50 protein-coding genes, 2 tRNA genes and 1 riboswitch (1 of these 53 cut by a window edge) are annotated in these 49,504 nt (G+C 58.4%); of the genes, 25 read left to right on the forward strand and 27 right to left on the reverse strand.

Going from position 1 to position 49,504, the window contains the following annotated elements; translation table 11 throughout:
• From recJ to WG622_RS05380, 3 genes are all read left to right on the forward strand, one after another.
• A protein-coding gene (gene recJ / locus WG622_RS05370) for a single-stranded-DNA-specific exonuclease RecJ (protein ID WP_339402630.1) crosses the window boundary here: on the forward strand, window positions 1-576 show its end. 1,173 nt of this gene lie to the left of the window's left edge; only the last 576 of its 1,749 coding nucleotides appear in the window; its start codon lies off the left edge, out of view; its stop codon occupies window positions 574-576.
• A gap of 206 nt (window positions 577-782) precedes the next feature.
• Window positions 783-857 (forward strand) — tRNA-Glu (locus tag WG622_RS05375).
• 36 nt (window positions 858-893) lie between these two features.
• Window positions 894-968, forward strand: a tRNA-Glu gene (locus WG622_RS05380).
• A gap of 6 nt (window positions 969-974) precedes the next feature.
• On the opposite strand, the gene WG622_RS05385 is transcribed toward WG622_RS05380, so the two are convergent.
• The 5 genes from WG622_RS05385 to WG622_RS05405 all read right to left on the reverse strand — a co-directional run bounded on the left by WG622_RS05385 (window position 975) and on the right by WG622_RS05405 (window position 6,294).
• On the reverse strand, window positions 975-2,711 hold the full coding sequence (locus WG622_RS05385; protein WP_339402631.1) for a DUF4153 domain-containing protein: 1,737 nt from the start codon (window positions 2,709-2,711) through the stop codon (window positions 975-977).
• 81 nt (window positions 2,712-2,792) lie between these two features.
• Window positions 2,793-3,527, reverse strand: coding sequence for a lysophospholipid acyltransferase family protein (locus tag WG622_RS05390; RefSeq protein ID WP_339402632.1), 735 nt, complete (start codon window positions 3,525-3,527; stop codon window positions 2,793-2,795).
• A 75-nt stretch (window positions 3,528-3,602) separates the two neighbouring features.
• Complete coding sequence (locus WG622_RS05395) at window positions 3,603-5,165, reverse strand: trimethylamine methyltransferase family protein (protein WP_339402633.1); 1,563 nt, start codon at window positions 5,163-5,165, stop codon at window positions 3,603-3,605.
• 101 nt (window positions 5,166-5,266) lie between these two features.
• Complete coding sequence (locus WG622_RS05400; RefSeq protein WP_339402634.1) at window positions 5,267-5,956, reverse strand: HAD family hydrolase; 690 nt, start codon at window positions 5,954-5,956, stop codon at window positions 5,267-5,269.
• A 53-nt stretch (window positions 5,957-6,009) separates the two neighbouring features.
• The gene (locus tag WG622_RS05405; RefSeq protein ID WP_209356856.1) at window positions 6,010-6,294 is read right to left on the reverse strand and encodes a DUF3572 domain-containing protein; all 285 of its coding nucleotides are present in this window, start codon (window positions 6,292-6,294) and stop codon (window positions 6,010-6,012) included.
• A 75-nt stretch (window positions 6,295-6,369) separates the two neighbouring features.
• Between WG622_RS05405 and WG622_RS05410 the strand changes: the two genes are divergently transcribed.
• Window positions 6,370-7,740: a diguanylate cyclase domain-containing protein gene (locus WG622_RS05410; protein WP_339402635.1), complete on the forward strand. Its 1,371-nt coding sequence runs from the start codon at window positions 6,370-6,372 to the stop codon at window positions 7,738-7,740.
• On the opposite strand, the gene WG622_RS05415 is transcribed toward WG622_RS05410, so the two are convergent.
• The 4 genes from WG622_RS05415 to WG622_RS05430 form a co-directional block, all read right to left on the reverse strand.
• Window positions 7,741-8,235, reverse strand: a complete 495-nt coding sequence (locus tag WG622_RS05415; RefSeq protein ID WP_339402636.1) for a periplasmic heavy metal sensor — start codon at window positions 8,233-8,235, stop codon at window positions 7,741-7,743.
• Between the two features lie 2 nt (window positions 8,236-8,237).
• Window positions 8,238-8,609, reverse strand: coding sequence for a hypothetical protein (locus WG622_RS05420; protein WP_209356859.1), 372 nt, complete (start codon window positions 8,607-8,609; stop codon window positions 8,238-8,240).
• A complete protein-coding gene (locus WG622_RS05425; RefSeq protein WP_339402697.1) occupies window positions 8,602-9,186 on the reverse strand; it encodes an RNA polymerase sigma factor in 585 nt (194 codons plus the stop codon). The genes WG622_RS05420 and WG622_RS05425 overlap by 8 nt, the downstream gene beginning before the upstream one ends.
• A gap of 89 nt (window positions 9,187-9,275) precedes the next feature.
• Window positions 9,276-9,752 carry an EF-hand domain-containing protein gene (locus WG622_RS05430; protein WP_339402637.1) on the reverse strand — a complete coding sequence of 159 codons (477 nt, stop codon included), beginning with the start codon at window positions 9,750-9,752 and terminating at the stop codon, window positions 9,276-9,278.
• Between the two features lie 171 nt (window positions 9,753-9,923).
• Between WG622_RS05430 and WG622_RS05435 the strand changes: the two genes are divergently transcribed.
• Complete coding sequence (locus WG622_RS05435) at window positions 9,924-10,646, forward strand: NUDIX hydrolase (RefSeq protein WP_339402638.1); 723 nt, start codon at window positions 9,924-9,926, stop codon at window positions 10,644-10,646.
• Here the strand turns inward: WG622_RS05435 and WG622_RS05440 are convergent.
• From WG622_RS05440 to WG622_RS05450, 3 genes are read right to left on the reverse strand one after another with little or no spacing between them, the layout of a single operon-like run.
• Complete coding sequence (locus WG622_RS05440) at window positions 10,643-11,545, reverse strand: EamA family transporter (RefSeq protein ID WP_339402639.1); 903 nt, start codon at window positions 11,543-11,545, stop codon at window positions 10,643-10,645. The genes WG622_RS05435 and WG622_RS05440 overlap by 4 nt on opposite strands.
• Window positions 11,546-11,565: 20 nt before the next feature.
• Window positions 11,566-12,465, reverse strand: a complete 900-nt coding sequence (locus WG622_RS05445; protein WP_339402640.1) for a fatty acid desaturase — start codon at window positions 12,463-12,465, stop codon at window positions 11,566-11,568.
• Window positions 12,458-12,661 (reverse strand): DUF2061 domain-containing protein, encoded by a 204-nt coding sequence (locus tag WG622_RS05450; RefSeq protein WP_339402641.1) that lies wholly within the window; start codon window positions 12,659-12,661, stop codon window positions 12,458-12,460. Before WG622_RS05450 ends, WG622_RS05445 begins: the two co-directional genes overlap by 8 nt.
• Before the next feature lie 108 nt (window positions 12,662-12,769).
• On the opposite strand from WG622_RS05450, the gene WG622_RS05455 reads away from it, so the two are divergent.
• Window positions 12,770-13,618 (forward strand): helix-turn-helix domain-containing protein, encoded by an 849-nt coding sequence (locus WG622_RS05455; RefSeq protein ID WP_339402642.1) that lies wholly within the window; start codon window positions 12,770-12,772, stop codon window positions 13,616-13,618.
• Here the strand turns inward: WG622_RS05455 and WG622_RS05460 are convergent.
• The 3 genes from WG622_RS05460 to bcoG all read right to left on the reverse strand — a co-directional run bounded on the left by WG622_RS05460 (window position 13,615) and on the right by bcoG (window position 16,843).
• A complete protein-coding gene (locus tag WG622_RS05460; protein WP_339402698.1) occupies window positions 13,615-14,376 on the reverse strand; it encodes an SDR family oxidoreductase in 762 nt (253 codons plus the stop codon). The genes WG622_RS05455 and WG622_RS05460 overlap by 4 nt on opposite strands.
• Entirely contained in the window at window positions 14,373-15,848 is a 1,476-nt protein-coding gene (locus tag WG622_RS05465; RefSeq protein WP_339402643.1) for a carnitine 3-dehydrogenase, read from the reverse strand. Before WG622_RS05465 ends, WG622_RS05460 begins: the two co-directional genes overlap by 4 nt.
• Before the next feature lie 77 nt (window positions 15,849-15,925).
• A complete protein-coding gene (gene bcoG / locus WG622_RS05470) occupies window positions 15,926-16,843 on the reverse strand; it encodes a 3-dehydrocarnitine:acetyl-CoA trimethylamine transferase BcoG (protein ID WP_339402644.1) in 918 nt (305 codons plus the stop codon).
• Window positions 16,844-16,922: 79 nt separating this feature from the next.
• Here bcoG and WG622_RS05475 point away from each other — a divergent pair, with 79 nt between their 5' ends.
• A complete protein-coding gene (locus WG622_RS05475; RefSeq protein ID WP_339402645.1) occupies window positions 16,923-17,915 on the forward strand; it encodes a GlxA family transcriptional regulator in 993 nt (330 codons plus the stop codon).
• Here the strand turns inward: WG622_RS05475 and nhaA are convergent.
• The 8 genes from nhaA to cobO all read right to left on the reverse strand — a co-directional run bounded on the left by nhaA (window position 17,862) and on the right by cobO (window position 25,137).
• Window positions 17,862-19,676 (reverse strand): Na+/H+ antiporter NhaA, encoded by a 1,815-nt coding sequence (gene nhaA / locus WG622_RS05480; protein WP_339402646.1) that lies wholly within the window; start codon window positions 19,674-19,676, stop codon window positions 17,862-17,864. The genes WG622_RS05475 and nhaA overlap by 54 nt on opposite strands.
• Before the next feature lie 80 nt (window positions 19,677-19,756).
• The gene (modC, locus tag WG622_RS05485) at window positions 19,757-20,842 is read right to left on the reverse strand and encodes a molybdenum ABC transporter ATP-binding protein (protein ID WP_339402647.1); all 1,086 of its coding nucleotides are present in this window, start codon (window positions 20,840-20,842) and stop codon (window positions 19,757-19,759) included.
• Window positions 20,839-21,543: a molybdate ABC transporter permease subunit gene (modB, locus tag WG622_RS05490; RefSeq protein WP_339402648.1), complete on the reverse strand. Its 705-nt coding sequence runs from the start codon at window positions 21,541-21,543 to the stop codon at window positions 20,839-20,841. Before modB ends, modC begins: the two co-directional genes overlap by 4 nt.
• Window positions 21,540-22,259, reverse strand: coding sequence for a molybdate ABC transporter substrate-binding protein (gene modA / locus WG622_RS05495; RefSeq protein WP_339402649.1), 720 nt, complete (start codon window positions 22,257-22,259; stop codon window positions 21,540-21,542). Before modA ends, modB begins: the two co-directional genes overlap by 4 nt.
• A gap of 120 nt (window positions 22,260-22,379) precedes the next feature.
• Window positions 22,380-23,828, reverse strand: coding sequence for a cobyric acid synthase (locus tag WG622_RS05500; protein ID WP_339402650.1), 1,449 nt, complete (start codon window positions 23,826-23,828; stop codon window positions 22,380-22,382).
• 3 nt (window positions 23,829-23,831) lie between these two features.
• Window positions 23,832-24,176, reverse strand: coding sequence for a Lin0512 family protein (locus tag WG622_RS05505; protein ID WP_209356875.1), 345 nt, complete (start codon window positions 24,174-24,176; stop codon window positions 23,832-23,834).
• Window positions 24,173-24,520, reverse strand: a complete 348-nt coding sequence (locus WG622_RS05510) for a Lin0512 family protein (protein WP_339402651.1) — start codon at window positions 24,518-24,520, stop codon at window positions 24,173-24,175. The genes WG622_RS05505 and WG622_RS05510 overlap by 4 nt, the downstream gene beginning before the upstream one ends.
• Complete coding sequence (gene cobO, locus WG622_RS05515) at window positions 24,520-25,137, reverse strand: cob(I)yrinic acid a,c-diamide adenosyltransferase (protein ID WP_339402652.1); 618 nt, start codon at window positions 25,135-25,137, stop codon at window positions 24,520-24,522. Before cobO ends, WG622_RS05510 begins: the two co-directional genes overlap by 1 nt.
• Window positions 25,138-25,174: 37 nt before the next feature.
• A riboswitch (cobalamin riboswitch) is annotated at window positions 25,175-25,384 on the forward strand.
• 82 nt (window positions 25,385-25,466) lie between these two features.
• Between cobO and WG622_RS05520 the strand changes: the two genes are divergently transcribed.
• Genes WG622_RS05520 through cobJ form a run of 7 tightly spaced genes read left to right on the forward strand, consistent with a single transcriptional unit; the run spans window position 25,467 to window position 33,460 of the window.
• Window positions 25,467-25,844: a DUF1636 family protein gene (locus WG622_RS05520; RefSeq protein WP_339402653.1), complete on the forward strand. Its 378-nt coding sequence runs from the start codon at window positions 25,467-25,469 to the stop codon at window positions 25,842-25,844.
• Window positions 25,845-25,849: 5 nt separating this feature from the next.
• On the forward strand, window positions 25,850-26,938 hold the full coding sequence (gene cobW / locus WG622_RS05525; protein WP_339402654.1) for a cobalamin biosynthesis protein CobW: 1,089 nt from the start codon (window positions 25,850-25,852) through the stop codon (window positions 26,936-26,938).
• A 2-nt stretch (window positions 26,939-26,940) separates the two neighbouring features.
• The gene (gene cobN, locus WG622_RS05530; RefSeq protein WP_339402655.1) at window positions 26,941-30,222 is read left to right on the forward strand and encodes a cobaltochelatase subunit CobN; all 3,282 of its coding nucleotides are present in this window, start codon (window positions 26,941-26,943) and stop codon (window positions 30,220-30,222) included.
• Window positions 30,219-31,349, forward strand: coding sequence for a precorrin-3B synthase (cobG, locus tag WG622_RS05535; protein ID WP_339402656.1), 1,131 nt, complete (start codon window positions 30,219-30,221; stop codon window positions 31,347-31,349). Before cobN ends, cobG begins: the two co-directional genes overlap by 4 nt.
• Window positions 31,349-31,978: a precorrin-8X methylmutase gene (locus tag WG622_RS05540; protein ID WP_339402657.1), complete on the forward strand. Its 630-nt coding sequence runs from the start codon at window positions 31,349-31,351 to the stop codon at window positions 31,976-31,978. Before cobG ends, WG622_RS05540 begins: the two co-directional genes overlap by 1 nt.
• 4 nt (window positions 31,979-31,982) lie before the next feature.
• Window positions 31,983-32,708 carry a precorrin-2 C(20)-methyltransferase gene (cobI, locus tag WG622_RS05545; protein WP_339402658.1) on the forward strand — a complete coding sequence of 242 codons (726 nt, stop codon included), beginning with the start codon at window positions 31,983-31,985 and terminating at the stop codon, window positions 32,706-32,708.
• The gene (gene cobJ / locus WG622_RS05550; protein ID WP_339402659.1) at window positions 32,705-33,460 is read left to right on the forward strand and encodes a precorrin-3B C(17)-methyltransferase; all 756 of its coding nucleotides are present in this window, start codon (window positions 32,705-32,707) and stop codon (window positions 33,458-33,460) included. Before cobI ends, cobJ begins: the two co-directional genes overlap by 4 nt.
• 9 nt (window positions 33,461-33,469) lie before the next feature.
• Here cobJ and WG622_RS05555 read toward each other — a convergent pair whose 3' ends face one another.
• Window positions 33,470-34,207, reverse strand: coding sequence for a cobalt-precorrin-6A reductase (locus WG622_RS05555; RefSeq protein WP_339402660.1), 738 nt, complete (start codon window positions 34,205-34,207; stop codon window positions 33,470-33,472).
• On the opposite strand from WG622_RS05555, the gene cbiE reads away from it, so the two are divergent.
• The 11 genes from cbiE (at window position 34,206) to WG622_RS05610 (ending at window position 43,705) form a co-directional block, all read left to right on the forward strand.
• Window positions 34,206-35,402: a precorrin-6y C5,15-methyltransferase (decarboxylating) subunit CbiE gene (cbiE, locus tag WG622_RS05560; RefSeq protein WP_339402661.1), complete on the forward strand. Its 1,197-nt coding sequence runs from the start codon at window positions 34,206-34,208 to the stop codon at window positions 35,400-35,402. The genes WG622_RS05555 and cbiE overlap by 2 nt on opposite strands.
• Window positions 35,399-35,764 (forward strand): cobalamin biosynthesis protein, encoded by a 366-nt coding sequence (locus WG622_RS05565; protein ID WP_339402662.1) that lies wholly within the window; start codon window positions 35,399-35,401, stop codon window positions 35,762-35,764. Before cbiE ends, WG622_RS05565 begins: the two co-directional genes overlap by 4 nt.
• The gene (cobM, locus tag WG622_RS05570; protein ID WP_339402663.1) at window positions 35,761-36,555 is read left to right on the forward strand and encodes a precorrin-4 C(11)-methyltransferase; all 795 of its coding nucleotides are present in this window, start codon (window positions 35,761-35,763) and stop codon (window positions 36,553-36,555) included. Before WG622_RS05565 ends, cobM begins: the two co-directional genes overlap by 4 nt.
• 24 nt (window positions 36,556-36,579) lie before the next feature.
• Window positions 36,580-37,911 carry a cobyrinic acid a,c-diamide synthase CobB gene (locus WG622_RS05575; protein WP_339402664.1) on the forward strand — a complete coding sequence of 444 codons (1,332 nt, stop codon included), beginning with the start codon at window positions 36,580-36,582 and terminating at the stop codon, window positions 37,909-37,911.
• Window positions 37,908-38,627 carry a uroporphyrinogen-III C-methyltransferase gene (cobA, locus tag WG622_RS05580; protein ID WP_339402665.1) on the forward strand — a complete coding sequence of 240 codons (720 nt, stop codon included), beginning with the start codon at window positions 37,908-37,910 and terminating at the stop codon, window positions 38,625-38,627. Before WG622_RS05575 ends, cobA begins: the two co-directional genes overlap by 4 nt.
• Window positions 38,628-39,383 (forward strand): precorrin-6A synthase (deacetylating), encoded by a 756-nt coding sequence (cobF, locus tag WG622_RS05585; protein ID WP_339402666.1) that lies wholly within the window; start codon window positions 38,628-38,630, stop codon window positions 39,381-39,383.
• Window positions 39,384-39,638: 255 nt separating this feature from the next.
• Window positions 39,639-40,370, forward strand: a complete 732-nt coding sequence (locus tag WG622_RS05590; protein ID WP_339402699.1) for an ABC transporter ATP-binding protein — start codon at window positions 39,639-39,641, stop codon at window positions 40,368-40,370.
• 38 nt (window positions 40,371-40,408) lie between these two features.
• Window positions 40,409-41,146: a transporter substrate-binding domain-containing protein gene (locus tag WG622_RS05595; protein WP_339402667.1), complete on the forward strand. Its 738-nt coding sequence runs from the start codon at window positions 40,409-40,411 to the stop codon at window positions 41,144-41,146.
• A gap of 58 nt (window positions 41,147-41,204) precedes the next feature.
• On the forward strand, window positions 41,205-42,068 hold the full coding sequence (locus WG622_RS05600) for an ABC transporter permease (protein ID WP_339402668.1): 864 nt from the start codon (window positions 41,205-41,207) through the stop codon (window positions 42,066-42,068).
• Window positions 42,065-42,865, forward strand: a complete 801-nt coding sequence (locus tag WG622_RS05605) for an ABC transporter permease subunit (protein WP_339402669.1) — start codon at window positions 42,065-42,067, stop codon at window positions 42,863-42,865. The genes WG622_RS05600 and WG622_RS05605 overlap by 4 nt, the downstream gene beginning before the upstream one ends.
• 105 nt (window positions 42,866-42,970) lie before the next feature.
• Window positions 42,971-43,705: a helix-turn-helix domain-containing protein gene (locus WG622_RS05610; protein WP_339402670.1), complete on the forward strand. Its 735-nt coding sequence runs from the start codon at window positions 42,971-42,973 to the stop codon at window positions 43,703-43,705.
• Here WG622_RS05610 and WG622_RS05615 read toward each other — a convergent pair.
• The 3 genes from WG622_RS05615 to WG622_RS05625 form a co-directional block, all read right to left on the reverse strand.
• A complete protein-coding gene (locus WG622_RS05615; RefSeq protein ID WP_339402671.1) occupies window positions 43,688-44,371 on the reverse strand; it encodes a hypothetical protein in 684 nt (227 codons plus the stop codon). The genes WG622_RS05610 and WG622_RS05615 overlap by 18 nt on opposite strands.
• A gap of 205 nt (window positions 44,372-44,576) precedes the next feature.
• On the reverse strand, window positions 44,577-46,433 hold the full coding sequence (locus tag WG622_RS05620) for an SLC13 family permease (RefSeq protein ID WP_339402700.1): 1,857 nt from the start codon (window positions 46,431-46,433) through the stop codon (window positions 44,577-44,579).
• Between the two features lie 183 nt (window positions 46,434-46,616).
• Window positions 46,617-49,229: a choice-of-anchor D domain-containing protein gene (locus tag WG622_RS05625; protein WP_339402672.1), complete on the reverse strand. Its 2,613-nt coding sequence runs from the start codon at window positions 49,227-49,229 to the stop codon at window positions 46,617-46,619.
• Between the last annotated feature and the right edge of the window lie 275 nt (window positions 49,230-49,504).

Raw genomic sequence — 49,504 nt, forward strand, 5'->3', positions numbered from 1 at the left:
TTTGACGAAGACGGCATCGGCAAAGGCTCTGGCCGTTCTGTCAGCGGCATCGACCTTGGCGCATCTATTCAGCGGCTTGCTTCCGAAGGGCTCTTGGTCAAAGGCGGCGGACACAAAATGGCGGCTGGCCTTACCGTGGAACGTGACAAACTCGAACCCGCCATGACACGCCTGTCAGAATTGCTCGCCCAGCAGGGTGCCGACCGCATTGGCCCCTCTGACCTCAAACTCGACGGCATGCTCATGCCCGGAGCCGCCTCTATCGATCTTGTGAACCAGCTCGAAACCGCAGGCCCTTTTGGTGCCTCTGCACCCGCCCCGCGCTTTGCCTTTCCCGATGTGGAAATCCGGTTTGCCAAACGCATCGGCGACAGCCATCTCAAGGTGACCTTCGGTGATGGGCTCAACGCCCGCCTCGAAGCCATCTGCTTCGGCGCCTTTGACACCGACCTCGGCCCGGCCCTTGAAAACCACAAAGGCGCGCGGTTCCACCTTGCAGGACGCTTGGACATTAACACCTGGGGCGGTCGTCAAACCGTGCAGCTCCGCCTCGAAGACGCAGCGCCTGCGGGCTAGGTCAGAGCCTCCGGCGGGGATATTTATCGCAAGAGAAAAAGCCGCTTTCGCTTGCCGCAAATATCCCGGGGTGAGATCGCTGGGCGCAGCTCAGGGACCGAGGGGCAGCGCCCCTCTACGCACGAGATGAATTTTCCGCTCATGGGCGCAACTTTCCGCTTGCGCGACCCAAAGCCTTTGCATAAATACCGCCTACGCTTCGGCACGGCCCGTTCGTCTATCGGTTAGGACGCCAGGTTTTCAACCTGGAAAGAGGGGTTCGATTCCCCTACGGGCTGCCAGTCGAAGCGAAGTCGCATCGTTTCACCCTTGCGCATGGCCCGTTCGTCTATCGGTTAGGACGCCAGGTTTTCAACCTGGAAAGAGGGGTTCGATTCCCCTACGGGCTGCCATTTCACCTACTTCAGCGGTTGCACAATGAACTGGCGTCCCAGCCGTCCTGCGCCGATTTCCATCTCACCAATCCAAATCGACTTCAGACTCGACGGTGCGACCCGAAATTCGCCCGCGGCCACTTTCTCCAGTGTGGCTTGATCCACCTGCGTGAGATACTGATCATAAAAATACACGCCGTCATTCTCGCCATAGAGCGCCACATCTGCGCCGCCCTCAAATTGGGGAATGAAACTGACGATCTGGCGCCCCTCACCCATCTCGCCAAGGATCAGCACACAGGGTCCTACCCCACAGCTCTCGACCAAACGCTCCAGCGGTATCCGACGCAGACCGGCCAGCGCGCTAGGTGTCAGCGATGCGCCTTCTGGATAGAGGATCGCTTTCTCTAAAGCCTCAGTAGCCATAGACAGGCGCGTCGGACCGGATTCAGACCGGTTGAATTCCCATTTGCTGTCATTCTCGGCACGCAGCAGAACATCCCCGAGACCCGGATACTCCGTCTCATCCAAAGCCTTCAAACGTTCCAAAGCGCGCTGCCCTGCCCAGCCCCATTCGTTGACGATTTCCCATGCGGGAAGGTTCTCGACCGTCGAAACACCTGTCACCAAACGTTTTACCTGAGAATTTGCCGAAATCCGGCTCGTATCAAGCACAGGGGACAACCAAAGGGCCGCCACAAGCAGAACCGCCAAGGCATGATAGACATTCGCCTGCCTGATCCGCGCCATCCAGTCGCTGCGCAACAGGGCCGCCCCATAGAGCACCCCATAAGCCAGCACAAAAACCGCCGCGACAAAGGCCGCGAGTCGCACAGGGGTCCAGCCATAGTCAGACACCCGGATCACCACAGCCCAAACCGCCAAAACGCCCAATATCGGCAACATCCCCGCGAAAGCCTTGGTCGCTAGGTGCATGAGCCGCGACCCCACGGCCTCTTCGTCCGTGCTATCTACCGCGGCGGCGATCAAGGACGCACCGGCAATCGCGACCGCCATCAGGGTGCCGGCTGCCGAGAACTCTCCGAAAAGGCCCGACAACCCGCGGAAGGGCAGCGCCAGAATGAACACGCCGACGACCAGCACCAAGGGCGGCATCAAAAGCCGCAATAGGCGCAGCAAAAGATAGGGCGAGACATAGGCACGCAGTTCATTTGCAACCGCCAATGCAAGGCCAAGAACCAAGCCTGTGAGGACAAAGGGCACGACGTCTTCTTCGACCAGATCCCAGATAAGTGTTATGCCAACGATCTCTAGCAACGCATGGGACAAAAACAGCGCGGCCCAGAACAGGCCGACAAAGACCCAGGCCGCCAAATAGCGCACAACGATGCCCCAAGCCGTATCAAACAGAAAAGCATAGTCAAACACCCGGCCCCGCATCACAGCCGCGCCAAAGGGTGCCCCCATAAAGATCAAGACACAGAACGCAGCGGGGTCAAAACCGATCTCAAAGACATCGTCAACGTCCGTCACCCTCAGGCTGGCCCAATAGAACAAGGCTGCCGCACTCAGCCCCAAGACAGCCGCCACACTCAACGCTTCGCGGGGTTTTAACGGCCCGACAAGGCCCAGAAGCGGAGTAAAAAAGCCAAAGATGACGCTGCCGATCCACAGTAAAAGCCACTGATTTTCAATGCTTTGGGGCAAGACATCCATGAGCACCCACACCGAGCCCCCAGCCAAGGCGCCGACACAGGCCATGCCGATCCGCGTCAGGTTTTCGTTCGAGATCTCAGACATAACAACGCCCTTTTCACACAGCACTTGTGTGAAACCTGCCTTAAGGTCGCGTGCCGTGCAAGCAGGGCAAACCAGAGGGGGTCAGGCGTCGCCGGCCTCGTGGCGCATCTCTTCATAGGTCTGGGACACAATTGCCTGCACTTTATCGGCCAGATCACGTGCGTCGTCCTCGGTCAGACCAACGGTCGAAATCGGCGTCCCGAAACGTACATGGATCGTACCCGGACGCGCCCGCACTGTGGGAAAGGGCATCGCCTTGTGGCCACCATAATATGTCACTGGCACGATGGGCACCTGCGCGCGTATGGCGACAATGCAGGCGCCGCGTTTGAAATGGCCAACACCATCAATACCCACCAGATGACCTTCTCCACCCCAGGCCATGCGCTCGCCACCCTGAACCTTGCGAACAATGCGCTCGATCAACTCGTCTGTTCCATTGCGATTCCCGCGGGGCACCATCTCGATCTGGGCCTTGCGTGCAAGCCTGCGTCCAAAGGGCAAGAATGCATAAAGATCGGCGGCGGCGACCCTGTCGACATAGTCCCACATGATCATCCCAAATGCAGCCACATCCGCAAAGGAGCTCTCGTTATAGCAGACAATCGCGCCTTCACCTTCGGACGGAGGTGTTCCGTCGATCTTCACTTCTATCCGGCAACGCCGAAGGAAACGGCGGAAATGGGCGCCGACCAGAGCGCAAGCGCTGTCGCGTGTTTGCGTCGCAAACGCGGCCCAAGTTGTGATGAATGGCGCGCCCATCAGCCATAAAGCTGACGCGATGCCACCACGGATCGTTTGCACAATCGCTTTCATCTAGGTCCCCCAAAGTTCCAGCGCAGCGCGCCGCAGTGCCCCAGCGTAAACCAGAGCGCTAGCGAGGGGGTATATTCAGAAGTCGGTCGGTGCGCCACCCTCTTCTTTGCGTTTGGCCACAAAGGCCGCGAGCTCTTCGCGGATGGACTCCTCCATCGGAGGCGCTTCGAACTCGTTGATGATCTGTTTATAAAGCGTATGGGCGCGTTCTGCGGTCCAGATGCCACCCTTGGCCTCCCAGCCTTCAAAGTTGGTCCAGTCCGACACGAAGGGCTGATAGAAGGCCGTCGTATAGCGGTCCTGTGTGTGCTGAACCCCAAAGAAATGCCCGTCCCCACCGACTTCGCGGATCGCATCCAGCGCGATGTCATCCGGGGTCGTCGCCGTCACGGCGGGTTCCATATAGCGCTGGATCATCTGCAGGATTTCGCAATCCATGATGAATTTCTCAGGGCTCGCGATCAGGCCGCCCTCAAGCCAGCCCGCAGCGTGATAGACCATATTGGTGCCTGACTGGACTGCGGCCCACAGAGAGTTCGAGGTCTCCCACATGGCCTGCCCATCCGGCACATTCGCCGCACAAACACCAGAGGAGCGCATCGGCAATTTGTAATACCGAGCCATCTGCCCCGTCATCTGGGTCGAGCGCATATATTCCGGCGTGCCAAAGGCCGGTGCACCGGTTTTCATGTCCACGTTGCTGGTGAAAGTGCCAATCGCGCAGGGCACGCCCGGGTTGATGTATTGCGCCAAGGCGATCGCACAGAGACCTTCCGCCAGCGATTGCGCCACAGCGCCCGCCATTGTCACCGGCGCCATCGCGCCTGCCAAAGTAAACGGAGTCACGACCAGAGCCTGCCCGCGTTTCGCCAATCTGATCCAGCCATCCATCATCGGCTCGTCATGCTTCAGCGGCGAGGTCGAGTTGATGTTGGTGTAGATATGCGCCTTTTTCTCAAAGTCCTCATGGCTAAGGCCGCCAGCAATCCGCACCATCTCCATACAGTCTTCGACGCGCTCTTTGCCAAGGCTATAGGTGTGCGCGACTTTGTCCGTGATCGTCAGCTTGTCATAGAGCGCGTCCAGATGGCGAATGCTGGCATGCACGTCCTGAGGCTCAACAGGATAGCCTCCGGCAAAGTGGATACAGTTAAAGTACTGTGTCAGCTTGAAAAAATTCGCACACATCTCGCGGGTGCCGGGGATTTTCCGCCCCAGCTCGAGGTCCCAATAATTCGGCGGAGAGCTTACGTTACCAAAGAGAATATGCTTGCCACCGATGGTGATCTCGCGCTCTGGATTGCGCGGCGTGATCGTAAATTGCTCAGGTGCTTTGCCGATCATCTCCATGACAAACTCGCGGTCCATCCGCACGTTGTCACCGTTCACGATACAGCCCGCTTCCTTGAAGATCTCTTTCGCGCCCGCGTGGTAGAATTCGATCCCGATGTCCTCAAGGATCGTCATCGCGCCTTCGTGGATGGCTTGAACGCCGTCTTCATCCAATGGCTCGGTCGGGCGATCCGTATTGACCGGAATGCGCCATGGCATCTGGTTGATGACGCCAATCTTCTCGCGTTCTGCCGCCTTACCTGCTGCGCCGCCACCCCGGCGAGATCTGCGTCCTTGTCGAGCCATGCTGCGATCCTCCTGTGATGCTCTCAAGCAAACACGCTCTGAAATCGCAAAGAACGCCAAATTGCGACCTATTCTGTCGCAAAAATTTCTGTGGCGCGGGTTTAGAGACCCAACCAGCCGGGAATATCGCCGATATTATCCAGGACAACATTGGCAAAAGGCGCGAGTGTTTCAGTCCCCGCCATGCCCGTCAAAACACCAATCGTCGGCATGCCCGCAGCACGTCCAGCGATCAAATCATGCGTGCTGTCGCCCACCATCGCGATGCGTTCAGGCGCGATATCGACGTGGTTTGCAAAGGCGAGCAGAGGCTCTGCGTCAGGCTTCGCCCCATGCCCGCTGTCAGAACCCAGAACCAGATCAAACAGCTCGTAAACACCCGTATGGGTCAAATGCGAGCGCGCGCCCATCTCGGTGTCATTCGTCATGACGCCCAGTTTCAGCCCCTTGGCGCGCAGGGCTTTTAGAAACGGCGCAAGATCAACGGCCTGTGCAAGAGGCGCAGTGGCCGCCGCGTGCGCGATGTAATGATCGACGGCGTCCACGTCTGATCCCGGCACCTCTGCAGAGATTAACTCGGCAATCTCGCGGTTGGTGCCTGCAATCGCCGGGCTTGTGGGTAGAAATGTCTGTGTCCTCAGATCAAACTCAATCGCATCGGCGATCGCATCCGCGCGCGCGGCATCTCCGTCGGCAAAGTGATGAATGATCCCCGCACACCACACATTCCAGGTTTTTGAGAAATCAAAAAGCGTGCCGTCCTTGTCAAACAGCAAAGCGTCAATCTGCATCGGATCTGCTCCAATTAGTCGCGTTTGAAAGGGCTTTTAGAGCGAAATTTCCCTTAAGTCCAATGCACTTGCTCGCTGCCCGGCATTGCGTGGCGCGCTAGCATCGGATCCTCGTATTTCGCGCCGATCTCATCGCAAAACGCCATAACCCAAGCGTCATCCATCATGATGAAATCCAAGACCGACGCCAGAAAAGCTGGGTCTGACGCCTGCGCCTTTAGATCGTCCACGGCGGCTCCGGATGATCCCAAAAACACCGGCATAAGCTCTTCATTTGACGCCAACCAGCCAAGCGCTTTCAGGCCGAATGTTTCCGCAGCTTCAGGAGAAAAGGACATTTAGATTAACTTTCGCAACGCTTTCTTAACCACTGCGATACACAGTTGGGCCACTGGTTGGCAAGGAATGTGTCTATGTCAGGAAAATTGCTGGTTGTGGACCATGTGGCGGCAAATCGGACCACGATGAAAGTGCGTCTAGCGGGTGCCTTTTACGACGTCCTTCAGGCGTGTGATCTAGATGAGGCGCGACAGCGTCTGCACGGGGATCGCCCCGATATGGTGCTAATAGATTCCAAAATGCCAGACGAAGATCCTTTACGCTTCTGTCGTGCCCTGCGTGCCTCGCCCAAGACGGCGCATTTGCCGGTGCTCTTGCTGAGTGGCAAGGATGATCGCGGCTATCGCATTCGAGCGTTGAAGGCCGGGGCGGATGACGTGCTGGTGCGTCCAGTGGAAAACGGCATTCTATTGCCGCGCCTACGCAGCTTGATGCGCCGCAATGAATTCAACGACGATGCAATTTTGCCCAAGGATGCAGTGCAGGCCTTGGGTCTTGCGGATGCTCAGACCGAGTTTCAGGCGCGTGCCTCGGTGTTGATTGCTACGCAGGACAGCCAGACGGCCATGACCTGGCAACGCATGATTAGCGCGAAAGCGCCCTATGAATTCTCGGCCCAGATCCTGGACGACGCCCTGCGCAGCGTGACCCAAGCACCCGCGCCAGATGTCTTTGTGATCATGCCCGACGCAGCGCAGCCAGATGTGTCTCTGCGCCTGATTGCAGAAATTCGAGCGCGGTCAGCCACCCGGCACTCCGCTGTTCTGGTGGTGCTCAACGGCGCGACGCGTGATCTGCATGGGGACGCGCTGGATCTTGGCGCGCAGGACGTCATGAAAAACGGCTTTGATGGCGAAGAGATGGCGCTCAGGATCAGCAAACTCATTCAACACAAACGCCTGTCCGACCGGCTACGCGACAATCTCAAACACGGGCTACAGGCGGCTGTTACCGATTCTTTGACAGGCCTGTTTAACCGCCGCTATGCGATGACCCATCTGGCGCGGATTGCGGAACAGGCGGCCGTCAAAGGCGGGCGATTTGCCCTGATGATGGCGGATTTGGATAGGTTCAAACGTGTGAACGACCAATTTGGCCATACCGCAGGGGACGCAGTTCTGGTCGGCACCGCTCGGCGTCTAAGGGCAGCCTTGCGTCCCGTGGATCTGCTCGCACGCATTGGCGGCGAAGAATTCCTGATCGCTATGCCCGATGTAGGCAGCAAAACTGCCCAAGGTTTCGCGGAACAGATGTGTGAAATCATGCGAGACGCGCCGGTTGATGTGCCGGGCATGAATCTTGGTATCCCGATCACGATGTCCGTCGGCGTGGCGATGGGTGGCAATCACAATCTGGATCGCAGCATCGACGCTTTGATGCAATCGGCTGACCGCGCGCTTTACATGGCGAAATCCAGTGGTCGCGACCAAGTCGCAATGGGCTGATCAAGGACGTTTTGGCGGGCCTTTGCGTTTAGACAAAACCTCTTGGATCCGCGCCGCGTAGGCTGCGCGTTCTTCGGCGGTCATGTCGCTGACATACTCAAGCCAAAGCCCCTGAGCGATTTTGCGACGTTCAAAAGCCGTCTCACTTTGCTGGTCAATCAACGCCTTTACCGCCTCAGGATCAAACGGCTCGGCCTGAAGCGCTTCCAACATCTGTTGTAGAACCTCACGCGGACGCATTGGTTTTTCACCCAGAGCGCGATGGTGGTCGCGAATATTTTTGCCAATCTCGCGGCGTTCCTGCGAGCTCAACGCCTGCGTGTAGGCTCCAAGAATATCCCCTTCACGCGGAGGCCGGTCGCCAGAACGTTTTTTGCCGACAGTGGCCCCCACCATCAGCCCCGCAATGATGAAATTCACCGCCAGCGAGCCGATCAGCAGATAGCGCAACCCCGGCCGCATGCCGCTTGGTTTCTTGTCTTGGGTGTCAGACATGATCACTCTGCCTCCGTGGAAAAGGTAAAGCCTCCGGAGAGGTCCGAGATATAGCTTTCTGTGTCGCCGGTGATGACGGTTTGCAAACCATCAAGCGTCAGGGCTTCGGCCCCGGAGAACCCGATAAAGACGCTGGCCATTGTCGCTGCAATCAATCCGCCCGTGCCTTGCCAGCCGCCCAAAGTCTCAAACAGGCTCGCCAAAAACCCACGTTCCGCGACCGGCGCGGCCATCGCGGCTGGTTGCGGCTGATGCGCCTCGGCTTCTGCCAACATGCGGGCCATAAAGTCATCGCTGACCTGCGCCTCTGGTGCGTCTTTTGCCTCTGCGAACAGATCGTTTAGCAGGGCGTCCATATCGTTTTTCTCAGTCATCCGAATACCCTAATTCATCTTTGCGTCCTGCCAAGATCTTAGCCAAGGCGCGTTTTCCTCGCGCGGTCAGACTTTCGACCGCTTCGACCCCGATGTCCATAATCTGAGCGATCTCGGGGTTGCTCATGCCTTCGATGTGCCGCAGCAGCACCGCTTGTCTTTGTCGATCCGGCAGTTCCATCAGAGCCTCTTGCAGCGCCGCTTGCCGCGACTTTTGCTGCATCGCCTCGGCAGGGCTTTCCGCATCATCCTCAGGCTCTGGGATCGCATCCAACGCCACCCCGCGCCCTTTGCGTAGACGATCCGTGCAAAGGTTCGCCACCACCCGATAAAGCCAGGTCGTGACCTTGGCCTCGCCTTGCCGCCAATCGGTTGCTTGCTTCCAAAGACGGATCAAGGCCTCTTGCGCGACATCTTCTGCCTCGGCACGATCTCCCAGAACGCGAAAGGCGTGCCCAAAGACCTTGGGCGTCAGCCGCAGGGTCAAGGCACGGGCCGCGGATGCATCGCCATTGGCATAAAGCACCAACAAAGCGTCATCGCTCACGTCCTGAAATGTGTCTCGCGGCATCTCCATGTCCCGTTTGGCGTAGCCGTTTCGCCCAAGTGAGGCAATCTTAATCCCATGCCCCCTATGTCGAGCGGGGGGCATGGGGCTGATCAAGATCAGTTGTTTTCAGTCTCGGCGTCGCCGTCACGGCCGCCCTTGCGCTTGCCGTGCTTTTTCATAGAGGCAAACTCTTCTTCAGAGATCTGGCCGTCGCCGTTGTCGTCCAAGCGGTCAAACATACGCGCGGCGCGGTCGCCGTTTGGCTGCATTTCTTCCTGGCTCAAGAGGCCATCGCCATTGGTGTCACGCTTTTCGATCATCTTTGCGACACGATCCGAGATGTCGCGATCTGCTTTCGCGGCGATCTCTTCGGCGCTCAGAAGGCCGTCACCATTGGTGTCGGTTTCTGCAAAGCGGGCCTGGCCCTGCGCTTGCAATTCCTCGATGGTCACAAAGCCATCGCCATTTGCGTCAAGCTGTTCAAAGCTCACCCGTTCGCCGCGGTGGCCACCGCCTGGCTTGGCGGTTACGGAAGCTGCGGTGAAAGCCAGCGCGATTGCGGTGACACCAGAGATAAGTACTGCACGTTTCATTTTAGGTCTCCATTTTCTCAGTTTGAAACCGGTGTGTTGCCCGTTTTCAAAAGGTCAAACGCGGGGGCGGAGCTTTTCCGTCGCGGAATTTGCATTTTTTTTCGAAAAACTTGGTTGCCCTTTGCCAAAGCCCTTAGTTTACTGGGAAAAATTGATGCGATAGGGGCCAAGATGACCGTAGACAAAACAGCAATTCGCGATGCGGCGACGGTCATTGTGGTGCGCGATCCCGAGACAAACCCGCGAATTTTGATGGGACAGCGGGGATCAAAGGCCGCCTTCATGCCCAATAAATTCGTCTTTCCCGGAGGCGCTGTGGATGCCGAGGACTATGATGTGCCCCTTGCAACGCCGCTTTCAGATCAGTGCTGTGACCGGCTGCGCGATGACATGCGGCCCGAGACGCCAGACACTGCGGTTCACGCGCTCGCGGTGGCCGCAATCCGCGAGCTTTGGGAAGAAACCGGCCTCATTTTGGGCGGCAAGGGGAATTGGGACATACCCCCAGCCGCGGATTGGACGGATTACGCCGCGACGGGCCATGTGCCTTCCGCGCAGTCTATGCAATTTGTGTTCCGCGCCATCACCCCTCCGGGCCGTCCGCGCCGTTTTGATGCACGGTTCTTTCTGATTAATGCGGATGCGCTGTCAGGCGATCTCGATGATTTCTCACGCGCGAGCGAAGAGCTATCGCACCTTCAATGGGTCGGACTGAAAGATGCGCGCAGCTTTGATCTGCCTTTCATCACCGAGGTCGTTCTGGCCGAAATCGAGGGGCAATTGCCTGATCTGTCCGCCCCTGCGTCCGTGCCGTTCTTCAAAAACGACGACGAAGCAGGCTGGTTCAAGCGCCTACACGGCCGCGCGCCAAGCGAAGCGGATCTGGGCGGCTAGACCCAGACCACCAAACCCAGAACGCTGAGGCTGATAAATCCGATGCCGATGAACTCGCGCAGCGTGATCTTTTCGCGGAACACGAGCGTCGTCGCGATGATCGAAAAAATCAGTTCGATCTGCCCGACCGCCTTCACATAGGCCGCATTCTGCAACGTAAAGGCCGTGAACCAGCAATAGGATCCAGCGATGCTGGTCAGGCCCACAAAGCCTGCGGTTTTCCAGACGCTCATAACTCGGCCGATTTCGGCACGGTCTCGCCAGAGCAGATAGATCAGCATGCCAATCAACTGCATCGACGTGACCGCGGCCAAGGTAATAAACGCGCGTTCAAACGGATCCGGAGCCTCGATCATCAAGCTCGCCGCGCGATAGGTTGTCGCCGAGATCCCAAAAAGTGCCCCTGCTGACAGTCCCAGCAACGTGGCAGGGCTCGTGAGGCTCGCGCGCCAGTTCGTGTCTTTGCCGATCGCGCCAGACAGCACAATGACGCCCGCAAAACCGATCACCATGGCGATGACGCCCATGCCAGTCACCGCTTCTCCGAACAGGATAAGGCCGATCAATGCGGTCTGCAGGACTTCGGTTTTCTTGAATGTTACCCCAACGGCGAAATTGCGGTAGGCAAAGGTTTTGACAGTGCAAATCGTCGCCAAGACCTGCGCCGCGCCGCCCAAAGCTCCGTAGAGCCAGAACGCCGCTGATGGCATCGCGAAGCTGCGGTCATTGACCTGCAGGTAAAACGCCGCCAGAACCACTACCAACGGCGCGGAATAGAGGAACCGCGCCAACGTCGCTCCGGTCGCCGTCAGCTTAGTCTGGCTTAGCTGTTTTTGCAGCATGAAGCGCAGCGTCTGGAAAAACGCAGCGGCGATAGAGAGAAAAATCCAAAGCTCCATGCCGCCTTATGACCCGGAAGTTACTGCTTTGGCCAGAGGGGGTGAGGCACCGGGTCTTTGGGGGTGAAAAAGTAGCGTTTCAGGATCGTCCAGTAGGAGCTGTAATAGTAGCCGTCGTTGCGTCCCAAATACCGGTCGCGATTGTCTTTGAAGGCCACGGGCAGGCGATACCAAGGCAATTTGGGGTGCATGTGATGCACCACATGCAGTGAGTTATAGAGGAACAGCCACGCGAGCGGGCCGTGGTCTTCGATGATCACCGTACGGCCGCGATATTTCTCATGGGCCTGGTGCTCGAGGAAGGTTCGGATTTTAAGGATGCCATACGCAAAATAGGCGCTGATCAGATAGGCCCAGACGGGCATTGCCGAAACACTGGCGACAAACCAGATCACCAAGGCGAGCCCAGGGATGTGCAATAGCCAGCCTGCAAGAACGCGGCGGTTGCCTTTCAGGATTTGCGTTGCGTCGCATTTCATGAACACGATTTGACCAATCGCAGGCCCTAAGACGATCCGGCCAAAGAGCATATTGTTAACCGTCAATAGCGCCTTGCAGATGAAGCTCAGCTGGCTCCAAGCCTCGGGATCCATATAGTTGCTTTCGGGATCATCATAGGGATCGGTCAGTTTGGAATCCTGATGGTGATCCAGATGCGTGTCTTTGAACCGCAGATAGGGAATGAACACGCCAAGGACCGGAAACACAGTCGCTTCGCTGAGCAATTGGCTGCGAAATGGATGCCCATGCACGACTTCATGCGTCAGCGAGGAATGCAGGACAATCGCGATGGTCGTGACCACCATACCCAAAGGCAACCAAATCGCGCTCGCCCAGATCGTACCCAGCGCAAAGCCCGCATAGCACAGGACCAACAGCGAAAACGTCGGCCACTCGATCAGAGGACGGCATTCACGCATGGCGACCCCAGCTGACCTGCGCCCAGACCCGTTCGTAGATGACATAGGTGGTAAGGCCGATCCCCGCATTCACCAGTGCCATGGCGCCGCCAACCGTCAAGGAGCCCGTCGCCACATAGCCCACAAGACACATGATCAGAAGGCCAATCAGGTTCCATACGATCGCCTTAACGATTGATCTTGCTCGGGTTTCCATGAGGGGCTCCTTTTGTTTTTGTTGCTATCAAGCCCTAGTCAAAAACTGGCAGGAGAGGCATTCTGAATGTAATTAACATTTTTCACCAAATGTGATATTTATCACTTCATGAGTGATAAAATCGACAAACGCGCCCGATCTGAACGATTCCGTCAACGTCTGGAACAGGCGATGGGCACCAGCGGAATCAATCAAAGCGCCCTTGCTCGGATGACAGGCGTAGATCGGTCCACGATTTCGCAACTGTTGAAAGACAAAGGCGCGCGGCTGCCGAATGCACAGGTTGTCGGGGAATGCGCCTCAGCCCTCGGTGTCTCTGCCGATTGGCTTTTGTCCCTGACAGACAACCCCGAGCGCGCCGAAGATATTGTCGCAAATGCTCTAACCCTAACCGAAGCCCCGCGCGCCTTGGTCGATGAACAGATCTTTGCTTGGCACCAAGAGGCCGCAGGCTACAAAGTCCGTCATGTGCCGGCCGGCCTGCCCGATATGCTCAAGACGCGCGAGTTGCTCAGCTGGGAATATTCACCGCATCTGGGCCGTACGACCGAACAGGCCATCGGTGCCAGCGAAGACCGTTTGAACTGGATGCGCGACAGCTCTTCCGATTATGAGATCGCCCTGCCCATGCATGAAATGGCCAGCTTCGCGCGCGGCGAAGGATATTACAGCGGCCTCCCAGACGACACCCGCCTCGCCCAGATCGCCCATATGCGGCAGTTAAGCGAACAGCTATATCCGCGCCTCAGACTTTATCTCTTTGACGCCCGCCAGCTTTACTCGGCGCCCGTCACGGTTTTTGGCCCATTGCTCGCGGTGCTCTATTTAGGACGCAACTACCTTGCCTTCCGCGACACAACGCGGGTGCAAGGGTTTACCGAACATTTCGATGCTTTGGTGCGAGAGGCAACGGTCACGGCGCGCAGCCTGCCTGACTATTTAGACAGTCTGACTTAAACCTTAGGATCCGGGTTTTCAGTGTGTCCATCCACAGCAATCACCTGCCCCGACACCAGACGCGCTGCATCAGATCCCAAGAACACGGCCATATTGGCAACATCCTCAGCCGTCACAAAAGACCGCATCGACGTTCCCGCCGCATAGCCCGCATAAACCTCGTCCCGCGTCATGCCTTTGATCGCGGCCTCGCGCTCTAACACGCCTTCCATCCTCGGTCCTTCCACGGCCCCCGGGCAGATCGCATTGGCGCGGATGCCCTCTGGCCCCAGTTCCATCGCGACGGTTTTCATCAGGCCAATGATGCCCCATTTCGCCGCAGCATATGGCGCGCGATTGGGATAGCCATATATGCCCGCCGTCGAAGACGTATAGACGATGGATCCCTGCCCCGCCGCACGCATCATGGGGCTTGCGTATTTCGTCGCCAGAAACGCGCCTTCAAGGTTTACGGATACACAGCGCTGCCACTCCGCAAGATCGATATCGCCAATAGCATTGGTCGGCCCAGCGATGCCAGCATTGGCACAGAGCACGTCCAGCCCGCCCCACTCAGCGTCAATTTCTGCAAACAAATGGGCCATCGCAGCCTCATCGGACACATCCGCACGCGTCTTGCGCCACGTGTCAGGACAATCCGCCAACGACGCCGCGACCACGTCCGTGATCCACACGTCAAACCCGGCCGCAGCAAAGCCCTCGGCCATGGCGCGCCCGATCCCGGACGCGCCCGCTGTTATCAAAACCCGCCGACTCAGCGCGGTTGCCCCACATAGCGGCCAACGCCCTCAGAGGCCGGCAGTTTCGCATGGGCGCTCGCCAATGCCGCGAGGTTGTCCATGATCTCTTGGCTTGGCTCGCTGGGGCGACGGGTTTCCAAGGACACATGCAACAAGAAATGCTCGCCGGTCGCCAAGAGGCGGTCGCCTTCATACATTTCATGCCACAGCTGCATCTTCTTGCCTTCGCCTTTCAGAACCCGCGTGCGGATCTCAACGACCTGCCCCAGATGCGTCTCATCCAGATAGCGGATATGAGTCTCTCCGGTGAAATAGCTGCCACCTGTCGCGATATATTCCTTGGTGCAGCCGATGATCTCCATCAGCCGATCGGTCGCCTCGGAAAACGCCGTGCCATAGCAGGCTTCATTCATGTGACCATTGTAGTCCAGCCAATCCGCTGGCACCGCACGACGCCCTGTCACAACCAACTCGTCCAAAGACGCGATGTCAGACATCGCGCGCGGCAGATCGCTTTGCGCAATCAGACGTTCGTCGTGCTTGTTCAGCACCTCACCCGCGCCCCAGTTGTTGGCTTTCAACGCGCGCATCATGCCGACACAGTTGTCGTCGCGAATACGTTCCAGCTCGCGGATCGACAGATGGCCGGACTGTGCATCCGACTGATCCGCAATCAGATCGACCAGCTCGTCGGTGAACTCAGGCACATCCATCAGCTTGGTCCAAGGCCATTTCAGAGCCGGGCCAAACTGCGCCATGAAGTGCTTCATACCCGCTTCGCCACCTGCAATCCGATAGGTCTCAAACAGACCCATCTGTGCCCAGCGGATGCCGAATGCCATGCGGATCGACTCGTCGATCTCCTCAGTCGTGGCGATACCGTCTTTCACCAGCCACAGCGCCTCGCGCCACACCGCTTCAAGGAAACGGTCCGCAATATGCGCATCGATCTCTTTGCGCACTTTCAGCGGGAACATCCCGACAGAGCTCAGGATCTCTGCTGCACGTTCAACGGTTTCCGGCGCGTTTTTCTCGGTCGCAACCAGCTCCACCAACGGCATCAGATAGACCGGGTTAAACGGGTGGGTCACAACGATCTGCTCTGGACGGCTCGCGCAGTTCTGCAACTCGGACGGCTTAAACCCAGAGGTCGAGGACCCCAGGATCGCATCCTTCGGCGCATGTTCCTGCAGCGTCTGATAGACCTTCTGCTTCAGCTCAATCCGCTCAGGCACCGACTCTTGAATCCAGGTCGCGCCCTGAACGGCCTCTGACATGGTCTCATGAAAACTCAGCTTGCCCTCAGGAGGCAAAGCCGTGTCCGACAGGCCCGGCAACGAGCGCCGCGCGTTGTCCAGAACTTCACCAATCTTCCGTTCTGCCTCTGGATCCGGGTCAAACACCCGCACATCCCAGCCATTCAGCAAAAACCGAGCGGCCCAGCCGCCGCCAATCACACCACCGCCAACAATCGTTGCAATCTGCGTCACGATGCTCTTCCTTTTCTCTTGCTCAAAATATCCCGGGGTCTGGGGCAGAGCCCCAGCCCGCCAGAACATCCAAAAGCTTACTTCGCGACCGGCGCGCGTTTGACCAGACCCAGCTTCTCACGCACTTCGTCAGGGCCAATCACCCGCGCACCCATGTTGGACACGATGGTATTCGCGCGCTCAACCAGCTGCCAGTTCTCGGCCAGAACGCCTTTGTCGAGCCAGAGGTTGTCTTCCAGACCAACCCGCACGTTGCCGCCCGCAAGAACAGCCGCCGCGGCATAGGCCATCTGATCACGACCCAGCGAGAAGGCCGAGAAGGTCCACTCATCAGGAACCGCATTGACCATCGCCATGAAGGTGTTCAGATCGTTTGGCGCACCCCAAGGCACACCCATACAAAGCTGAACCAGAGCATTCGGCTCAAGGATCCCTTCAGCCACCAGCTGCTTTGCAAACCACAGATGGCCGGTGTCAAAAGCTTCGATTTCCGCCTTCACACCCAGATCGGTCATCATCTGACCCATCGCACGCAGCATGCCAGGCGTGTTGGTCATCACATAGTCGGCTTCGGCAAAGTTCATGGTGCCGCAATCCAGCGTGCAGATCTCTGGCAGACATTCCGCCACATGGGCCACGCGCTCGGTCGCGCCAATCATATCGGTCGCGGCGGCGTTCACTGGGAATGGGTTTTCTGTGTCGCCAAAGACGATGTCACCGCCCATGCCTGCGGTCAGGTTCAGAACCACATCGATGTCGCTGTCGCGCACGCGGTCGGTCAGCTCGCGATACAGAGCCAGATCGCGGCTCGGAGCGCCCGTCTCTGGGTCGCGCACGTGGCAATGCACCACCGCAGCACCTGCTTTGGCCGCGGCAATCGCACTCTCGGCGATCTGTTTTGGCGAGCGTGGAACATGGGGGCTGCGATCCTGAGTGCCACCAGAGCCGGTGACAGCGGCTGTGATAAAGACCTCGCGGTTCATGGACAAAGGCATAGCTGATTCCTCTATTTAGCTTTCATCCACTATGCCGCGCCTTGCGTAGAAGTACTTTTCTCAATACGAAGTAAAATTGATGAAACCCGCAAGAGATCTCTTTCTTCCGGACCCAAAGCCGCTGGATACGGTGGTTCTGGTTCTAGACCAAAGCAACACGCTGTCCTTTGCGGCCGCGACCGATCCTATGCGAGCCGCCAACCGTAAATCCGGCGCGCCTTTGTTTCGTTGGCGCTTTGCAACAGCCGAGGGTACGGCGGCGCGACTGACAACGGGTCTCACGGTTGAAGGCCCTCCGATTGCCAGCATCGAGGCTTGTGATCTTCTGATCGTCGTTGCTGGGTTCAACTTGCTGAACCACGCAACTCCACGCCTGTCCGCCAGCCTCAGGCGGTTAAAGAACCAAGACACTGGCATCATTGCGATTGACGGCGGCCCCTGGCTCTTGGCCAGCGCGGGCCTGCTCAATGGCCACCCGGCCACCACCCATTGGGAAGATCTCGACGAATTCGCCAGCCGCTTTCCCGAGGTCGAAACCCGCCGCGACCGCTATTGCCTCTCGCCGCCATTTGCCACTTCGGGCGGAGCTTCGCCTGCGATTGATCTCATGCTGCATCTGATCGCCAACCGCTGGGGCGGAGACCTTGCACGCCGCACCGCAGGCGCCTTTCTCTATGACCCGGTTCCAGAAGGGCGCTGGCAAACCCCCAGCTCCCTGCCCCGCGATCCGCGTAGGCCGCCCGTGGTGACACAGGCGCTCGATCTGATGGCGCAGACCTTGGCCGATCCGCTGCCGATTCAAGAGGTCGCCGAACAGACCAATCAATCCCCGCGCCGTCTGGAACAGCTTTTTGCCCAGCACGTCGGCCAGCCACCGCAAAGCTATTACCTGCACCTGCGCCTGACCGAGGCCCATCGCCTTGCCACAGACACACCGATGACTGTCAGGGACATCGGTTTCGCGACAGGCTTTGCCAGCCTGTCGAGCTTTTCACGTGCGTTTAAGGCTCAGTTCGGCCTATCCGTCAGCCGTCTCAGGCGAGGAAGCCATAATGAGGACGAGCGCCCCTAGGCTGCCTGCGACCAGCGAGGCAATGAGGATCGCGAGTTTGACGCTTTCCAGCTGCTCGCCTGCGAAGGCTGCCGAACCGATAAAGATCGACATGGTAAAGCCGACACCGGCCAAAAGCCCCGCGCCAACGACTTGTGTCCAAGAGATCTCGGGTGAGAGTTTCGCAAGACCCAGACGCACACCCAGATAACAGATCAGGAAAATCCCCAGTGGTTTGCCGATCACGAGCCCTGCCATCACGCCAAGCACCTCTGGCGAGCCCAGCGCAAAGCTCGACCCGATGATCAAAATGCCGGTGTTAAAGAAGGCAAACAAAGGCAAGATCAGGAAGTTGGACCAGCCTTCGAGAGCGTGCTGCAGGTGGAACCCCGGTTCGCGCAACCGCTCGACGGCAGACTCAAGCCGCGCCAAAGCGCCAGCTCCGATGGCCGAAGAATTGCTCTCGCGCTCCGCTTCAAAGACCGAGGCCGCCTGCTCTGCCACGCCCTCAATGCTGGCCGAGCGCCGCGATGGGATCGCCAAGGCGGTCAAAACACCTGCGAGCGTCGCATGCAGCCCGCTTTCATAGACGAAGTACCAAAGCACCACACCCAAAAGCAGATACGGCGTGCGCGAGTAGATCCGCGCGCGGTTTAGAACCAGCATGATCGCCAGAATGCCAACGCCAAAGAGGAAAGCATCCATATGGAAGCCGTGCCCATAGAACAGCGCAATAACGAGGATCGCGCCAAGGTCATCGGCAATCGCAAGCGCAGACACAAAGATCTTGAGCGAGGTCGGCACGCGGCGGCCCAGCAGAGCCATAATCCCGAGCGTAAAGGCGATATCAGTCGCCATAGGAATACCCCAGCCATGCAGCGTATCTGGGCTGTTCCAGTTGATCGCCGCGTAGATCAGCGCGGGCATCGCCATGCCCCCGACCGCGCCCAGGATCGGTAGGGCGGCACGGGACATATCCGAGAGTTCTCCGTCGACCATCTCGCGTTTGATCTCGATCCCGACAATCAGGAAGAAAAGCGCCATGAGGCCGTCGTTGATCCAATGCTCCAGTGACAGCGAAAATTTCGCGTCAGCAAAAAACAGGCCCATCTTTGTGTGGCGCAGATGTTCATAGGCTTCGTGGAAGCCGACATTCACAACGATCAACGCCGCGATGGTTGCCGCCACCAGAACCATGCCCGCCGAGGCCGCCCAGTGGAAAAAGTCTTCGCTCGCCAAGCGCAACCGCAGACCGAGTGGCTTCTCGATTGCTTCAGTGACCGCGGCCTCATCCCAAGCGCCAACATATTGACGGTTATCAATAAATACGAGCGGGCCGCCATGGGCATCCGAGGCAATCGCGCTGTCATGGTCGTCTTGCAGACGCTGCGTAGTCTCATCTGAGAACATATCGTCGCGCAGTTTGTCCTGATCCATATCAAGCGCTTCGGCAATCGCCATGACGACGCCGACCGTATAGCGCGGAGGGCGCGAGAACAGCGCGTTGCGCATGTCGTCAAACCGCCCCTGCGCTGCCGCAGCGATGGCTGCGCGGGCTGCAATGTCAGACCCGTTCTCATTGCCGACAGCCGGCAGGAACCGATAGGCGAAGGTCACATTTTCCGGCAAAGCCCGCAGCCGCGTGCGCCGCATGATATCGCGGATCCGGCGCATGCGGTCGCTGGTGAAATCAATGTACCAGACAATCGAGACCCTGCCGTTTTCTTTGCCTTCGACAATGTCACGAGAGGTGTCGAGCGGGTGCTTTAGATAGCCATTCATGCGTAGGGTTCATCCGTTCTGAGGTCGCGCGCGATACTAGTGATAGTGACGCATTAGACAAGAGGTATCGAAACGTCCAACTAGGTACCCACATCAGCCTGCGCAACCGACACCGACTTAACAATCGCAAAGACCGTCTGACCTTTGGCGAGCGCCATGGTTTTGGCAGATCTTTGCGTGATCCGCGCCAAGACATGGGCGTCTCCGCAGGCCAAGCGCACCAGAACGCCCGGCCCCTGCCCTGCGTGGATGTCCTCAATGCGGGCTTCCATCACATTCAGCGCAGAGATGCCGTCCGGTCGGTTCAAGGACAACATGACATCGCTGGCTTTGATCCGCAGGCGCACATCATCCCCAACCGAGGCCATTACGTGCGGCAAATGAAGCTTTGTGCCCGCGCCGCTTAGTTCGGTGAGCCCATCCTCGTGATGCGCCGTGACTCGCGCGCGTAGCACCGCTCCGCTTTCGCGCAATCCCAAAACGGCGGCGGCGCTTGTGTCCGAGAATACCTCTTCCACGGGCCCCGCCTTCGCCACCTTGCCGTCTCTCAGCAAGATGACGTGGTTTGCCAAACGCGCGACCTCAGACACCGAGTGGCTCACATAGAGGATCGGGACCTGCGCGTGGTCTCGCAGACGTTCGAGGTAAGGCAAAATTTCCTCTTTGCGCGCGGCATCCAGCGCGGCCAGAGGTTCGTCCAATAGCAACACCTCGGGCTTGGCCAGCAAGGCCCGCGCCAGGGCGACCCGTTGTTTTTCCCCGCCAGACAAGGCCTGAGGGCGGCGGTCCTGCAAGTGGTCCAGCCCTAGCATCGTTACGATCTGCTCTTGATAGCCGTGATCCACAGCTTGCCCGCGCGCCTTGGGCCCATAGGACAGATTGCGCGACACGCTTAGATGGGGAAACAGCCGCGCCTCTTGAAACACATAGCCAATGTTTCGCTTTTGAGGGCTAAGGTTGATCCCCGCTGCGCGGTCCAAGACTTTGCGGCCCGACATCGTGATCTGCCCTTCGTCCGGAGTCAAAAGCCCTGCGACCGACTGGATGATCGTGGTTTTGCCCGCGCCAGAGGGACCAAACAGCGCAGTCACCCCAGCAGGTGCGTGAAACGCTACATCCAGATCAAAGCCTTGGAAATGATGAGAAATCTGAACCTCGATACTCATGAGCCCCCCCTATTCGCAGCCCGACGCGCGAGCAGTTCCGAGGCGACAAGAGCGATCACCGCAATTGCGGTCGAGACGATGACCAGCCGAAAGGCTTGGGGCTCCTCTCCGGGGATTTGAAGCATTGCGTAGATGGCCGAAGGCAGGGTCTGGGTCTGGCCCGGGATGTTTGAGACAAAGGTGATGGTGGCCCCGAATTCTCCGATGGCTTTGGCGAAGGCCAGCACTGCGCCTGCGATGACACCCGGCAACATCAAAGGCAGAGTCACGGTCACATAGATACGCCAGCGGCTTGCACCAAGCGTGGCGGCGGCTTCTTCGAGTTTTGGGTCAACGTTTTCCAAAGCCAGCCGGATCGCGCGCACCATCAAGGGAAAGCCCATGATCGCCGCCGCTAGCGCCGCGCCGGTCCAGCGGAACGCGAGCAAGAGACCGAAGGTGTCTTCCAGGAACTGCCCGACAGGCGCGCGTCGCCCGAAGGTCACCAACAAAAGATAGCCGGTGACGACAGGCGGCAAGACCAACGGCAAATGCACCGCTATATTCAAAAGCTCTCGTCCCCAAAAGCGTTTGCGCACCAAAAGATGCGCCACCCAAAGCGCCAATGGCAGGCTGAGAGCCGTCGCCCAGAGGCTGACCCAAATCGACAGTCGCATGGCCGCAAAGCCTTCGGGGCCGAGATAGTCCGCAAGCCAGGTCATGGTGCGATGTCCTGAAACCCATGCGCTCGAAAGATGTCGCGGGCGGCGGGGCTTTGCAGAAGGTCAAGGTAGGTGTTTGCGGCTTCGCCCTTAGTCAATTGGGCGACGCGGTAGATGATTGGGCTATGGTCCTCTTTGTCAAAGCGATGCACCACGTGGACCGCCGGATCGGCAAGCGCGTCTGTTGCGTAGGTCACGGCAAATGGCGCTTCGCCCAGCGCCACAAGGCGGAGGGCGGCGCGGACATTGTCGGTCTGAATGATGCGGTCCTGAAGCTCGTCCCAAAGACGTAGGCTGCTCAGGGCTTCTTTGGCGTAGATGCCGGCGGGGACCGCCCGTGTGTGACCCACCGCAAGAAACCCTTCGCCAAGAGTTTCGGGCAACGTCGCGATGTCAAAGTCTGGGTCAGCTTCAGATGCAATCACCACGAGCTCATTGCGTAGGATATCCTGTGCGGTGAAGGTCTCTGTTACGGCTTGGTCGTCCAGCCACGTCGCCCAAAGTTGGTTGGCCGAGAAGAACACATCCGCAGGTGCTCCCTGTACAATTTGGCGCGCAAGTGCTGCGCTGCTGGCATAAGAGGTCGTCACTTTGATCGGTGCGCTTGCGTGAATTTCATCCAAGACACCCCGCAGGCTCGCTGCCGCAAAGACCGTGATCTCGGCCAGCGCCACTGTCGGTACAAGGAAGAATATACAGGATAGAAAGCGCAGCATTGTGGTGTCCGAAGTTCGCAAGGACTATGGGCGAGCTCTGCGCCAGTGGCAAGCGTTCAGTGGGCCAGCCCCCGTCGCCCTGAAGGGCGCCTCCCCCGGAGTATTTTGGGCAAGATGAAACTAGCGCGCGGCGGCGAAAATGCCCTCAACGTCCAGATGCTCCTCGATGTGGTCCGCGAGAGAGTCCAGAGTGGTTTCTACGGTTTGGTCGTAGCTGGCGTCAGTGGCCTTGGCGCCAAGGCTTGCAAGAAACGCGGCGCGGAACGCATCGTCGCGGAACATGCCGTGCAGGTAACTGCCTTGGATTTTGCCGCTTTCGCTGGCTGCGCCTTCTGGACGGTTGTTTACCGATGCAAAGGCGCGGGCACGATCGGGGCCGTCGGTGCGCCCGATGTGGATTTCGTAGCCCGTGAAATCGATGCCGGAGCTTGCGTGTTTGGCGTTCACTTCGGTCAGGCTTTTATTTGGAGTCATCAGGGTTTCCACATTGAGGAACCCGAGGCCTTTGGTGTCGCCAGCAGGGCCTTCGATACCGTCAGGGTCTGAGATCTTGGCGCCAAGCATCTGATATCCGCCGCAAATCCCGAGGACATGACCGCCACGCCGCAGATGCGCTTGCAGGTCGATGTCCCAGCCTTGGGCGCGCAGGAAGGCGAGATCTCCGATGGTGGATTTGCTGCCGGGGATGATGACGAGCGTGGCATCTGCCGGGATCGGCTGGCCTGCGCGCAGCATGGTGAGGCGGACATCCGGTTCTTGGGCCAAAGGGTCCAGATCATCGAAATTGGCGATACGAGAGAGGCCGAGGCAGACGATATGGATGTCGCCTGTAGTTTCGGATCCTTTGAGGTCGAGCGCGTCTTCGGCAGGGAGTTTCCATGCGTCAGAGAAATAGGGAAGCACGCCGAAACCGGGCCATTTGGTCGTATCTTGGATCAGTTGGTAGCCATCATCAAACAGGCTGGGATCGCCACGGAACTTGTTGATCATGAAGCCTTTGACGAGGCTTGCGTCCTCAGGAGAAATCACGGCCTGTGTACCGACGATCTGTGCAATGACGCCGCCGCGATCGATGTCTCCAGCGAGGATCACGGGCGTATTTGACGCCTGCGCGAAGCCCATATTGGCGATGTCCCCTGCGCGCAGATTGACTTCGGCCGGACTGCCTGCGCCTTCGACGATGACGAGATCGTGCTGCGATTTCAAATGGTTGAAACTTTCAAGCACCGAAGTCATCAGCTGCGGTTTTAGCTTGGCATAATCGCGCGCTTTGGCCGTGGTCAGCCGCTTGCCCTGCACCACCACCTGAGCGCCAACGTCGGTTTCGGGCTTTAGCAGGACCGGGTTCATATGCACAGTCGTGGGCAATTTGCACGCCAAGGCTTGCAAAGCCTGCGCGCGGCCGATCTCGCCGCCATCTGACGTGACGGCGGCATTGTTGGACATGTTCTGCGGCTTGAACGGCGCGACAGACAACCCACGTCGCAAAGCCGCACGGCAGAGACCTGCCACCAGCATCGACTTTCCGACATTGCTGCCGGTGCCCTGAATCATGATGGCTTTGCTCATGGGCTACCCTTGTTTTGGCAGAAAGGCCTCGACCGCAGCCGTCGCGATCACATTCACGGTTCCGTTGTCTGGGTTGGTCACATCCATACCGCCAAAGACGGCTTTGACCGTCGCCTTACCGCGTGGCAGCACCTCGGCCAGGGCCGCGCAATCCACCTGTTCGGGTTTTTGCACACCGATCGTCACGGAAACGCGCATCTCTTCGCTGGGGATGCCAAGCGTACCAAACATCGGAATGCAGGAATGACGGATCGCGTCTTCAATCGCGCGTTCTGCTGCCTTGGTATAGTCCTGACGGAAGAGGTTATTGCCCATGCCCATTTCCAGGATAAACCGTTGATCGCTCATGGTTTTACCTCCACATCCATCGCCACCGAGATCGCGACATTGGCGATGACGGTGGGGTTGCCTTCGGGGCGCGGCACGTCGAGGCCGCCTTTGACGGGGGTCACTGTGACTTGGCCGTAGGGGAAGATCGCTGCGATTTTGGCTTTGTCGATCTGGTCGGGTTGAGCCACTGCGACCTCCACAGTGATCTGCATCTCGGATTTGTCTTTGCCGAAAAGCTCCGCGAGGTTGATCGAATTGTGCCACAGCGCATCTTTGACGGCGCGGGTTGCGGCCTCGGTATAGTCCTGACGGCGCAGGGAACTACCCATGCCGAATTCGGTGAGGAGACGTTTGAGGGGCATTAAAACTCAACCCCCTTCTGCGCCTTTATCCCGTCACGGAAGGGATGCTTCACCAGCGTCATTTCCGTCACCAAATCCGCCGCCTCAATCAGCTCTGGCTTCGCGTTCCGCCCTGTCAGGCACACATGCGTCATCATCGGTTTCTCTTCCAAAAGAAACTCAACGACCTCATCAATATTCAGATAATCATTGCGCAGCGCGATATTGATCTCATCCAGCAACACAAACCGATTGCTCTCATCCCGAATGAGCTGCTTCGCCAGCTCCCAGCCCGCTTCGGCCTTGGCGATATCGCGGTCGCGGTCCTGGGTCTCCCAGGTGAACCCTTCGCCCGAGACATAGAACTTACATTCATCCTTGAAATGCGTCTCAAGAAAGTCGCGTTCCCCCGTCGCCCAAGCGCCTTTGATGAACTGCACAACCGCCGTTGGCATGCCATGAGAGATACAGCGCATGATCATGCCGAATCCGCTGGAAGACTTGCCTTTGCCGGGCCCCGTATGCACCATGATCAGACCTTTTTCTTCGGTCTTATTCTCCATCAAACGGTCCCGCGCGGCCTTGATTTTCTTCATTTTCTCGGTGTGACGCGCAGAGATGTCGGCATCTGTACTCATGGGGTCGTCCTCTTAACTTGACTCAGGGGGCGGATAGGCGCATTCCCGTCCTGTTGGTTCCTGTACTTAGTGCAGGTGAAAAGGGAATGCGACATGGATTGCGACGCAATCCAAACCGCAGCCGCCCCCGCGACCGTGAGCGGAGAGGGTTTGGCAAGCCACTGGCGCAAGCTGGGAAGGGCCAAATCCGCCAAGGGAAACCTTGGGATCCGTAAGCCGGGAGACCTGCCAACACCTGTGACTTTAACCGGACGGGGTGTTCCGGTGTCGGGAGCTAGCCTAAGTTGCCCGCCCTACTCGCCCTTGTCCCTCCTGAAAGGAGAGACATGATGACTATGGAACCAGTCGAGGTTCTAGTGTGTTCGACCTGCCGCGCGGGCATGCCGACGGATATGGAAGGCCCGCGTCCGGGCGCACAACTGGCTGAGGCTTTGCTGGCCAAAGACTGGCCCGCCCATGTGACCGTGAAAACCACTGAATGCCTGAGTAATTGTGACAGCGGCTGTTCCATCGCCGTGCGCGGTGGTGCAGATCGTTGGACCTATGTCTACGGCAACTTCACCGGCGCCGAGGATGCGGCTCTCGCCCATGAGGGACTTGTGAAATACGCAGGCACCGAGGACGGTCTCGTGCCCTGGCGCGAACGCCCCGTTCACTTTCGTAAAAACTGTATCGCGCGGATCCCACCGCTGCGCCTGCCGGAGTAAGGCTTATGAGCACGCTTGAGAAACTTCCTGTTACTGTGATCACCGGCTTTCTGGGCTCTGGCAAGACAACGCTGGTCAGCAAGCTGATGCAGAACCCGCAGGGCAAACGTCTGGCGGTTGTTGTGAATGAGTTTGGTGATGTGGGCGTTGATGGCGACATCCTGAAATCCTGCGCGATCCCTGATTGCCCAGCCGAAAACATTATGGAGCTGGCGAACGGCTGTATCTGCTGCACCGTGGCCGATGACTTCATCCCTACAATTGAAGCACTGATGGCGCTGGAACCCCGCCCCGATCACATCCTGATCGAGACTTCGGGTCTGGCGCTGCCGAAACCTTTGCTGAAGGCCTTTGACTGGCCTGATATTCGCAGCAAGATCACTGTGGACGGCGTGATTGCTCTGGCCGACGCCGAGGCCGTTGCGGATGGTCGTTTTGCTTCGAATGTTGCCGCAGTGGATGCTCAGCGCGAGGCGGATGAGGGCTTGGATCACGAAACTCCTCTGGCAGAGGTCTTTGGCGATCAGATTTCCTGTGCGGACATCATTCTGCTGACCAAGCCTGATTTGGCCGGCGAAGACGGCGTTGCCAAGGCAAAGGCCTTGATCGAAGAAAACTCTCCGCGTCCACTGCCAGTTGTCGAAGTGGCCGAAGGCATGGTCGATCCCCGCGTTATCCTTGGCCTGAACGCCGCCGCCGAGGACGATCTGGACAGCCGTCCAAGCCATCACGAAGATCATCACCATCATCATGACCACGACGACGATCATGACCATGACCACCACCACCATCACGACCACAGTCATGATGATTTTGACAGCATCGTTGTCGACATCCCCGAACAGATCGACGCGGCCAGTTTTGCGGCCAAGGTCGAGGCCATGGCGAAAGAGCAAAACATCCTACGCGTCAAAGGCTATGCGGCCGTCGAGGGCAAACCCATGCGCCTTCTGGTGCAAGCGGTCGGCGCGCGGGTACGTCACCAGTTTGACCGCCCTTGGAAGCCAGACGAGGCGCGCCAAGGCAAAATGGTCGTCATCGCGGAACATGACAACGTGAACCGCGCAGCCATCGAGGCGGCTTTCGCCAGCTAACCATGCACGTCGTCTTTCGCGAAAGCCACGGGCTCGAGGAAACGGAAACGCCCTTTGACGTCGGACAGACTCCGGCGGATCTGGTGGTATTGTCCTATTCCGACAGCGACCTCGGCGCGTTCGCGGCGGGCTGGCATCGAGGCAAGGATGATCTGCCGTCTCTGAGGCTCGCGAATATCTCGGCGTTGAAACACCCGCTGTCCGTCGACACCTATGTCGAGAACACGCTTGAGGGCGCGAAGGCCGTTTTGGTGCGTTTGATCGGCGGCATCCCCTATTGGTCCTACGGCATCCAGCAATTGCAAGATCTGGCAAGGCGCAAGGGAATTGCCCTGGCCGTGCTACCTGCGGATGGGCGGCCTGATACACGGCTGGACGAGGTCTCGACCCTGCCCAAGTCGACACTGGAACGCCTTGCGCATCTTTGTGACACGGGCGGAGCCGTCGCGGCGCAGGCCGCTTTGGCGCAATTGGCGATTGCGGCGGGGATCTATGCGAAACCTGTGGTCGGATCCAAACAACTGCCAGACTTTGGCGGCTGGACACCCGAAACCGGGGTCTGTGACGCCCAGCGCACGACAGACAAACCGCTCGTCGCGCTGACCTTTTATCGCAGCTATGTCAGCTCGGCCGATCTCGCCCCGATTGAAGCCATGTTCACTGCGCTCCGAGCACGTGGCTTCGAGGTTATGGGACTGTTCGCACCCACTCTCAAACAGCCAGAAGCGGCGGCTTGGATTGCGCAGACCTTGCAAGAGCTTGCGCCCGCTGCCGTCGTGAATGCCACGGCCTTTTCCGGCAAAGGCAGCGATGGCACCTCGCCTTTGGATGCCACAGACGCGCCGGTCTTTCAGATCGCTCTGGCGACCTCGCGCAAGAAAGCCTGGGCTGAAAGTGAACGCGGCCTTGCACCAGCAGACCTTGCCATGCACGTGGTTTTGCCAGAGGTCGACGGGCGGCTTTTCGCAGGCGTGGCCTCGTTCAAAGAGCCGGGCAAGAAAGACCCAGACCTGCAGTATTCCCGCTTTGGCCACCGCGCCCATGCGGATCGGATCGAGGCCGTGGCCGACAAAGTCGCGGCATGGGTGAAGCTGTCTGAAACGCCAGTGCCCGAAAAACGAGCGGCGGTGGTTCTGTCGACCTACCCCGGAGCCGATTGGAATATGGCCCATGCTGTGGGTCTAGATGCTTTAGCGAGTGCTGAGGCCATCGTAGAGGATCTCGCGTCCGAGGGGTTTGAGACCCACGGCGGCGACGCGGGCTGGCTCGGCGCGGCGCTCGGCACTCAGTCCCTGCGTTTCTCGCTGGTGGAGTATACCGAAGCGCTAAGCGACCTACCTCAAGAGTTGGTCGAAGATTTGACAGAGGTTTGGGGGTCTCCTGAAACGGACGCTCTGGTCAAAAACGGCGTCTTTGAATTCGCAGCAATCCGGCGGGGCAATGTCATAATCGCCCTCCAACCAGAACGCGGATCAGAAGACGTCCGCGAGGACGAATACCACGACCTTGCCCGCACCCCGCGCCATTCCTATGTGGCCTTTTACCTATGCCTGCGGAAAAGCTTTGGCGCAGATGCGCTCATCCACGTAGGCGCACACGGCACGCTGGAATGGCTCCCCGGCAAATCCGTCGCCCTGTCAAACACTTGCTGGCCCGAAGCACTAGCGGGCCATATGCCCGTCATCTATCCGTTCATCGTCAACGACCCCGGCGAAGCCGCCCAAGCCAAACGCCGCATCGGTGCCGTAACACTGGGCCATGTGCCTCCGCCCTTAAAAGAAAGCGCGGCCCCGCAGAGGTTCGCCCATCTGGAAAGCCTCTTGGACGAATTTTCCAACGCCGACGGCCTCGACCCGAAACGCAGAGATCGCTTGCAGGACGGTATCCGCGACGAGGCAGAGGCTCTGGGGCTGGCTGCGCAATTGGGATTAGACGGGGCCACCTGCCTCGCCGAAGCCATAACCCGCATCGACACCTTCGTCTGTGACATCAAAGAAAGCCAATTCGGCGACGGGCTGCATGTCTTTGGTCGCGCGCCGGAAGGCCAAGAGGCCTTTGACGCGGCCCCTTCTGCAACATCGGAACGCGCAGCCTTAACGCGCGCGCTAAAAGGCAAACGGATCGAAGCCGGCCCCTCTGGCTCACCTTACCGAGGCCGCACCGACGTGCTGCCGACCGGTCGCAATCTCTTCACCACTGACCCTCGGTCTGTGCCCACCCGCTCCGCCTATGCACAGGGCGTCAAACTCGCCGAGGAACTGGTCCGCCGGCACCTCCAAGAAGAAGGCGACTATCCCAAGAACCTGATCGTAGATCTCTGGGGCTCGGCCACCATGCGCACGGCAGGCGAAGAATTCGCAATGGCGCTCCATCTCTTGGGCGCGAAGCCTGTGTGGGATGAAGGGTCTGAGCGGGTTTCTGGTGTCGAAATTCTTCCAATCGCCATGCTCGACCGCCCGCGCATCGACGTGACTCTGCGCGTCTCGGGCCTGTTCCGCGATGTGTTTCCATCGCTCTCAGCGCTCTTTTCACAGGCCGTTCGCGCTTTGGCGACCCGCGAGGAATCCCGCGACTGGAACCCTTTTGCTGGCGACACCCCTGCTCCGCGCGTCTATGGCCCAGCGCCGGGCAGCTATGGGTTGGGCATTGGGCACCTGACTGACTATGGCGCAGAGGGCCGCTTGCGTGCTGGCGAGGCTTGGTTGTCGGCCTCCTCCTGGGCCTTGGATCAGGACACACCGCACCAAGACCAAACGGGCATCCGCGACCGTGTGGCCGCTGCCGACAGTTTCGTGCATGCTCAGGATCTGCCAGAAACCGATATCCTTTTGGCCGTCGATTACGCCAGCCACGAAGCAGGCTTCGCCGCCGCGCAATCTATCACGGGCGGAGACGCAAACCTCTATCACCTCGACAGCACCAATCCAGAGCGCCCCCGCGCTCGAGCTTTGGACGAAGAGGTCGCTCGCGTAGTGCATGCCCGCGCCACCAATCCTGATTGGCTGGCGGGCATGATGCGCCACAGCTTCCGCGGTGGGGCCGAGATCGCCGCGACGCTCGAACATATGGCAGCCTTTGCGCATCTCGCCGACGCCGTACATCCGCAACTCTTTGACGCTTATCACGATGCGACCCTTGGGGATGACGCCATCGTGGCCTTCCTGCAAGAGCACAACCCAGAAGCACTGGCCGCCATGCAGGCCCGATTTGCCGAGCTTTATGAGGCAGGTCTTTGGCAAACCCGACGCAACTCGATCCTCGCGGATCTGGAGCGCATCGCGTGAGCCGCCCCGCCGCCAAAGGCTGGTGCCCCGGTGCCTATAGACCGATGATGTCGGGCGATGGGCTGGTTGTACGGATCCGACCAGTTTTTGGGCGCATGACGCGCGATCAGGTGATTGGCCTATGTGACTTGTCAAAACGTTTCGGCTCGGGGGTCATCGACCTGACCAGCCGCGCAAATATGCAGATCCGAGGCGTGTCAGAGCGCGATCACGAAACGCTTCTCGAAGCGTTAAACGAGCTAGACCTCTTGCCCGATGATCCAGACCTTGAGGCCCGTCGCAACATCCTTCTGCCCTTCGATTGGCGCGCTGGGGACGCGAGCCATGTGATCGCGCAAAACCTCATGGCGCGCTTGCATGACTTGCCAAACTTACCCGCCAAGTTCGGAATGGCGATTGACGCAGGCCCTGCCCCCATCTTGACGAAAGCCTCCGCTGACATCCGTGTAGAAGCTGCTGAAACTGGTCTTATCCTCCGCGCCGATGGAGCGACGACCGGCAGACCTGTTACAGTCGACACCGCGGTCGATGCCATTATTGACCTCGCGAAGTGGTTCGCTGGCCATGCAACGGGCGAACTGCGTCGCATGAAGTCTCTGTTAGCCATTCAAGAGCTCGCACCAGATTGGCAACAGATCGCACCACGTGCCCCGCATATCAAAGCCACGCCGGGCCCTCACGCGCTGGGACAGATACTAGGGGCTCCCTTTGGTCAGATTGACGCCAAAGCCCTGCTCAATCTCATCGAGACCAGCGGGGCAACTGCACTGCGCACGACCCCGTGGCGGCTGTTTCTGTTGGAGGACGCAGTGCCCTGCGAGACCTCTGATTTCATCACATCGGCAGATGATCCACGCCTGACTGTGGACGCATGCCCTGGGGCTCCGATGTGCCAATCGGCCTCGGTTGAGACCCGCGACCTCGCGGCCTCCCTCGCCGGCATGACCAACAAACGCATTCACATCAGCGGCTGCTCCAAAGGCTGCGCCCGCGCGCGACCCTCTGACCTGACATTGGTGGGGCGCGACGGCATGTTTGACCTTGTGAAAGACGGCCACGCATGGGATGCCCCCATCCTGACAGGCCTCAGCCCTGACGACCTAAAGACCCGCATCGGAGAGTTTTGATGCCATACGAATACGAGAAAAACGGCCAAGCCATCTATGACGAGAGCTTTGCCACCATCCGCCGCGAGGCCGCCCTTGGGGACTTTGACAAGGACGAGGAGCAGGTCGTCGTGCGCATGATCCATGCCGCAGGCATGGTCGGGCTAGAAAAACACGTCAAATTCACCCCCGGCATGGTCGCCGCAGCGCGGACCGCCATGGAAGGCGGCGCGCCGATTTTTTGTGATGCGCGTATGGTCTCTGAGGGCGTCACCCGCCCGCGCCTGCCTGCGGACAATGAGGTAATCTGCACGCTGCACGCCGACGGTATCTATGAGCTGGCCAAAGAGATCGGCAACACGCGCTCTGCCGCCGCTTTGGAACATTGGCGCGACCGATTGGGCGGCGCGATTGTGGCGATTGGCAACGCGCCGACGGCCCTCTTCCACCTTCTGAACATGCTCGAAGACCCGACCTGCCCACGCCCTGCTGCAATCATCGGTTGCCCCGTTGGCTTCATCGGAGCCGCCGAGTCCAAAGACGCGCTTTGGAATGACCGGCCGGTACCCTGCATGATCGTCGAAGGCCGTCTGGGTGGATCCGCCATGACAGTCGCTGCGATCAACGCCATCGCCAGCCGCAAGGAATAGCGCCATGACAGGAACCATCTACGGCATCGGCCTTGGCCCGGGCGACCAAGAGTTGATGAGCGTCAAAACCGACCGTCTCTTGCGCAATGCCAAACACGTGGCGTTCTTCCGCAAAGCTGGCCGCAAGGGACAAGCGCGCCAGATCGTCGAAGGCATGATCCCCGAAGGCGCGGTCGAGTTCCCAATGGAGTATCCGGTCACAACCGAGATCCCTCTAACCGATCCGCGCTATAACGAGATCCTCTCGGCCTTTTACAAAGAGGTCACCGACCATCTGATCGCGCTGGCGCAATCTGGCGAAGACGTGGTGGTGCTCTGCGAGGGCGACCCGTTCTTCTACGGCTCCTTCATGCATATCTACACCCGCGTCAAAGACGTGGTCCCGGTCGAGGTCGTCCCCGCCATCACCGGTATGTCTGGTGCCTGGACGGCCACCGGTGCGCCGATCACTTGGGGCGACGATGTTCTGACCGTGATCATGGGCACACATTCCGAAGAAAAGCTGGTCGAGCACATCCAGCTAACAGATGCCCTCGTGATCATGAAAATCGGCACGAATTTCGACAAAGTGGTGCGCGCGCTGAAAGCGGGCGGTAAATATGACGACGCGTATCTTGTGCAATTCGCGACCATGCCGAAACAGACGGTCTGCAAACTCTCTGCGATGACGGAAAAGGTCACCCCCTATTTCTCGATCATCATCGTCCATGGTCAGGGCCGCCGCCCATGAGCGGATCTGTCGTAATCGCAGGCCTCGGGCCCGGCAATGATGCGCTCGTGACGCCAGAAGTCACGGAGGCGCTTGCCAAAGCCACCGATATCGTCGGCTACATTCCCTATGTGGCACGCGTAGCGGAACGGCCGGGCTTAACCCTGCACCCGTCAGACAATCGGGTCGAAATCGACCGGTCTCGGCATGCGTTAGAGATGGCGTCCGAGGGCAAACACGTGGTCGTGGTTTCATCCGGAGATCCCGGCGTCTTCGCCATGGCGGCCGCAGTTTTAGAAGCGGTCGAACACGGAGAGCCTGCGTGGCGCGACATCGACATTCAGATTCTGCCGGGCATTACGGCGATGCTCGCGGCGTCCGCCGCCTGCGGCGCGCCCTTGGGGCATGATTTCTGCGCGATCAACCTCAGCGACAATATGAAGCCGTGGGAGCTGATCGAAAAACGCCTGCGGCTGGCGGCGGAGGCAGATTTCGCGATGGCTTTCTACAATCCGCGCTCGAAATCACGCCCCGAAGGCTTTGGCAAAGCGGTCAAGGCCCTCCAAGAAGCCTGTGGCGACGACCGGCCCATGATCTTTGCGCGCAATGTCAGCCGTCCGGATCAGACGATCAAGATTGTCCCGCTGACCGAGGTCACTGAAGACATGGCCGACATGCGCACGGTCGTGTTGCTTGGCAACTCGCAAACCCGATTGATTGAACGCTGCAACGCGGACCCGCTGATCTATACGCCGCGTTCGGTCGAGGGTTAGACGCCCGTGTTAGCTTTGCGCCAACCACTCCAACACGGCTTCTACAGTCGCCCCCTCTCGGCGCGCTGGGAGCGCAGGCCTGTCGATCATCACCACCGGCAGACCCAGCGCCCGCGCGGCATGGATTTTCGCCTCAGCCCCAATGCCGCCCGCGTTTTTGCAAACAACGATGTCGACGGCTTGGTCTTTGAACAAAGCAATATCGCCTGCCACATCAAAGGGGCCGCGCGCGACGACAACACTGTGTCTGGGCAGGCTCGGCGCGACACTCGGCGCATCGACCAAACGCAATACATAATGGTGCTGCGGCTGGGCCGCAAAGTCTTCAACATGCATCCGGCCCAGCGCCAACATGATGCGTTTTGGCGATCCTTCCAGCGCGGCAACTGCCCCGGCAATATCGGGCACATGGGTCCATTGGTCCCCCGCCTCCCGCGCCCACGCCGGACGCGTCAAAGCCATCAGCTCCACGCTAGCCTCTGCGCAGGCGTGAAAGGCGTTCCAACTCATTTGCGCGGCAAAAGGGTGCGTGGCATCAACCACATGCGTGATGTTATGCTCGCAAAGGTATGCCACCAGACCCGCCACGCCACCAAAGCCTCCGACACGCTGCGGGATCGGTTGGGTCTTGGGGCTGTCCACGCGGCCTGCATAGCTGAAGGTCGCGGGGATACCTGCCTCAGCCACCGCCCGCGCCAAAGCGCTCGCCTCGGTGGTGCCGCCCAGAATAAGGAGATGTGTCGACATGGCTGACGCGAAACCTTGGTTGACCATTGTGGGTTTGGGCGAAGATGGCCCAGAAGGGTTGTCTGCGGCAAGCCTTGCAGCTTTGCAAGAGGCCGAGGTCATTATGGGCGCGAAACGGCACTTGGGATTGCTGCCGGACGTGACCGCTGAGCTGGTTGAATGGCCTGTGCCCTTCGCCGATGGCCTTGCGATCTTAAATGGGTTTAAGGGCCGCCAAACGGTGGCCTTGGCCTCGGGCGATCCCTTCTGGCATGGCGCAGGCAGCGCGATCACCCGCGCGCTTACTCCAAGCGAATGGCGCGCGCTGCCGGGCAGCGGGATGCTCTCTTTGGCAGCGGCGCGGCTGGGTTGGCCTTTGGAAACCACGCCGAGTTTCGGTCTGCATGCGGCCCCTTTTGCACGGCTCCGCCCGCATTTGGCGTCTGGGCAAAGGATTCTTGCGACCATGCGTGACGGAGAGGTCGTGAACTTGCTTGCGCACTGGCTCACGGACCAAGGTTTTGGCGCAACACAAATCCATGTCCTGCAGGCGCTCGGCGGGCCTCGCGAACGGGTCTTCACCATCCGCGCCGATGAGGGCACCAATGAGGCCGCTCACCCCGTTTCGGTTGGTCTTGAAATTGCGGGTGACGGCGCGTCGATCCCTCTGGCCTCAGGCCGACCGGACGTCTTGTTTGAGAACGATGGCCAGATCACCAAACGTCCCGTCCGTGCGCTGACCCTATCGGCCCTTGCGCCCAAACATGGCGAGCATCTCTGCGACATCGGCGGCGGGTCGGGCTCGATTGCAATCGAATGGCTGATGAGCCATCCATCCCTGTCGGCCACCGCATTTGAAATCAACCCCGACCGTGCAGCGCGGATCAAAGAGAACGCGGACAGCTTTGGCCTGACCCTGAACGTAGTTTCAGGCGCCGCGCCGAAAACGCTTGAAGGACAAAACGCGCCCGATGCCATCTTTATCGGCGGCGGTATTTCCGAGGAAATGCTCGCGTGGATCTGGGCCAACATCCCCGCAGGCACCCGCCTTGTCGCCAACGGCGTCACGCTCGAAGCGGAGGCTCTGATCGCCAAATGGCATGCCGACAAAGGCGGAGACCTCATGCGCATTGAACTCGCCCAGTCCAACCCGCTGGGTCGCAAACGCGGCTGGAAATCCAGCTACCCCATCGTGCAATGGAGCGTCACCCTATGATCGTCGCAGGTTTCGGGTTCCGCGCGGGGGCCACGAAAGACAGCCTCAAGAACGCCTATGACCGCCTCGGCGGCGGCGCGGATCTTTTGGCGGTACCGCAGGACAAAGCTGGCGCTCTCTGCATTCGCCAACTGGCGGCAGAGCTTGACCTCAAGGTTCTGCCCATCGACTCCGAGGTGATGCAGGCCATCGAAACCCCAACACAAGCCGCCCGCGTTATCGAAAAACGCGGCACTGGCAGCGTTGCCGAGGCTTGCGCTCTGGCAGCGGCTGGCGCAGAAGGGCGGCTTATGGCGCAACGTCATATTTCAGAGGACCGCATGGCCACATGCGCTCTCGCCATCAAGGACGACGCAAGATGACCGTGCATTTTATTGGCGCAGGCCCGGGGGCCGCAGATTTGATCACCCTTCGGGGCCGCGATCTGATCGCGTCCTGTCCTGTGTGCCTATATGCGGGCTCTCTGGTGCCAGAGGCACTCTTGTCCCATTGTCCCGAGGGCGCGCGGATTGTGAACACGGCCCCGATGGATCTGGACGCGATTGTCGCCGAATGCAAAGCCGCCACCAAGGCAGGCCAAGACGTGGCACGGCTGCATTCCGGAGACCTCTCGGTCTGGTCCGCCATGGGCGAGCAGCTCCGCCGTTTGCGTGCCGAGGGAATCCCCGTATCTGTCACCCCGGGTGTGCCGAGTTTCGCGGCCGCAGCGGCGGCTTTGGAAACAGAACTCACGCTTCCGGGCCTCGCGCAATCGGTGATCCTGACCCGCACGCCGGGGCGCGCCTCGACCATGCCCGAAGGCGAGACCCTCACGAACTTCGCAGCCACCGGCGCGACATTGGCGATCCACCTATCGATTGGCAATCTGGACAATGTGATCGCAGACCTCACGCCCGCCTATGGCGCGGCCTGCCCCGTAGCGGTGGTCTATCGCGCAAGCTGGCCCGATCAACAGATCATCCGCACCACACTGGCAAGCCTCAAGGCAGATGTCCCCGAACACGTCAGCCGCACCGCCCTGATCCTTGTCGGCCCCGCACTCGCGGGCGAAGGCTTTGAGGAAAGCTGCCTCTACGCCCATGATTACGACCGCCGTTACCGTCCCCAGACCGCTGAAAGCCCCTGGGCCAGCTGGCAACATGGCGATGATTGAACAAAGAACGAAAGGCACTGAGTGATGAGTTTCGTCCCCGGATTGATGATTTCCGCGCCCTCCTCGGGCACCGGCAAAACCACCGTGATGCTCGGCCTTTTGCGTGCCTTGGCCGAGGATGGCCTGAAGGTTCAGCCGTTCAAATCTGGCCCCGATTACATCGACCCGGCCTTCCACCGCGCCGCCGCGCATCGGCCCAGCTATAACATCGACACATGGGCCATGCCCGAAAGCCTGATCGCAGGGTTATCAGCGCAATCCGAGGGCGCAGAGATCATTGTCGCTGAAGGATCGATGGGGCTGTTTGATGGCGTCGCCACACGGGGAGAGTCTGGCTTTGGCTCCTCTGCCGAAACCGCCCTGATGATGGGCTGGCCGGTTGTGCTGGTCATCGACGTCGGCGGCCAAGCGCAATCTGCCGCCGCCACGGCGCTTGGGTTCAAAATGTACAATCCAGATCTGCCCTTTGCGGGCGTGATCCTGAACCGCTGCGCCAGCCCGCGGCATGAACGCCTTGCGCGCCTCGGCATGGATCAGGCGGGTATCAACGTGCTGGGCGTTCTACCTCGCCGCGGAGACCTCGCCCTTCCAGAACGCCACCTTGGTCTGATCCAAGCCGTCGAGCATCCCGACCTCGAAGCCGCCATCGCAGGCTATGCTACGTTTTTGCGCGAAAACGTCGACCTTGAGGCGATCAAGAAAGCGGCCCTTGAGGGTAGCAACGGCGGCCCCTGCCCGCCCACAGGAGACGCCACCCTCCCCAAGCCACCCGCGCAGAAAATCGCCATGGCGCAGGACGCGGCGTTTTCTTTCACCTATCCGCATCTGGTCACCGGCTGGCGCGCGGCGGGCGCGGAACTGGTGCCGTTTTCGCCCCTCGCAGACGAAGCCCCAGCCCCAGACGCCGATCTGGTCTGGCTGCCCGGAGGCTATCCTGAACTGCATGCAGGCAAACTCGCCGCCGCGACCAACTATCAGACCGCCCTGCGCAAACACGCAGAAACCAAGCCCGTCCATGGAGAATGCGGGGGCTACATGGCCTTGGGCGATGTTCTAATCGACAAGTCAGGCGAGAAACACCAGATGGCAGGCCTTCTGGGTTTGGTGACCTCGTTTCAGAAACGCAAGTTCCACTTGGGCTATCGCCAGGTCACGCTCAAAGCACCGATGCTTGGCTATGAAGCAGGTCAACGCCTGCGCGGGCATGAGTTCCACTATACAACAATTCTAGAAGAACCCGACGCGCCTCTGGCCGAGGTCGCAGATGCCGATGGCAATCCGGTGCCGGAAACCGGATCCATCAAAGGCAATGTCACGGGCACCTTTTTTCACATGATCACGGAAGCTAAGTCATGAGTGGTTTCGTCAGTTTCGTCAGCTCTGGTCCCGGAGACCCCGAGCTTTTGACCCTGAAGGCGGTGGACCGTTTGGGCAAAGCCGATGCGGTCCTGTTTGACGACCTGTCTGCAGGCCCGATCCTTGAACACGCGCGCAAGGACGCTGACCTTGTGGGCGTCGGCAAACGCGCCGGTCGGCCTTCACCGAAACAGCATCACGTCAGCCAGCTATTGGTCGACTACGCCAGCAAAGACGCCCATGTGGTGCGCCTGAAATCCGGCGACAGCGGCATCTTTGGCCGCCTTGAAGAAGAGATCACCGCTCTTAAAGAAGCGGGCATCGACTACGAAATCATCCCCGGCGTGACCTCGGCCTCGGCCGCTGCGGCTGCCGCTGGCATCCCCCTGACCCGCCGCCTTGTCGCACGACGTGTGCAATTCGTGACGGGCCATGACGTGGCTGGTGCCCTCCCCGGAGACCTGAACCTGCAAGCCCTCGCCGACCCGGGTGCCACCACTGTTTTATTCATGCCCAAACGCACCTTCCCTGAACTGGCGGAAAAGCTCTTTGCCAGCGGATTGCGCCGCGACTGTCCGGCCCTTTTGGCCGAAAGCGTAAGCCATCCGGAACAGACCCTGCAGCGCAGCACCATGGAAGAGCTGGCGGCACAGCTCAAAGAAGAGATCTCGACCGCGCCCGGTCTGATCCTGTTCGGCGAACTGGCGGAGGCGTAGATGATCGAGCTGTCTCTGGTCGGCATCGGCTCGGGTAATCCCGAGCATCTGACGCTGGAAGCGATCCGCGTGTTGGAAGAGGCCGACCTGATCCTATTGCCGCGCAAAGGGGATGAGAAGACAGAGCTTGCCGATCTGCGTCGCGATATCGTTGCCGATCTCCTGAAAACAAAGCCCAAAGTCGTGGAATTTGACTATCCGGTGCGCGATGCGAAGACGCCAAAATATCTGGATGGCGTGAACACGTGGCATGATGCCTTGGCCGAGATCTGGACAGGTTTGATCGCCGAACACGGCAGTTCCAACGCCAAAGTCGCCCTCATGGTCTGGGGAGACCCGAGCCTTTATGACAGCACGCTACGCATTGCCGAACGTGTTGCGACGAAGGGCATCAGCCTAAATACCCGCGTCGTGCCCGGCATTACGTCTTTGCAAATGCTGACCGCTGCCCACGCGATCCCGCTGAACACGCTGGGCGCGCCGGTGCAGATCACGACTGGTCGCCAGTTGCGCGATCATGGCTGGCCAGAGGGCGTGGATACGCTGGCGGTCATGCTGGATGGAGAATGTTCATTTCAGCACGTTTTGGACGTCCCTGCGAGGATTTATTGGGGTGGCTATGTGGGCATGCCGCAGCAGATTCTGCGCTCGGGTGAGCTGTCGGGTCAATGTGACGAGATCATTGAAACCCGCGCCAAAGCCCGTGCTGAAAACGGCTGGATTATGGATATTTATCTATTGCGTCGCACCGCCTGACACGCGACCTAAAGAACCACATCCCCGCCTTGATCAAAATCACGCCACAGGCGACTACGGATCGTCAAAACACGCCACTAATTTTCGTCAAACCGTTGACTGAACGGCACAATCGTCCGTTTGCCACTTGCGCTGATTTTCAAATTACAGCAGTCTCACTGGATCACGCGGCATGAGGGTAAGCCCGCGTGGCAAGACGATGAGGGGACCTGCTTGCTCGATAATGCTCCTGCGCTGATCGCAGAGGATATCCATATGAGCTTCGGCGATTTGGAGGTTCTCAAAGGCGTATCGCTCACCGCCCATGAGGGCGATGTGATCTCTATTCTTGGCTCTTCGGGGTCGGGAAAATCAACCTTCCTGCGCTGTATCAATTTTCTGAACGTGCCTGACAAAGGCCGCGTCGTGCTTGAGGGCGAAGAGGTCTCGGTGCGAAAGGATGCCAAGGGCAATATCATCGGCGCGGATGCAAAACAGATCCAGCGTCTGCGGTCGCAGCTGGGGTTTGTGTTCCAGAGCTTTAACCTCTGGTCCCATATGACCGTTCTGCAAAACGTCATGGAGGGCCCGGTTCAGGTCTTGGGCCGTCCTAAGGACGAGGTGCGCGAAGAGGCGTTGAAGGTGCTCGACGAAGTCGGCATCGCGCAGAAGGCCGACGCATACCCAAGCCAGCTTTCGGGCGGGCAGCAACAGCGTGTGGCCATTGCCCGCGCCCTAGCAATGAACCCAAAGGTTCTGTTGTTTGATGAACCCACCTCCGCGCTGGACCCCGAACTCGTCGGTGAAGTGCTTCGCGTCATGCGCCAATTGGCCGAACAAGGCCGCACCATGGTGGTTGTGACCCACGAGATGGGATTTGCCCGCGAAGTCAGCAACCGCGTTATTTTCCTGCACAACGGCAAGGTCGAAGAAGACGGCCCGCCCGAGCAGGTCTTTGAAAATCCGAAATCAGAGAGATGTAAGGCCTTTCTGGCCAGCATCCTGTGACCAACCAACTAAGAAAACAAAAGCTTAGGGAGTAAACTATGACAACTTTTCTGAAACTCGCAGGCGCAGCCACGCTGGCAGCGACCTTCGCGGCCTCTGCTCTGACTGCAGAAACCATCCGCATGGGCACCGAGGGCGCCTACCCTCCGTATAACTTCATCAACGATTCCGGCGAGATCGACGGCTTTGAGCGTGAGGTGGGTGACGAGCTGTGTAAGCGCGCAGGTCTGGAGTGTACCTGGGTCACCAACGAGTGGGACAGCATCATCCCGAATCTCGTATCCGGCAACTACGACACCATCATCGCGGGCATGTCCATCACCGCAGAGCGTGACGAAGTCATTGACTTTACTCAGGAATACTTCCCACCAGATCCATCCGCCTATGTCGCTCTGTCCGGCGCGGACATGGACGTGAAAGGCGGCGTAGTCGCGGCGCAAACCGCGACCATTCAGGCGGCTTATGTGGCTGAATCCGGCGCAACGCTGGTTGAATTCGCAACCCCAGAAGAGACCGTCGCGGCGGTACGTTCCGGCGAAGCAGACGCGGTTCTGGCGGACTTCGCGTACCTCAAGCCAATCGTTGATGCATCTGGCGGCGAGCTGACCATCGTAGATGACAGCGTCTCTATCGGTGGTGGCGTTGGCATGGGTATCCGGGAGTCCGACGGCGAGCTGAAGGCGAAAATGGACGCAGCGATTGCATCGATGAAAGCAGACGGCACCCTATCCGATCTGATCGCCAAGTGGTTTGACGGCCGTATGGTCAAGTTCTAATCCACTGATCTAAATCTCAAGGCCGCCTTCGGGCGGCCTTGCAGCGATTGTCCCCCTGATGTTTGAATTCTGCGCTGATCCAAAAAGTCTTGAAGGCTTTGTCTGGTGGTCCTGTTACCTGACCAACGGCAAGCATATGGCGTTCTATTTCAGCTTCATCACGGTGCTGTCGCTCTTGCTATTTACCGTCCCGCTGATCATGGCGCTTGGCTTTGCAGGCGCGCTTGCGCGTCGCTCGCAGATCGCGCCGGTGCGGTGGTTTGGCTGGGTCTACACCTCGATGGTGCGCGGTGTGCCCGACATCATCTTTTTCCTCTTCGCGCTGATCGCCTTGGATCAGGGGATCGAATATCTGCGCCACGTTGCGCTCTGTCCCGATTGGGCAGAGCCCATTCGCCAAGGCAATGATTTCCGCGTCTGCCCCGAGGCCAAGATGCCGCTTGGGACCGCCCCGCAATGGATCCACGAGATCTATGGGTTTGTGCTGGCCGCCGTTGGCTTTGGTATCGTTTTCGGAGCCTTTGCCGCCAATACACTCTACGGTGCCCTGAACGCCGTACCGCATGCCCAGCTTGAAACCGGTGTCGCCTATGGCATGTCTCCGCGTCAGATTTTCCGCCGCATTCACCTGCCGCAGATGTGGGTTTATGCGCTGCCCGGGCTGTCCAACCTGTGGATGATCCTGATCAAGGCCACGCCGCTTCTGTTCCTGCTTGGTGTCGAGGACGTTGTCTATTGGGCACGCGAGTTGGGCGGGTCGAAAACCGCGATCTTTGACTATCCGCATGGCGACTGGCGGCTTGGTTACTTCATGGTGCTTTTGGTGTTCTACCTTTTGCTGACCTGGGTCAGTGAGAAAGCCTTTGGGCGCATCACCAAATGGGTCAGCCGTGGCCAGGCCACCGTCGGAGGCACCACATGAGCTGTTTTGAGACGCTTCAGGATTATGGTTTGCGTGCGGTTGGCATAGGCGAACGGCTGCTCCCTAAGACCGATTTCACGCTTTGTGAGCACGTGGTGCTGATCGGATCCGGCATGATCTGGAACCTCTATTTCGCGTTTTTCGCGCTGTTGCTTGGATTCTTTCTGGCGATTGGCCTCGCGACTTCTCGTGCCTCGACGAACCCATGGCTGCGCCTGCCTGCCCAGAGTTTCATCTTCGTGATCCGAGGCTCGCCCCTCTTTATCCAGTTCTTCATCGCCTATGAGACCTTCGTTCTGATCCCAAAGCTCGGCTATGATCTGAACCTTGGGTTCATCGAGATCACGGTCGAGACCCGTTGGCTAACAAAGGCCTGGTTGGGGGCGTTGATTGTTCTGTTCCTGAACACCTCGGCATATACGGCGCAGATCTTTTACGGTGCGCTTCAGGCCATTCCGCGCGGCGATATCGAGGCCGCAGACGCGATCGGCATGAGCGCGCGGACCAAGTTCCGCCGGATCGTTTTTCCGTCCATGCTGCGTCTGGCTTGGGAGAGCTACACAAACGAAGCAATCTTTCTTTTTCACGCGACGGCCCTGGTGTTCTTTGCCAGCTTCCCAGCGTGGCGGCAAAAAGGCGATGCGCTCTATTACGCGAATTACTTTGCGGACAAGACCTTCAACCCCTTTGTCCCCTACCCGATTATCGCGGCCTATTTCATCTTTTTCACACTCGTGCTGATCCTCTTATTCACAGCAGTCGGACGAAGGCTAAACCGGCACGTCAAAAAGGCATGACACCGCAATTTGACCTAAAGTCACACGCAAAAATACACGTTTTCGTTGACTAAACCCGGGATTGTATCCATATTCGTGTAGTTTTTTTGGATCGATTTTATACGCATGTACAAAAACAAGACAGACGCCCCTTACGTCGGCACGCGAATCGAAGAGCTTTGTCGACATAAGAAGATTACCCTAAGAGCGCTTTGCCACGCGGCCGGGCTAAAGTATCAGACCTTGCATGCGCAGATCTCAAACCAGCGACATATTCCCTTTGAGACCATGCGCAAAATCTCAGAGGCGACTGACACTTCCCTCAGCTGGTTTGCAAGTGATGAGCCGCCTTCCCTGCTCACGGAAAGCGATGTCACACCTTTGTCGGATGCGCTGTTTGATCAACTTTTGCAGACCACAAAACTGCGACATGCTCAGGATGAAAAGGTTCTGGACGCCCATTCCCTGGCGCTGATCTATTATCGCTCGGGCGGGCTGTTGAGTGGGCTGGAGCCCTACATCGAACAAGTCGACATCTTTCATGCGCCGCAACATGGTGACACGCGGCTACGCGTGTTCCGCATGGGCAAAGAAAGTCTGACGTCCAAAACGTTGAAACGCACCGACATCGAGCAATTGCAGGCATCCCTAGATGCAGCGCCTCCACAGCTTCGGATGCGGTTTCTGGCTGACTATCAGCAGGCGGCCAAAGGTGAATTTCTATACACAATCGAAACCCTGAATGCGGCCGCGGTTGATCATGGCGAACGCATTCGGATGGACTACTTGCGGCTCTTGATCCGGTTTGACTCCGAGGACCACGGGCCCCTGATCGTAAACCTGTCAGAGCTTCTCCGGTGAGTCCGTCAAAAGCTTGGCATAATAGCTAAAGTACTTCTGGCTCACAAAAAAACAGGCGTCGTCATCGCGATGGTATTTGGGGGCATTTGACCAAGTCTGGGCGTTGTGAATTACAGTGTTAAACCCATAGAATTTCATCGCGCCACGACCTGCGTCCTTTTCTTTAACAAAGGCATAGACGGAGGACGGGTCGAACTTGAGCATGGCAAAAGCAATCGCGAAATGCGTAAATCGTTTCAGCACGCGCCCTGCCTTCGCACCGCGAAATTCTTCATGCACGATCAGATCGCCGAAATATGCCAGTCGACCAGAGAGATAGTCGTCCACTGGCGGTGCCACATGTACCACGGCCCCTCCCGTACGGTCATAATGGCGCGCCACGCAATTGCGCCAGAACTGGCTGAGTTTCATGCTGCCCAGATCGTCAAACCGGCAACCACCTGCGGCAACGGTTTCGTCGCCTCGTGTCAGCAGCAGCCAGAAACAATTGTTCGGGGTGAAATCATTCAGAAAAGGCGACAGGCGCGGCGTCAGATAGGGTTTCCCCAGGATTTCGACAAGGTCTCGAATTTTGCTAAGGTCTTCCACATGCAGGATCTCATAACCATCGTCCTTTAACCGCTGACGACACTCTGACGCCAAAGCGTTGAAAATAAAGTCACTCAAGTCACGGCCCCACAATAGTCAGAGGATGGAAGTGCGACGCTTATGGGGCTTCTCACAAACTCCCCACACGCCGCATTAACCTTTGCCCCACAAATCGAGAAAATATCAATGCATATCTACAAAATGCGCATCCACAAATGCAGATTGCATCTGTCGCACGCCTAATGAGGTCGCGCGTCGCGCCTATTCCAGATCGCAGTTTGGCTTAGTAGATGAAGTTCATGACCGTCAAAGAGACCAGCAGGAATAAGACAGTCATAATGCCACCCGTGCGCATAAAGTCTGTCACCTTGTAGCCGCCCGGCCCCATGATCAGCGCGTTCACCTGATGGGTTGGGATCAAGAACGAGTTTGAGGTCGAAATCGCAACGGTCAGCGCAAAGATCGCCGGGTCCGCCCCTGCCGCCACTGCGATCGAGACCGCGAGCGGTACCAAGAGCACCGTGGCACCGACATTAGACATCACCAGCGTAAATCCGGTCGCGAGCACCGCAAGCCCCACTTGCAACGCCCAAATGGGCCAACCGTCTAATAGACTCAGAATCTGAAACGCGATCCATTCCGCCGTGCCGGTATTTTGTACGGCCTGCCCCAAGGGGATCAGGCTGGCTAAGAGGAAAACCGTCGACCAACTAACGGCCTCATAGGCTTCGTCGATGCGAAGAACATTGGTTGCGATCATGCCGGTGGCCCCCACCAAAAGCGCGATAGACAGGCGCAGATCGGTGAAGAGGATCAGCCCCAATGCGATGAGGAAAAACACTAGAGCCCAAGCCACCTTGTGCGGACGCAGCTCGTCACGTGGGTAGTCTGAGGTCACGACCACCAAGTCGCGTCCTTTAGAGATGCGAGTCAGATTGTCCCAAGCCGTGAAGGCAACCAGAGTGTCGCCCGCCTGAAACTCCACTTGCCCCACATTCGTGGCCTCGTGTTCTTCGGTTTCAACAAGACTAAGGGTTTCGCCGCCGCGGTGAATGGCCAATAGCCCTAGGCCATAGGTTTTGCGCATTGCCAAACTGCGTGCGGTTTGACCGATCAGATTGGAATCGGGCGGAATAACCGCCTCGGCGACGCCTGATACGGTGGGAGCATACGTCTCGGCAAAGATGTCGAGCTCTGGCAGAACCTCTAGCCCATAATCATCCGCCATCGCCTGAATAACCTTACGCCGCCCAAGCACAGCCAGACGACAGGGATCCTCGACTTCGGTATCCAAGGTTGGCGTGAACCATTTCTGACCACGGTGATAAGAGCCGATGATATAGAGATTATGGGCCAACATGATATCAGAGAAACTATGCCCCCGCAGAATAGAGCCCTCGGGCACGACGACCTCTACGAGGTCGGACTTTAGCCCGTAGATCTTTTTCAGATAGTCGCGCACAGACTGACCGCTGCCCGCTTCGGATTTCATCGCGCTGCCCGGCAAGACCCACCGCCCAAGCAGCATAAAGTAAAGGATGCCCGTTACGATAAGGCAAACACCGATCGGCGTAACGGAAAAGAGAGAAAAACTCTCCATCTGCTGATCCGCCGGCAGAACCGCGTTCGAGGTCACCAGCAGGTCATTCAGCAAAATCAAGGGCGACGAGCCGACCATTGTCATCGTCCCACCAAGGATCGCGCAAAAGCCCATGGGCATCAAAAGCCGGCTCATGGGGATTTCCGTACGGACCGAAATTCGGCTGACGACTGGCAGGAAAAGGGCTGCGGCACCGACGTTTTGCATGAAGCTGGAAATTACGCCGACTGTGCCGGAAACGATTGGAATTATTCGAAATTCCGTCTTTCCACCATACTTCAAAATCGCGGCTGCCACTCGGCTCATCAGGCCGGTTTTATCGAGTCCGGCGCCGATAATCATAACCGCTATGATCGAAATAACGGCATTGGACGCAAAACCATCAAACAGCCTGGTCCCATCAGCAAGGTTTCCCAACCCGGGAAATTGCGACAACAGTCCAAGAGAGACCATGACAAGGATTGCGGTGAAATCGATCCGAAAGAGTTCGGTGACAAATAATGCGATAGTGACGCCCAAAATCGCGAGAACGACACCCATTTCATACGTTAGTTCAACTGGCAAAACACACCTCACTTGCCGCCAAGATGTCACAAAAAAAGCGTGTCTGGCTAGAAGTTTATCTGTCTGGTGCAGGATTTCGGAGAAATTGAATTGGTTCTCATAGGCCCAGCTCAGTCACGTGCTGCTAAGCGCACTCTGAGGAGTCCTGCCGAAGACTGCTCAAAAAGCCATCGAAAGGCTTGCCCCGAGTGACGATTGTTTCAAATCGCCAGCCTCTGCATACCCAAAGCGTAGCCCGTAATTTAAAGACCCACTCTGGTTTGAGGCTTCCATACTCAAGTTAAGTCCCAGACCGCAGTGCTTACTGGTTTGCGTTGAACTGGTTTGGCGACGACACATGGTACTCGGCTCAACATTGAACTGGGCATCCACGTTGGGACTTAGAGCCACGGGAAAGATCACTTTTGTAGACGCGGCGAGCTCGGCAATCGTGACTTGCCCTAGGTCACTCGTTGCGAAGGCAGTCGTTCCAAACCCCGAAGTATTGAAACCTACGACACCGACGTCCGTCTGCCCAAAATCAAAAGAAAGCGCCGGTCGAACTTCAAACCTGCGCATCGTGTGACTGCCTGAAAGTTCCAGCCCGGCGTAGTAAGACTCACTATCGTAACTTGCATCAAAAGTCGTCAGGCCAGAGCCGCCGGTTGAAGCCGTACTTCCAGAAAAGTCGCTCCAGGTTTTGCCAACGCCCAGATAGGCCGTCGCAAACAAGTTCTCGGCGATGCGGTTCAGGGCATATCCACCGCCAACAAGCCCGACACTATCAACATCCCCAGAGATCGTGCCTTTAACGTCGGACCGCGCAACGGAACCGCCGATGAAGACCCCCAGCGAAAACGTCTCAGACCGCTCATATTCCCAACTCACGCGTCCTGCGGCTTGCCCAGTCATAGAACCCGTCTGGTCCTCTACGAGCGCAAAATCCCCGAATGCATAGCGGCTTTTGCCCAAGCCCGGTGTGGTCGACAGGTCGTGAAAATTGCCCTCCATCCGCGATGCGAGATCGTTGATATTAAGTTGCAAAAAGCCGCCCAGATCATTGCGCGTGCCCGCGTTGTCCGACGCCGTATCACGCCCGATGAAACGATCCAAAGCCATGCCCATCATTGCCGTATTTGTCGACATTTCGGTCACGAGCATGCGGCGCGCGTCAGACTGAATGACGTTTTGCAACTCTGCTTCATTCGCCTGAAACTCTGACAGCGCATTGCCAGACAGCACAGAATAGCTCGCCACATCATTTACATTCCCCGCCCCATCAACGAGCGTATTTGCAGGAACAGTGACGGAGACCGTTTGCCCAAACGTCGGAGAGACCAGAACCGAATAGGACGACGGCGCTGAAGTGGCATCAAAATCAGACAAAGCCGCGTTTGTCGCAACAAGATCGCCCAAAGCGAGGGCAGCTGTCGTTCCGCTTACGTTGATCGTGACCCTGAAATCAGAGGACTGAACATCGCTTGGCCCCGATATGGCAACCACAGGTCCGGTACCGTCAAAGGTCCAGCCAAGTTGCGTTGCCGCTGTGTTGCCGTTGGCGGATCCATCCGTCGCGGAATTGGCCGGGACGTCTACGGTCACCGCGCCATCTGAATTTGCCGTGACATCGAAGGTGAAAATCGGGTTGAGCGTGTCGTTGAAGTTGCTCACGGTAGCATTAGCCGACACCACTACATCGCCAGCCACAAACCCCGTGACCGCCTCACTGAAGGTTGCGGTCACAGTGATCGTACTCACATTCGTGGGGTCTGCCGTCACCGATCTGCTTAATGTTACGGTAGGGTCAGTCACATCCACACCGGTCCCCTGCAAGGCAAAGGTATATGGATCGTTGGTCGGATCGTTCGAATTTATCTGAAGAACGGCATTCCGGACCCCTGCAACCGTCGGGGCAAAGGACACGGTGAAATTTGTCGTCCCCCCACTAGGCGCTGTATTCGTGGCGGGCGCAGAGGTCACACTGAACTCTGACGCGGCATCGCCGGAAAACGTGATACTTGAAATCGTGAGTTGGCCGGTGCCGGAGTTTGCAATGGAAAAATTCTGCGTTGTGGCTGTGCCACCAATATTTGCCGCACTCAGAATTGTCCCATCCGCCGCGCTCGGCGTTGTATCTCCGGAAGGGATTGCAATGAGGTTGCCGCTTACAGCAAGTGCCGGAGATGTACCTGCCGCTGCCCCACCATAGGCACCGCCGGAAATCGTGCCGGCGGTCATATAATAGTCACCGCCAACGCGCGAGATTGTGGACCCGGAGAGCCCATAAGTCCCGCCACCGATCGCGGGGGCCAAGGCGGTCAACACGCAGCTGGCACCATCAGCGAGGATCACCTCTCCCAAGGTTGTACCGACACCGGTAATCGAGGTCGCACCGGGGCATGTGAGCGTTGAAATATTACTCGCCGTCTGAGTCGTGCCTTCTGCGAAGGCAACGCGCATACCATTTGTGTCCGTCGCCGCAACGTCGCCGTCGTGTGGCAAAGCAAGGCACAATGCATCAGATGTTCGTCTGCCAGCTACAAAACGCGCTTGAAAGGCACATTGGTTGGGAAGATCGCTGTATTCAGACGTAAAGATCGACGCAGAGCCTGCGTTGCATGTATTCCCATCCGCAGTAAAAACGCCCGGTATTGCACCGTCGCCGGGAATACCTCCACCGATAGTCGTTGTAGGGCAAGCAAGCTGAGCTTGTGCGTCTTCTGTGCTCGCCAACAGCAGTAACGCTGAAACAACCGCCAAAAAGCCTATCAAGAGCGCTTGCCGAGCCAGCATTCGGAAATATCCCTACCAGTGAGCTTGAAAAGCTAACAAGGGTAACTGCTTGGTTCTATAGACCTTTTGTTTATTGAAGCCAGATTCGGTGGTGAGGCTGGCTTTCAAGTAACAGTTTCAATTCATTGAGGTTTTGTTTTCGTGAGCCGGCTTTGGCCCTTCGACCTTGAGGGTGTGAGCCTGCGGAGGTTACGCCGTTAATCGATTGATCTGGATGATCACTTGTATTCTGAAGGTGTTGTGTATTTTTTATTCGACCTGGTTGCGGGAGTAGG

The organism is Cognatishimia coralii, assembly GCF_037478305.1.
Lineage (GTDB): Bacteria > Pseudomonadota > Alphaproteobacteria > Rhodobacterales > Rhodobacteraceae > Cognatishimia > Cognatishimia coralii.

Bases quoted from the DNA above. Each gene is read 5' to 3' on its own strand.
- WG622_RS05385 (WP_339402631.1), bottom strand. From the start codon at position 2,711: ATGTCTGAGATCTCGAACGAAAACCTGACGCGGATCGGCATGGCCTGT.
- WG622_RS05390 (WP_339402632.1), bottom strand. From the start codon at position 3,527: ATGAAAGCGATTGTGCAAACGATCCGTGGTGGCATCGCGTCAGCTTTA.
- WG622_RS05395 (WP_339402633.1), bottom strand. From the start codon at position 5,165: ATGGCTCGACAAGGACGCAGATCTCGCCGGGGTGGCGGCGCAGCAGGT.
- WG622_RS05400 (WP_339402634.1), bottom strand. From the start codon at position 5,956: ATGCAGATTGACGCTTTGCTGTTTGACAAGGACGGCACGCTTTTTGAT.
- WG622_RS05405 (WP_209356856.1), bottom strand. From the start codon at position 6,294: ATGTCCTTTTCTCCTGAAGCTGCGGAAACATTCGGCCTGAAAGCGCTT.
- WG622_RS05410 (WP_339402635.1), top strand. From the start codon at position 6,370: ATGTCAGGAAAATTGCTGGTTGTGGACCATGTGGCGGCAAATCGGACC.
- WG622_RS05415 (WP_339402636.1), bottom strand. From the start codon at position 8,235: ATGTCTGACACCCAAGACAAGAAACCAAGCGGCATGCGGCCGGGGTTG.
- WG622_RS05420 (WP_209356859.1), bottom strand. From the start codon at position 8,609: ATGACTGAGAAAAACGATATGGACGCCCTGCTAAACGATCTGTTCGCA.
- WG622_RS05425 (WP_339402697.1), bottom strand. From the start codon at position 9,186: ATGGAGATGCCGCGAGACACATTTCAGGACGTGAGCGATGACGCTTTG.
- WG622_RS05430 (WP_339402637.1), bottom strand. From the start codon at position 9,752: ATGAAACGTGCAGTACTTATCTCTGGTGTCACCGCAATCGCGCTGGCT.
- WG622_RS05435 (WP_339402638.1), top strand. From the start codon at position 9,924: ATGACCGTAGACAAAACAGCAATTCGCGATGCGGCGACGGTCATTGTG.
- WG622_RS05440 (WP_339402639.1), bottom strand. From the start codon at position 11,545: ATGGAGCTTTGGATTTTTCTCTCTATCGCCGCTGCGTTTTTCCAGACG.
- WG622_RS05445 (WP_339402640.1), bottom strand. From the start codon at position 12,465: ATGCGTGAATGCCGTCCTCTGATCGAGTGGCCGACGTTTTCGCTGTTG.
- WG622_RS05450 (WP_339402641.1), bottom strand. From the start codon at position 12,661: ATGGAAACCCGAGCAAGATCAATCGTTAAGGCGATCGTATGGAACCTG.
- WG622_RS05455 (WP_339402642.1), top strand. From the start codon at position 12,770: ATGAGTGATAAAATCGACAAACGCGCCCGATCTGAACGATTCCGTCAA.
- bcoG (WP_339402644.1), bottom strand. From the start codon at position 16,843: ATGCCTTTGTCCATGAACCGCGAGGTCTTTATCACAGCCGCTGTCACC.
- WG622_RS05475 (WP_339402645.1), top strand. From the start codon at position 16,923: ATGAAACCCGCAAGAGATCTCTTTCTTCCGGACCCAAAGCCGCTGGAT.
- nhaA (WP_339402646.1), bottom strand. From the start codon at position 19,676: ATGAATGGCTATCTAAAGCACCCGCTCGACACCTCTCGTGACATTGTC.
- modC (WP_339402647.1), bottom strand. From the start codon at position 20,842: ATGAGTATCGAGGTTCAGATTTCTCATCATTTCCAAGGCTTTGATCTG.
- modB (WP_339402648.1), bottom strand. From the start codon at position 21,543: ATGACCTGGCTTGCGGACTATCTCGGCCCCGAAGGCTTTGCGGCCATG.
- modA (WP_339402649.1), bottom strand. From the start codon at position 22,259: ATGCTGCGCTTTCTATCCTGTATATTCTTCCTTGTACCGACAGTGGCG.
- WG622_RS05500 (WP_339402650.1), bottom strand. From the start codon at position 23,828: ATGAGCAAAGCCATCATGATTCAGGGCACCGGCAGCAATGTCGGAAAG.
- WG622_RS05505 (WP_209356875.1), bottom strand. From the start codon at position 24,176: ATGAGCGATCAACGGTTTATCCTGGAAATGGGCATGGGCAATAACCTC.
- WG622_RS05510 (WP_339402651.1), bottom strand. From the start codon at position 24,520: ATGCCCCTCAAACGTCTCCTCACCGAATTCGGCATGGGTAGTTCCCTG.
- cobO (WP_339402652.1), bottom strand. From the start codon at position 25,137: ATGAGTACAGATGCCGACATCTCTGCGCGTCACACCGAGAAAATGAAG.
- WG622_RS05520 (WP_339402653.1), top strand. From the start codon at position 25,467: ATGACTATGGAACCAGTCGAGGTTCTAGTGTGTTCGACCTGCCGCGCG.
- cobW (WP_339402654.1), top strand. From the start codon at position 25,850: ATGAGCACGCTTGAGAAACTTCCTGTTACTGTGATCACCGGCTTTCTG.
- cobN (WP_339402655.1), top strand. From the start codon at position 26,941: ATGCACGTCGTCTTTCGCGAAAGCCACGGGCTCGAGGAAACGGAAACG.
- WG622_RS05540 (WP_339402657.1), top strand. From the start codon at position 31,349: ATGCCATACGAATACGAGAAAAACGGCCAAGCCATCTATGACGAGAGC.
- cobI (WP_339402658.1), top strand. From the start codon at position 31,983: ATGACAGGAACCATCTACGGCATCGGCCTTGGCCCGGGCGACCAAGAG.
- cobJ (WP_339402659.1), top strand. From the start codon at position 32,705: ATGAGCGGATCTGTCGTAATCGCAGGCCTCGGGCCCGGCAATGATGCG.
- cbiE (WP_339402661.1), top strand. From the start codon at position 34,206: ATGGCTGACGCGAAACCTTGGTTGACCATTGTGGGTTTGGGCGAAGAT.
- WG622_RS05555 (WP_339402660.1), bottom strand. From the start codon at position 34,207: ATGTCGACACATCTCCTTATTCTGGGCGGCACCACCGAGGCGAGCGCT.
- WG622_RS05565 (WP_339402662.1), top strand. From the start codon at position 35,399: ATGATCGTCGCAGGTTTCGGGTTCCGCGCGGGGGCCACGAAAGACAGC.
- cobM (WP_339402663.1), top strand. From the start codon at position 35,761: ATGACCGTGCATTTTATTGGCGCAGGCCCGGGGGCCGCAGATTTGATC.
- WG622_RS05575 (WP_339402664.1), top strand. From the start codon at position 36,580: ATGAGTTTCGTCCCCGGATTGATGATTTCCGCGCCCTCCTCGGGCACC.
- cobA (WP_339402665.1), top strand. From the start codon at position 37,908: ATGAGTGGTTTCGTCAGTTTCGTCAGCTCTGGTCCCGGAGACCCCGAG.
- cobF (WP_339402666.1), top strand. From the start codon at position 38,628: ATGATCGAGCTGTCTCTGGTCGGCATCGGCTCGGGTAATCCCGAGCAT.
- WG622_RS05590 (WP_339402699.1), top strand. From the start codon at position 39,639: ATGAGCTTCGGCGATTTGGAGGTTCTCAAAGGCGTATCGCTCACCGCC.
- WG622_RS05595 (WP_339402667.1), top strand. From the start codon at position 40,409: ATGACAACTTTTCTGAAACTCGCAGGCGCAGCCACGCTGGCAGCGACC.
- WG622_RS05600 (WP_339402668.1), top strand. From the start codon at position 41,205: ATGTTTGAATTCTGCGCTGATCCAAAAAGTCTTGAAGGCTTTGTCTGG.
- WG622_RS05605 (WP_339402669.1), top strand. From the start codon at position 42,065: ATGAGCTGTTTTGAGACGCTTCAGGATTATGGTTTGCGTGCGGTTGGC.
- WG622_RS05610 (WP_339402670.1), top strand. From the start codon at position 42,971: ATGTACAAAAACAAGACAGACGCCCCTTACGTCGGCACGCGAATCGAA.
- WG622_RS05620 (WP_339402700.1), bottom strand. From the start codon at position 46,433: ATGGGTGTCGTTCTCGCGATTTTGGGCGTCACTATCGCATTATTTGTC.
- WG622_RS05625 (WP_339402672.1), bottom strand. From the start codon at position 49,229: ATGCTGGCTCGGCAAGCGCTCTTGATAGGCTTTTTGGCGGTTGTTTCA.